This is a genomic window from Virgibacillus sp. JSM 102003, assembly GCF_041949995.1.
Lineage (GTDB): Bacteria > Bacillota > Bacilli > Bacillales > Amphibacillaceae > Lentibacillus.
Genome location: NZ_JBHFQH010000012.1, coordinates 1 through 57,671, shown reverse-complemented (window position 1 = coordinate 57,671; position 57,671 = coordinate 1). Strand labels below are relative to the sequence as shown.

Here is a 57,671-nt window from a genome sequence, read left to right as displayed (position 1 = left end):
CTTAAATTCCAAAGTTCCTTAAACTCAACTTCTTCCATTGGAAATTCAGCTTCCATATGTAAATCATCTAATAACCATTCATAATTTATACCTGTTTCAGACAACTGTTTAGCTACTTCATACCTAAATAATTCCTCACCTTTATATTTTAATACAGAGCCTTCCTTTTCTGCATAATCTTTTAATTGATTTGTTAGACTCGCCTCTTTTTGTTTGCTCTCATGAAGCTCTTTAAGATTTAAATTAACACTCTTATTTAATTTATCAGTATCCAGTTCTCCCAATTTTTCACTAATTGTATTAATGGATTTTTCAATTTCTTGTAAGGAATCTCTTCCACCACCCAATACTGGAACACATAAACCTTGAATTTCTTTTGGTATCTTACTTTTCAATACTCGTAAAGGGCTTTCTTTTTGACTTGTAATTAATACTCTTTTTCCTTCTGCTAAGAAATGAGAGACCAAGTTAGCTATTGTATGTGTCTTACCTGTTCCAGGTGGACCTTGTACAGTAACTCCATAATTCCTTTCAATTCTATTGACAATGTCCTTTTGTTGTTCATTGGACTCTAGTGGGAAAAATAATTGGTTTTTGGTAAACGTATTGTTGGCATCGGCATCAGTATCTGCTTCTGAAGAATCAGCAGGACTAAACTGTACTTCCTCCCCCAGAATTGACTTAACAGCTTCATTCAATTCTATGCGACCAGAATCTATACCCTCAATAATATTTTCAAGGTCGTCACGTAATACACGAGTATTTTTAACTCTAAAAATAAAAATAGTGTCATCATAAATAACTGGTGTATTACGATTTTCCATTTCTTCATCAGGCTCTTTATATTCACCGTTTGCATCAATTGTATGAACGAATTGAGTTAACAAATCCGTAATATCATCTTTTATATCGAATGTTTTTAAACTATTTAAAATCTCATCAACCCTATTTTTATTCGGCAAACGAACACCAGATAACATTTCACGTTCTACATTATTCATTTCATCTATTCTACTTGCTGTTATTACACCCTTTTCAGCATCTAAATCTAACTCTAATTTTTGTGTTAATAAGGGAGAGCGAATAAGGCCAACTTTTTTATCTGGGTGATTCCAGGTTAAGATACCCCTACCAAAAACTAATTCAAGTGATTCGCCTTCACGATCAAAGCGAGATACTAAGTCAAAGAACTCATTATATAATTTTTCAAGTTTCTTTTTCTCTTTTAAATTTTCCGACCATTCTTTCCATCTGATAATAAAGTTATGATATAGCTTAACTCTCTCTTCATCATCTTCAAATGCTTCAGAGCTCTCTTCACCATGTTCATTTATATACCTTTTTTGAGTTTCATGATTGAGGAATGCATTTTCATTGTTTATGTTAAAAGCCAACCACTCTTTAATTGTTTCATTAGGATAAGGAGGAATTTTCTCTTCTCTTCTAATTTGTGGCTTATGTATTTCTAAGAATGTATCTGAGTCATCCAATTCATCACCGATATTACAGCCTTCAACATCCTTTAAGTCATTAGGGGTCCAGTGTTTTTCAAAGCCACGATAGTCTCTTATAACTTTTCCAGTAAGTTTCGTTAACTCTAGTAGATATTCGTAAAACCTTTTCTCTTTAGGTATGCTTCTGATTTGCACTAAATCACCTCTTTAGAACCAACTATTTAATTATATTTTACAGTAATTTACTTATAATTTAAAAAGTATAATTTATAGCGTGGTTTTTTCATAATATCTTTCCGCTCATAATCTCTTTTTTATAATAATAGACCTTGCTCTAAGCGATGTTCAGTAATTTCTCTTTCTATAACCTCATACACATACAGCCGACTCTTAATTAGATCATAATCCTCTTCATCCAATTGTTGTTTAAATGAGTGTATATCATCTGTAACAACAATCAAACGACTATCGCCATCCACTTCCTCGCTTATGAAATCAATCAAACCAAATGCAGGTTGTGTTCTGACGTTCATTCTGCCATGTTGTAATTCATAATCCTCAATTAAATTTATATTGTCTTCAGGTACAACTCGACCATTGTTACCACCATTTGGCTTAACTTTAAATTGGGCTATTCGTTTAACAGGCTTCAATTGAATTGATCGTTCACGGTCAATTTCATTTAATCGTTCTTTGCTTCGGTCTTCCATTTCATCGATTTGGGCATAAGTTTGATTAATTAGAGCGCTGTTTTTACCCTCAACGTTTTCTTCTTGGTAATTTTTCAACCGTTCTTGCAACGTTTCCATTTGATCCTCAAATGACTTTCTTAAGAAAACGCGTTTCCGATTGGCATAGTCTTCGCGCTTTCGCTGAATCGTTCTGAGTAGTTTTCTTGCATGTTGAATTACATGTCGTTTAATATCTTGTTCTTCATTGTTATACGTGTTTGTGACATCTAGTGAATGATTAAACAGTAAATAAGGTGATATTTGAATAAACTCACCGTTGCCACGTTTCCCTGTTAACATTAACTTTTGGTCAAGCTCTCGGCCATTACCATCAACAATTGTCACTTGATTCAATTCCATTGTCATTGCTTCTGGAATGGACGTTTGAACTTCATACAACGGTAGAACAGCTTGTTGCATCTCCTTCGCTGTTAATCTCATCACCAAACTAAATAATGCGTCATCATTTTCAACCATTGACAATGTTTCTGTTTCCTTTGATGCTGTTAATGCAAACCGAATAGATTCATCAAAATTAAATATTAACTTCTGGTCACGTGCAAAGTCTCTTATTCTTTTTGGAAATCGATCAATACGGGCTGTAGTTTGATCTGCAGAAATACTCGTTCTTGTTCTCGTATTTTCTAAGCCATTCACAACGAACTTCCCATAAAAGCGATTCGGAATACTGTGAACGGAAACCTCATCGAAAGATCGCTTCGCACCTGGTAGATCAAAGTTATCATCTAATCGTTCATTTTGAGTGAGTTCCAATAATCGCTTATGTTCTTCCGATAATGACTTCTCCATATGTTCAATCACTTCATTCAAATCTTCACGTCCTGTGATGGCTTGTTCCATGATGGAAGATAAATCAGCTTGACGGTCTTCGAGAACTTCACCTACAAAATCATAGACCAAGTCTTGTCCAAGGTCTTCTCGCATTTGTTCCATTTTTGTTAATAATCGAGTTAACACGTCACCTTCTCTTGTATTCGTGGCAACTAAATTAAAAACAAACACTTCATTCTTCTGTCCAATACGGTGGATACGTCCCATTCGTTGCTCTAGTCGATTGGGATTCCAAGGAATATCGTAATTGACCATTTGATTACAAAATTGTAGGTTGATCGATTCTCCACCTGCATCAGTTGCAGCCATGATTTGAACGTCATTTCGAAACTTCTCTACTTCTTCTTGTCGTCTATCCATCGAGAAGTCACCAACAATTTTTGCTATATCAGGGACATAGGCTTTCAATTTCTTTTCTAGATAGTTTAGCGTATCCTTAGATTCAGTAAAAATTAATATTTTCTCACCTTGAGCTAATACACCACCAGCGCCAAATAATGTTTTTTCAAGCTCTAAAAATTTACGCTCACTTTGATTTTGTCTAATCACATTAGCTTTGCGAATCAGTTGATCCAACATCTCAATTTCTACTTGTAATTCATCAAAATCAATTTCTTCAAATTCGCCTTCAGCGTAGGCTTCGAATAATTCCTGTTCCTCAAGCGAACTATCTTCATAGTCTTCATAGTCCATCATCATTTGTTGTACTCTTTGCCCTGTTTCTAATACCTTTTGAAGACGTTCTTTCCGACGTACTAGAGATAAATAAATCGCTTCAACTGAAGAGCTTAATCGCCTTTGTAGAATCATCATGGCAAAAGCAACATTAGGTTTATTATGTTGCTTTGCACGATTGAAATAATGTCTGACATATTCCGTGACTGCCTCATACAAGTCAATTTCAGCAGGACTTAGATTAAAACCTAATGTTTTGGTTGTTCGTTTGGGAAAGATTGGTGTCCCATCAAAATTAACCATATTTTCCTTTAAACGACGTACTACATAAGGGTTACTTTTTTCAAAAATAGCATCACTACGATTTAGTTGAGAAAAAATATCGTGGTCCACCAAACTCATTAAATGTCTAAAGTTCTCTTTATCACCCTTATGGGGTGTCGCAGTTAACAGAAGACAATGTTCTGTATGTCTTAATAAGTTCTCACCCAACTGAAACATTTTTGTACGCTTCACTTTTCGTTTCTTTTGGCCAACCGTATAAGCCGCCATTTTATGAGCTTCATCCACAATGACGAAATCAAAATGGGCGTTCAAAATCATATTTTTAATATCTTCACGAGAAGCCCAATACATCGATGCAATCACTTGTTGATGCATATCAAAAGGATTAATCTCACCTGATGCTTTCAAGTAATCACGGGTAATAATGATAAAGTCTTCATCAAACTTCTCGTTTAACTCCGCTTGCCACTGTTTTAACACGAGAGGTGGTACTAGTATTAATGTTTTTCGAATCATGTTACGTGCTTTTAATTCACGGATGAGCATACCAGACATAATGGTTTTACCGGCGCCAGGGTCATCTGCCAACAGATAACGCACTTGAGGTGCTTGCAACATCTTGCTATATACGGCTTCGATTTGGTGTGGCAATGGAATTAAATTCTTGTTTCCGCGAACCCGTGAGTGAGAGTACTCTTTTTCAGTTTTTAGCACTTGATACTGCAAGTAGTGTTGAAATCGATCCTTCAATTGATCGGACGCTTCATCTTCAGAATAATGCTCGACTTCCTGTAGTTGGTATTTTTCCAAGTAATTCTCGAAGAATTGATTCGACTCTCTTCCAACAGCCTCAATTAAATACAAATCCTCATCTATGCTTTCAACATGTTTAATTTGAACGGGTTCGGGCCAAAACGAAGCACCTACAATTTCACCTTTTTTAAGCACAATAACACCTTCTTTTTCTTCTCAACTTAATACAATGCTTCATATAAACGTAAAACAAATTCCTCTTCTAAATATGGTTCATAACCTTTTTTCGTCACTGTTTCGATTTTCAGCTTACATGTTTCGCCAATTTTATAATGTTTTTCAACTAAGTTGAATTCAACTTTTCTGTTACGTTCTCGGTTTTCACCTTTTAAGTCAAACACAAGTTCCACTTCATTCGAAATTCGTTCGTCACCTTGGTAAAAAGCTGCACGGACTTTACGTGACGTGTATTCATCAGAAACACTTTGTTCTTGGTAGAATGAAATCGGAACACGATAATTCGTAATGACCTTATTAATCATCGCTACGGCCAGGTTAACTGGTTGCGCCTTTTCTATACGTCGATATTCAATTAATGGAACAACGGCCTCTTGGGGTAATGCTCCCCCATGAATGAACTGGAGGCCTCCTCCGGTTTTGAATCTGTTTAGACTTTTTGCAAGAACGACTTCGGCATTTTTAAGTGGGCTCTGGCGCTCCGTTAACTTGATTGCTCCCTCTGGAACTGACAACTGATGACCAACCGCAAAACGACGACTGCCATCGATTACTTTGCCATCCACAGATGGAATTTTTCCATGTTCTTCAATTTGTTTAAATTGAAATAAGAAGCCATGATCTGCGGTTATAAAGATACGCTTTGCTTGAAGACGGGATAAGCGATCAACTGCATAATGTAAATCTTTAATCGTATTTTGAACAGCTTCATACGTTTCATGTTCCGTTTTGTTTGAGTCGCCATGTGCATCAATACGATCATGATATAAATAAACCAACCGTTTTCCTCTTAATAACTGCTCTGCTTCACTTGACTTCATATTTAACAAATCTTTTAATTTTAATGCTTCGGTCTGTGATTCTGCCGTTTTCAATATCTTAAGACGGTTATCCATTCCTTTAGTTGATTTTCCGTCAGCATAAACAACACCTTTTTCATCAACTTCGAGTTCACGATGAGGTAATAATGATGCCATGCCTAATTGCGTATAAGTAGGATAACTCGCTGCCATCGGTTCAATAGTTGATGTACCGTTCTCACGCTCCGATAACTGCTCATGAAGCTCATAACCCGCTTCATATCGTAATGCATCTGAGATAATCACAAAAACTCTGGTATTTTCTTTTTCTAGAATCGGACTGATTTTCTTGGCAAAAAATGTGCGTTGTGGCATTAATTTCGATACATAACCATCTTCTATTTTGAAATTCATCTCATCTGCAATTCGACGCAAATACTCATTTTCATACCAATTTGTTAAGCGGATCGCAATTTCTTCAAGCCTGTCTTTCGTATCAAGATGAGTAAAATGGTACATAAAATGACGATAGGCCTGATCAATTTCGTATAGATGTTTAGCATAACTCCCGTAATAATCGGTCTCTTGTTGCATTCGATTAACGACAGCTTTTAACTTCTCCATTCGTACAGCTTCGTATAATGTTTCATGTAGGGCTTTCAGTTTTCCTTTTGATCCCCAGTGTGTCCTTAGGCGCTGATCAATCAACGATAAACGGTCATCAACATTAATCGTTTGATGATAGAGTTCATCAATACACTTCTCAATTATAAGTGCATCGACCACAGGGAATGTTTCAACCGCCGAATAGTTCTCAATGTCTTGATTAACTAACTGATTCCTTACATGATAATGCTTTTCCCATTCTTTAATTTGTTCCTCTAGCATACTACGTTCACTGTGTTGTAGCCATTCTTCAACGAATAACGCACAAATATTAGGAGAAGACGATGCCCATTGAATGTCCCATTTTTCCAGTGAAAAATTGACACTTTGTTTAAAATGTTGATAAATTAATACATTTAATAGCTCGACTAGTGATTCTTCAGCACGTTCTAATGTCACACCAAAATACCGACCGATAATTTCAAACGTATGTTCTAAAGAAAAGTTACGCTTAATTTGCTTCAAGAAGTCATTGTCTTCCATATGGAAACCATTGATAAGTAGCTGGCGGGAAATAACCTTCATATCAGGTACAGATGCCTTGACTAATACAGCCAACATACCCAGTTCAAACTGGTAATCATCAGCTTCTTCAGGTAATAATCTACCCAACTTTCTTTTACGCTCTTGGCTATCGAAAAATAAAGGATATTGTTCCATTATTGGACGTAACACATGGTCAGATACTTTTAAGTCTTCAGATAAAATAGCTGTCTCATCTGCCTTAAATTCCGTACTGTAAGCTAAAATATCCAACAACATATTATCTTTATCATTTGGTCTATGTGCATCAGAATAAATTAGGAATGAATCGGTTGTGCGTTGAATTTCTAGTTCCACTTTTAACTGAAAAAAGTTCCGGTCAGTTAAATGTCTAACCTCAATATCACCTAACTGTGCTACTAGTTCATCTATACTCACCTGCTGCTGTGGATCATACCAAAAAACAACCGCTCGTTCTTTGTTGGCCTTCTCTTGTTGTATTTTATCCTGTAACTTTTCAATCACATTCATGTCTTTCACCTCGTTATGTAAAGAGAAAGAGGGAGGTCCCCTCTTTTCCGCTAGTTAATCTTAGCTAAAACTTTATCAAATTTGGTATAGTTGACTTTAACACCATCATCCAAGTCAATATCAATTTGTTCATTGGCATATGTTGCTAAATGTTTATCAAATTCTTGAAGTTCATCTATTTTCTTTTGATAATCTGTTTTGAATTTTTCCAAACTACGCCTATCCGTTGCCGATAAACTCGGATTAGCTAAACGAGTATCAATCATACTGATTTCGTTTTGATATTTTGACTGAATCTCTTGTAAGTGTTCAAAACGTATTGTCGCAATCGTATCTGGTTTGTAACGGTGCATATAGATGAGTGTACGTAACCCTTTTTGTTTACCAGAATCAACCAACCAGTAAATTGGACGTTTTTGATACGTTTTACAATGGTCCTTGAAGAATTCATCTAAGAAATAACGACGTAATCGTTCTTCAGATGATTCATTTTTCTTCATTGTTAACGATTCAGCTAACCACTGCATATTTTCTTCTACTGTGTCTTGGCTAAAGGCTACAGATAAAAACTCTCTTAAACGCGCAATAATATCGTTATCAAAATAATGATCATCCGTTAGTTGAATAAGACCTTCAGGGTTCGGCTTGAATGACTTATACTTCAAATCATCATACTCTCCACCAGCATAAGCGAGACCTTGTTGATTTAAGGAATAACGGCCTAAAACACAACCAATAAAATAAGACAAAAAGGATATTGTATCTCTCATACGTTCTGCTTTTCTTATAGTAATTTCTTTTACCTCAACATTCGAAGACACCTCATCATTAAGATCAAATAATTCGATAAAATATCTATTTAACCTTTCCTCATTTTCTTTAATTTGATTAAAGCGTGTTTCAGTTTCTTCGTTCCAACAATTAAATGAATCAATAAGGTATCTAGAATTCCTATCAAAATTTATTAACGGATGTTTTTTAAAAAACCAAGATGTCTCAAACGAATCCCAATCTAACTTTGAAATACTTATATTTTCATCTACCAATTGAGTAATAGATGGATATTGATTACCTTCAATATAAGGTTGCTGTGCCACTTCTCGAGGATTAAAGTGCATCGTACTCATTGTGAATTTAGCAAAGTGAGCAAATACTTTACTATTCATATAGCCTAATATAAATTTTAAATTATGGTCAGAGAATAACATCAAACCTACAGTTCCAAAAATAAATCCTTGCGGTGAATATCTCGCACTAAATGACCCACTAGTAATATCCGACCATGTTATCCCCTCTCTAAAGTAATAATTAGGATTACGTACTACACCTCTTCCATTTTTTCTAATACTTTCTCCATTATTAGCCCAATTAACTACTTCTAGTTGATTACCAAACCACTTTCTGAAAGGGCCTCCTTTATTATATGGAAACCATTTATATTTACTGTTATTATCATTATGATTTAAACCAAATCCTACTTTATTTATCTCAACTTCATACCATAAACGAACATATTTCTTATTATCTCCGGTGGAAACGCCAACTTTTGTTTCAGCAACATCACCTAACATTTTATTTCCACGAAATAACTTCCTTGTTTTATAGCTTGACCAGAAGGCAATAGGGGAACCAGGGATATCAGGAAAAGTGCTAGTATCATTGATATATCTGTAATTCACCTCAGAATTTTTAACGGCATCCTTTAATTTAATAGGTTGTAATTTTGTTCCTTTGAAATCAGCCAACCTAACAAACTCTCCTTTAGGTTGTTTCGTTTGATTTTGTATAACAAATGTGCAAATTGGAACAGTGGCTTCTTCAAATGCTGAATATTCAAGTTGAACGAAACTTGAAATTGTTGAATTATTAAGTATAAACTCACGTAACTTTTCATGTGAAGATAAAAACATCCAGGTATACGGTGTCATTAATGATGCATAACCAGAATGCTTTGTTTGATTCTTTGCATTGTATATGAATGCCGAAAATAAGTCAGTTTTATAATTTTTAAAATTAGTATTTATAAATTTTTTAAGAACTGAATTATACTTATTATGATAAGGTGGATTAGTCACAACCACATCATATTTTTGATATAACACATAGGCTTGTTTTAAAACAGGTAACAATTTTTCTTTTAATTCACTAGAATACGATTCATCTATTAAATCATGTTTGTCATTTCCTAAGTTATTAATTCGATAAATCCATTCTTCATAAGGAACCTCAATAGGATTAATCAATGACCCAAATTGTTTTCCACTATCGAACTGATTCAATAATTCCTCGACTAATAATTTTTCGGTTTTATTTTCAATAAAATATTCAATTGCTTCTTCCGATAAAGATAGATCAGCTTCAACTATTTCATAGACATTCAGCTTTGGACTTTTACCTTTTCGACTCAATCTCGAGATGAAACGTGGCTGTTTTTCAGCAGCTCTCATTAACAACGCAAAGTTCGCAATTTGTTGAGCCCGTTTATCAATATCTAAACCGTACAAGTTATTTTCTAAAATCAGCTGAGGTATCTCTCTAGTTGGATATCCCGCTTCTTCATACATGTCATATAACATATCAAAGGCATAAAGTAAGATATGTCCTGACCCACAAGCCGGATCCATGATTTTAAGTTCTTCTAATGAATCAAATTCTGGGTATAGATGATGATTTTCTTCGTGTTTTAAGTAGTACTCCCAATGCTGGGCCAATTGATTATTCTGATACTTCTCATCGTATAATTTCCCTAATGAGTTTTGTACCATATACTGTACAATCCATTTTGGTGTGAATAATTGCGTGACGACAGGCAGGTCTTCTTTTTTCACTGCATTGTTTCGTAGTCCTCCAACCTGCTCTTTCTTCTCTGACATGTAATATTGATAAAGCCAGCCTAACACTTCTACATTGTCTTTTCGGGAGCCATCTTCATATATTTGATAAAAGTTTCCATCAGACAAATCGTTAACCATTTTACGAATGATAGATTCCTGGTCTAATAAATAGTCAGGTAATAATAATTCGGTATAATCTTCAATTTTCTCAAATAAGAATGGTAGGAGTTTATTTAATGCATTACACTGTGCAATAAATAAGGTGCGATAAGCTTGTTCATTATCACCTTTTTGTAGCCATTCATTTATTTTTTCACGATCCACGTCCAAGTTCATTGTTTCATATTGAAGTGAAATATCAGGTTCATTTTTATCTGTACTACTCGATAATGCATTGACCCGATCAGGTAAATAGTTATTGACTTCCATATAACGAATCGCAATAATCCGGTTAAACCACGTGTATGCAACTTCCTCAATAAGCTGGTTATAACCCACCTGGTTCAAACGTTGTTGTAACGTATGAACAGCATGTTTCATCTCTATTGGGAATGGCTTTCCATTTACGATTAATTGTCCATAGGTTTCTTCAGTATTTACTTCTTGATTATCTTGGGTAATTCCATAATGTTCAGCTTTAAGTGACACTTTATCAATCAAGTCGCGTCTAGACTCTACAGCAAATTTCTTTAGTTCGACTTTATTCATTGTTTCACCCCTCATCTAAAAGGCAGATCACAGCACTTCCCTTTAAGTTATTTAATCTTTGATAGCACTTTATCAAATTTAGCATAGTTCAATTTAACCCCATCATCTAAGTCAATATCAATTTGTTCATTGGCATATGTAGCTAAATGCTTATCAAATTCTTGAAGTTCATCTAGCTTCTTTTGATAATATGTTTTCGCTTTTTCTAAGCCATGTCTATCCGTTGCCGATAAGCTTGGATTAGCTAAACGAGTATCAATCATACTAATTTCATTTTGATACTTCGACTGAATCTCTTGTAAATGTTCAAAACGAATCGTTGCCATCGTATCTGGTTGATAACGGTGCATATAGACAAGAGTTCGTAAACCTTTTTGTTTACCTGAATCAACTAACCAATAAATAGGCCGCTTTTGATAAGTTTTACAATGATCTGTGAAGAATTCATCTAAGAAGTATCGACGCAACCGCTCCTCCGGCGACTCATTTTTCTTCATTGTTAATGATTCAGCTAACCACTGCATATTTTCCTCTACTGTCTCCGGACTAAACGCTTCCGATAAAAAATCTCGTAAACGAACCATAATATCAATATCAAAGTAGTGGTCATCCGTTAATTGAATAAGCCCAATCTGATTAGGTTTAAATATTTTATACTTTGATTCATCAAATTCACCGCCTGCATAGGCCAGACCTTCTTTATCTAGGGAATAGCGACCTAAGACACATCCAATAAAGTAAGATAAGAATGATTTAGCATCTCTAGTACAATCAGCTTTTACAATCGTAATTTCATTGTCATCTACTTCTGAATACAGTTCTTCTTGTAAACCAAAATAACTAATAAATATTTCATTAATTTCTCTTTCATTATCTTTTAATTTATTGAATCTATTCATAGTTTCTTGATTCCAATTACCATAAGAGTCCGAAATTTTATTATTAATTTTATAAGTAATAAAAGGGTGACTCTTAAAGTCCCAAGAAGTTTCTAATGAATCCCAATCCAGTCTAGAAATATTAATATTTTCTTGTGTTAGTTTACTCACTTCGTACTTTAGATCTTTATTAAGAACTGGCATTGGCAAACTTGCAACATTACCCACTTGAAAGTTTAAAGTAGGGTTAACAAATGAAATAAAATAAGGTGAAACCTTACTAGCTAAATAACTTAATAAAATATTTCCATCCACTTCTGGGAACAGTGAAGACCCTCCGACATCAAATAAGAAACCTTTTGGGGTATAACGAATTCCAAAATTCGATGAACTTACAAATGACCAAGTTAATCCCTCTTTAAAATAATAATCCATATTTTGAGGCCTTGATTTTAATTTACCATCGTTTCCTTTAAAGTTCCTGATTTCATCACCATCATTATACCAATTCACTACGTACTCTTGGTTACCGTACCATTTTCTATAGGTACCACCTTTATTGTACGGGAACCACTTTTTGCAACTTAATTTTGATTCATGTCTACCAACACATTTATAACCAATTTTAGAATTATTTACTTCATACCATAAACGCAAAAACCTATCATTGTCACCGGTTTGAAGGCCCACTCTGGGTGTTGCAACATTTCCTAATTTATCTAATTCTTTGAAAATTTCTTTTACTCGTTCACTTGCCCAATAAGCAATCGGAGATCCAGGGATATTGTGGAAACTTTTTTGATAATTATACAATTTATTTTTTATTTGAGAAAAATTATCTTTTTTAGATTGTGAGTTGCTATAGTCCACTAATCTAACATAAGCGCTATTATAATTAGACTCTGTGATTTTTCGAAATGTTTGAGAGGAAGTTTGAACAACTTCACCACCTATATCCTCAAATGCCTTACTTCCTAAATGAACTAAATTTAAAATAGTATAATTACTTAACAAATACTTTCTTAAGTCTTCAAAACTTCTTAAAAACATCCAAGAATGTTGAGTTATAGAACTATTAATACCATAATCTTTAGTAAAAACATTAATTCTCTCAATAAACGTAGCATATAAATCAAAATTCGATTTTTTATAATGCTTCTTAACATAATCCTTAAGTGATTTATTCATCCCTCTGTTCCCCATATATGGTGGGTTTGTTATTACTACATCAAATTGAGAGGCTAATACTTGAGTCTGAACAAGGATTTTTTTCAGTACATCTAATTGATCATAAGCATTAGTCGTTTCTAATGAAATTTGAACCTCACCTATAGAATTTATGCGATTAAGATATTTTTTGAAATCAATATTAGGCGGCGTTAACATTGAGCCGAAGTTTTTAGCATCGTTATAAAAAATTATAATCGACTCAATTTCTTGTTCTTCTTGTGGATTATTAGCTATAAGGCTACATAATCCTTTTATTTCTAAATCATTTGATTCTTCAATTGCTAATATTTTCAGCTCCACACTTTGTCGCAAAATTCGTCTAGACTTCTCCCTTGCTTTCATCATTAGAGCAAATGATGACAATTGAGTGGCTCTCTCATCTATATCCAATCCGTACAAGTTATTTTCTAAGATTAATTTAGGAATATCTCTGCTTATGTAACCAGCTTCTTCATACATTTGATATAGTAAATCAAAAGCATAAACCAATATATGCCCAGAACCTACACAAGGGTCAATAATTGTAATTTCTTCTAGGTTTATTGATTTATATCTAATTTCCTCAAGTTTTGTATTCATTTCTTTTTTTTGTTCAGCAGGTTCTATATAATAATTAAGTGACTTTTTAATTTCTGAATTAGGATTAGCTTCTACCCATAACTGACCCAAAGAATTTTCAACCATATACTGGACAATCCACTTAGGTGTAAAAAATTGTGTAGCAGCAGGTATTTCGTTTTTCTCAGCTTTTTTATTTTTTCTTAATTTAGCAAAAACCTCATCTTTTGGCTCTGCATTATAATACTGGTACAACCATCCAATTACTTCTACCTCTTTAAAGCTATCATCTAATTCTTGATTAACTACTAGTTTAGAAATAATAAATTCACTGTCCAATAAATAATCTGGGAGAAGTAACTCTGTATAATCATTTATTTTTTCGAATAGTGTAGGCAAAACAGTATTCAAATTATTACATTGAGCAACAAATAATTTCCTATAAGCCTTTTCATTGTCGTTTTTCTGAAGCCATTTATTTATTTGTTGGTGATCCACATCTAAAACCATTGTTTCATATTGAAGTAAAATATCAGGTTCATTTTTACCTGTGCTACTAGATAATACGTTGACCCGATCAGGTAAATAGTTATTGACTTCCATATAACGAATTGCAATAATTCGGTTAAACCACGTATAAGCCACTTCTTCAATGAGTTGATCATAACCCACCTTATTCAAACGTTGTTGTAACGTATGAACAGCATGTTTCATTTCTATTGGGAAGGTCTTACCATTAACGATTAATTGTCCATAGTTTTCTTCAATATCTACTTCTTGATTATCTTCGGTAATTCCATATTGTTCAGCTTTAAGTGACACTTTATCAATTAAATCTCGTCTAGCTTCTACCGCAAATTTTTTTAGTTCGGCCTTATTCATTGTTTCACCCCTATATGTAGAGGAGCAGATTGTTCTCTGCCCCGTGTTTATGATTTTACAAAATAATGAGTTTGCAATTCTCTAATTAAGCTCTTCTTCAATGATTCTATAGCAAGCTCTAAATCTTCTTCAGATTCAATTATATTGACTTGACTAAAGAAGGAGTTATACAACTCTTGCTCTGTGATTGTTTTAGGTTCCCTTTTAACTGTGTCTGTATCTTCCCTTAATTCTTTTAGCATTTCACGTGCTTTTGATTTTGTTGAACCAACAATGTCGATAAGTTGTTGTTGATTGATTCGAGCACTAGAGATTCGTTCGCTTTCTTTAATCTTATCGTAAATTTGTTTTGCTTGTTCTTTTCTAGATTGAATATAATCTACAATCGTTTCATGTTGAGAATACTGGTCCAGTAATGCTTGGATTGCTTCAATTGATTTATCGGACTGAACTAATACGGCTTGTTTTTGTTTTTCGGTTTCTTCTTGTATGAGACTCTGAAGATCATTAGTTAGCTCTGGCAAACGGCTAATATCTTTTGTTGGTTCTTCCTGCAATAAAATTTGTTTCATGCGTTGAGCTATGTCTTCTAACTTTTCGTTGTGAATGATTTCTAAGTCATGTTGATGTTCTTTGAGTGCTTGCACGGCTTTGTCAAAATTGTTTATAGGGTTACCATTATAAAAACCTTGTAGTTTTTCTAAAACGTCGTACCATTCCTCAATATCATCTTCATACTGAATAAATGTTCTACAAAATTGTTCTGGATTTCGAATTGAAAGTAATTTTTGGGTATCATTTGCAACCCTATTAATATCCTTTTCACCCGGATATAAATAACCACTTGTTAGATCTTGTTGACGTCGTCTTTTTCTAATTTCTTCAATAGGATTTACAAATTCTTCTTTGACTCTTTCTCGTAAAATTTCCTCATAAGCTTCATAAGTGTCATGTGTTTGTGTAATAGAGAAGAAATCACGGACTAATGCAATCAAATCTTGTTTGACTTGGCTATCCATCTCTACGATTGGTAAGACTACAATACGATCTCGTTCAGATACTTTTTCCAATCGATCATAAAATTTGTTGGAGTTAGGGTTAAATGGCTCGCCTGCATACGTGAATCGTACTTTTCCAGCATTCATTAATCCCATTAATATAGCGATGGTATCTTGTTCTTCCCACCCGTAAGGAACTGCTTTGTATTTTTGCACAACTTGTTTTAACGTTCTTTGGTCATGTGAACGTTCCAACTCTTCAATAAAATGTTTCACTTCATCCATTGCGTTGTGGTTCAGATCACTGAACAAGCTCTGTTGACCTAAATTCTCAGCTACTTGTTCCCACTCATTTCTACTGTTTTTAAACGAAATGGGTTCTTCAATATAATGAAATTTCGTAAATGTACTTCGAATTAACATATTCATTGCATGGTCAACTTTACTTTGAAAATTGCCGCTAAAATCACGAAGTTGACCTTGAATATAAAATCCGGCATTCTCACAAGCTTTTGCTAATAGCTCTTCTGCCTTTTGCGAATATTCATCTACCTCAGCAAGCTTTGTCTCAAATATACGTTTTTGCTGCTGGGTCGTTGTACTAGATTGTTTACGACGCACATAACTATCGACTTGTTGGATATAGGCAAGTGCACTCTCAGCTTCTGCTACATTCTCTTTATCTAAAAGAATAATTAAATGACCTGAATTGGCCTGAAGTGCCGCCTCTGAATCAGTCATCCCTTCTGTAAACACTTGCATGGTTAACTCATGATTCATTTGACCTTTTACGTAGCTATCGAATCGTTTATTGTAATCAAAGTGTTTCGTCTGCTCATTATGTTTGTATTCATACTTCGGATGACGATACATGACATTGAAAAACAAGTTCCCAAGTCGTTCTTTAACCGCTGCTGAATTATACTCTTCTACACGAATTTCACGATTGATTTCTTGTTCTTCATCTGACAAGAAGGAATATGAACCATCCGCATGTTGTTCAATGAACATGGCTGTTTGCAGGCGATTTAATGATTCCTTGATTTTATATTCTAACGGCTGACGTTCATCATAAATGGTTTCAACCATTAGGGTCGCAATGTTACTAGGTGCTGATTTAATTTCATCGATCCCTTTGATTAAGTAAAGAACTTGAAGTACTTTTACATCATACTCTTTTAATCCCTCATCATTACGTGCTCGATCCTGAGCTCTTGCAATCGTACCTGTAATCGATGATTCTAGATAATCTCGAATAGAAGGATAAAATTCCGCCATAGTCACCATATTATCGACATTCTCATCAGCGTTTAGTTGCGCTGCCTCTTGGAAGGCTTTAAGCAATGAACGTTCACCACGAGATGTGTGTTGTCCTCCTTCACCTAGATTACGAATTTTTGTAAATATCATTTGAAGTAATTCAATCTGATAAGGGACAAATGGATAAAAGGATACAAACTCTTCTATGCTTCGATAGCCTGATCGAAGTTGTGTGTTCTTAGTATCAAAAGCGAGTCTGTTATGAATGAGCTTTCCTTCTTGGTCATGAATCGTTTTTAACGTTTCCTCTCCGACATCTTTCTTCTCTAAGAGACGTTTCTTGATGACTTCATCTGTATTGGCACTAGATAAGTTGATTTTTGTTTCAAAACGACCTTGGATTTTTGAGAAGTCTTTTGTACTATCAAGATCTGATACAGTTGATTCCAATTTTTCTTGTGAAGTCACAATGACCCATGCTTGACCTTGACTTAAATCACCTAATTTTTCAGTAATCGTTTGTAAGTTAAGCATTAAACTGGTGTTATTACCGATATATTGGCCGATTTCATCCGCTAGAAAAACTAAACGATAATCTGGGCCTTGTTTTTTACAATAATCAGCCACAAGTTCTGCAACACGTAAAGCATCTATCGAAAACCATTCTCTACTCATCGCAAAGAAGGTTTCAGCTGTGTCTTGGTCATAACCTACAGATTCTAATGCTTTAATGACTTTCTTTTTTCGTAATAATATCTTTAAACGGAACTCTTCCCAAGCTGTACCGTTTTGATCATAGATGGCTTGCTTAAATTCCTCGTACTTTCCATCTTCATCTAATTGACGTTCCATTTCTGCTACCCAAAGTGTATCTGAATAGCCAAGATGGTTATTAAACACTCTTAGGAATACTTCAATGATTCGTTCTTTTTCTGAATCCTTAGATGAAGATGTGGATCGTGAATCAATATTAAAAAGTAAAGCATCCGAATTTTTCTCTGACACTTGCCGCATCATACTTAGTAACTCTTCGTTGTCTGTTTTATCCTGGAAATAATCAGCTGGGGTTCTCTCTGCAATCGCCTGATTATGTAATAAGTAGGACAAGATTTTTAAGAAGTGTGATTTACCAGATCCGAAGAAACCAGAAATCCATACACCTACTTTAGTTGATGGTTGGTCATAAACAGCTAAATAATTACGGTAAAAACGATCTAAATAATGTTCACTTTCTTCTGTTAAGACATACTCATCTAGTTCCGTTTTGACTACATTCTCTTCCATTTGCTCCGCTTGAACAACGTTATTAATTGGCCGGAATATGTCTTTTTTAAATAAGTCTTTAATTTGCATATTTGTACCTCCCCTTTAAGATAAGCGCGATAATTGATAATCATCCTCATAATCAAGAATGTTAAATAGTTTCAGTCTTAACCCTGTAAATTCTCCTGGATAGAATAATACAATTGGTTTTTTATAGCCTTTACTTGATATAGCTTTTAATAACTGACTCGATCGCAGAAATGGGTGTGCAGTCCCTACTCCCGTAATAAATATCAAATCCGCTTCTTCCGTTGTATCCCTAAACTGTTGAATCATCGTATTACTTTCATTCAAGATTGGTTCGATAACATCATTTAAGCCACGTAACCCTTCTTCTTCTGCCACTTCATATAATTCTTCAAGTTCGTCTTCTTCAAAAAATGATAATAGAAATTCAAATAAATTCACTTCTTTGATGTTAATCTTAGTTCGCTTCAACATATTTTTTATATAGACACGAACTTGCAACTCATCTTCTGGTGGATAGTCCAAAACAAAGTGAGGAATATCACTCCCAATTCCTTTTGGTTGGGTGAATCCGTCCTGGTTAATTCTTTTTTCCATTTGTTCTAAACGCTCGTATGTCGACTTCATGACTCATTCACCTTTTCTAAAACTGAAAAAGAATATAACAGCGGAACGTTCTTTTCAGCGTATGTTTTTAAATCCTGATTTAGATGGATCGGTTTTATGATATATTTTGTCTGATCAACCTTCTCAAGCATTCTTGCTTCTAAATAAAACATCAGCAAAGAATTTATCAGGCGTTTAATGGTTTCAGGCCTCCAACCGTTAATCTTTTCACTGACATTGGCTTTATCTTCAAAGAAGTAATGAAAATCGTTACGATACAACAATTCCTGCTGTTCGTACTTATAAGCAATAATTTCCACATAAAATTCGAGTGGTATTCGGTAAACTTGAAGAAACGAATACAACGTTAATGCCTTTCGATCATAATCATTAGCTCTTAAGAAACCCTGTTTCAATTCATCTTCAAGGGCTGCTGCACGGTTGTACACCATATTAAATCTATTTTTAATGCTGAGAGGACTTCTCAATTGAAATAAATTTTTATCAGTAACTTCCTCCAATATTTCTTTTTTTGACTTATCTTGGAGCATAAGTTCAATAACTACTTCAATATCATTTTCTGACCATTTTTCTTTAGTAAACCCCGCTGAATATTCCATATACTCTATCAGCCTACCTTTTTATCCGACATTAGTTTGTTTAATGACTTGATCGACAACTTCAAGTCGACGCTTTCCACATTGTTGACGAATAATGGTTGTATAATCCCCATTTTTAACAAGTTTGTTCGTATTAGTTATGTACAACTTTTGAATTAACTCCACCATTTTTGATTCATTAACCTCATCTTCCCAATATTTATCAATAACTAAGTTAATAGACGCCGCTAAATCACGCTGTGTTTTTTGAAACAGTTTAACTTCCATAATGAAGTCACCTACTCTTACTTTTTTTATACTTTATCTTTATTTTATATGTAGTTCTTTGGTAACACAATAGATATGAAAAAATAGCAATATATTTTCTCTGCACCGCCATTAAATATGAACAAAAAGGTATACCACCGTTGTGAATTTATTATATTTTAATAATTGCTATATATTAATATTTTCCCAACCCTCCCAATTGACAGGATAGGTCATATTTATTATATGCAAAAGGGTGCGCAAATTTCTGCACACCCCAAAACCCTTGTAAATAGTCAGTTAAAACTAAGTCGTTCTCTACCAATTATTCTTTCGAATCCGATCGTCCATCAGAATTGCATATAAATATGACGGAGCTTGGAAATTCTGAAGGGGCACCGTATTTTCCAATGGTACATACTTCATTGCATCTTTAAATGTATTTTTCGATATAGAACGATTGGTCCTACTCAACTTAATAAGATTGCCCTCCACTTTATATGTAAATTTTCCTCCTCTTATTTGAGTGAAAGGTTGTCCTTCGAATTCCACTACTCGTTGCCATATCAATTCTATCATTCAGTATACTCCTCCTTAATTGGTAGTTATGTCTTTTTAAAGATTCAGTTCTTCTAGACTCATATAGGCAGCAGCGCTACCAGTACCAAACTTACTAAGTAGTTTATCTTCATTATCTTGTAACTTTAATAGAACACTTTCTTCGGCCTCTATTCCATCAAATTTTTTCCTACCTTTTTCTGGACCTTCCTCAATAACAAACCATTTGCTAGGCTCGAATACACAAACCACTTTCTCGTAAAGGAGTATCTTATTTAGCAATTATCTAATAAATTTCTGGGTTTAATTCATTATTTTGAATCACCATCCTGATTCACTCCAATAGGTAGATTGCTATTTATGATATTGTTCTCCGTGGTGCATTTAAATCAGGTTTATTTCATCCTAAATCTCATATTTTACTACAATAAATTCTTAACCAAAGTTCCATCGACAAATTTATAAATAATATCTTTATTTTTATTCCAAAAGGATGGTTTTATAGTATTTACCAATTCCTTTCTACTTGATATCCCTGGTTTTATCACTAATTCTCCTGTTCTGCCTAGAATCAATAAACTCCAGCCATTTGTTACACCAGCATAATAATTAACGTCATCCTTAAAATCTTCTAGTATAACTAATTCTTCTTCCGTAAGCTCTCTCGGTGATATAAAAACAAAGAGAAAGAAATCCTCACTTATTTCTCTAATTAAGTCACCATGATGATTTAATTCAAAAAGCCAAAACTTACCAACGGGATTTTCAAACCGACCAACCCAATTGCTTTTCTTCCAATATGTATCTTCCCGTTTAGAAAATATCCCCATTACTGGATGTACCAAAACTGGATCCGTCTTTGCTAGTCCGGCTAATGAATTTGAAGATGTTTCAGTAGTTTTAGACCGACCTTCAATAATATCTCGAACTCCAAAATCTTGTATACGGTTAAATAATTTCTCAGGGACAATGGGCCATAGTGCGGAAATTAAATCATACTCCTGAAATTCACCTTCCCATTCATCGGCTTTAAGAGCAGCTGGTAACATATTATCATCTATCAATTCTCTTTCATGTTTAAGTAGATTTAATGACTGTGACTTAACAAAAACTATATTAGAAGATACCATTATTTTCTTTGCACCTAATAGTTTACCAATCATAATTAATTTTTCAGTTTTATTTAAATATCTTAAATCTAAACTTTTGAAGTTTATTTCATCTGTATCAACAAAATCAGGTACATTGTAATTTTCCTCAATATATGACTTTAAGTCCACTAATGGTAGATTTACAGATGTATCAACTGTATTTTTAAGAAGAAATTCAGTTAAACTTTCAAATTTTTTAAAGACATAGTCCCATATTAATAGCACTTGTTTTTCATTCAGTAAGTTATCATATTCTCTTAAATGTAATTTTACTGACTTTATAACTTTTTCTGCTAAAAGATTTGCAAGTTCTTCAAACTGTCCTTTCAATGAAGTACTTAAACCCGTAATATTATTCCTATCCACTGAAATATCAGGTCTTTCTGACCCTACGAAGTTTATAATACCATTTCTTGTTAAATCCCTTTTATGATCAAGGTCATAATTTAAACCAGTATCATTAACATAAACCCCATCGACTAAAGTCGCAGATGCACGATATAAACACTCTTCAAAATTTAATATACGCCAATCTAAGATATCTAGATTTGGTAAAGGTAAACTTAATAAAAAGCTATATTCAATATCTTTACTTGAAACCTTTATCAAATCAATTTTAATATTATCCTTAACTCGTAGATAATCTTCCATTGGGTTATATCCATCACTAAAATATCTATAATCAGAATACATTAGCTTTATCTTTTCTATTTCTCGATCATTAAAGGTGAATAATGTATTCCATGGTTCTAGTACTACAGTTTCATTAGTGTTAAATTTAATTTGCACATCAACTGATTGATCAGGTATTCCAATAAAGCTATAAATATATCTATAAATGTTGGTATTCCAAATTTTGATTAAATCAGGATATTCTCTTTTATAAGGATCTTTATCACTTCCTTTTATTAAGAGTTTTAAATCTTCTTCCATTTTTATATCATTAATATCAATTTCCGGATTTAAATAAACCTTAATTAAGGTGCCGTGAGTTCCAATTTCCTCAAGGTCCAATTCATCAGGATTCATAAAATAAAAATGTTCATGTGGTCCATCAATTGAGAAACTAATACTTTTTAAGTGATCCTCTGTCTCATTTAAAGGTACTGTAGTAACTTCTATCTTATCTCCAATCATGAAACAGGAAAGTATTCCAATTCCAAATTGTGATGTTGGTTGAAAATTACTTATCCATGTAGATTTTAATTTTTGAAACTCTCGTGATTTATAAAATGAATTTCCAATATTAAGAAAATATTTCTCCACTATCTCTTTAGTCATTCCGATTCCGTTATCTCGACAGTAGATATATTTTCTTTTTGTATTATTTTCAATAACCTCTTTTATTCCAAATTCTATATTTCCTCTTTTATCAACTTTGCGCTCTTTCATTATTGCAGTCATGCATCTAGAAGCATCGAGGGCATTTTGATAGAGTTCCCTTAAACATAAAAATCTATCTTTATAAAGACCTACTCCCATTAATAATTCTAATATTTTTGTTTGATTAAGACTAAATTTCAAGTTGTTTACTGGTGTAAATTTTGACTCATTATATCTTATTTGACTTCTGTCAACATTTTCTGAAATATTCAAATGATACTTATCTGCATCTGTACCCATACGACTAAAATATTTTATCTGATTAAAAAAATCAAAATAATTAGAGATTTCAACGTCTATCCAGTTTAAATAGTCTTGAATAAAATAATATAAACTTGGTTCATCACAGTAAGCCATGTATTTGATTTTCTTTCTTCCATTTTCGTCTGTTTCATTTAATGAGTAATTGATTCCTTGGAATTTCACACGCCAATGCTTTAAGCTTTCTTTTGAAACTATCATTTTTTCAACGAATAATGACCTTGGCGCTCTGTCATGACTAAAATGTAAGATATCTCCCAGTCTAAGCATTACTGCAACAAATTGAAGATTTGCTGTTTGAGGTCCATAGTAATTTGTTTGTAATGGTAAGCTTTTCACAAAATCCATTGATTCTCCATGAGCTCTACAAACTTTCCCCAAGTCCTTAGCTAAAGCTTCCCCCCAAGCCCCACCTAAAGTGTTTATAAATCTATTTGATAGGTTTTTAATATATGTCTCAACGCGTTCAGCATGAGTGATTCTTACAAAATCATAACGCAATAAATCGCTAAATTCTAAATATAATTGGACATTATTTTTCTCTTCTAAATTTTTAAACTCCTGGGAGTAACCATTTCTAAAATCTTGATATTTTATAAGTCTTGTAGCTAAATCTCGTTGAAATTCACTCTCATTTGAAAAAGAAAATATAAATTCCTTTGTGTTTTCGAAGTCATCAAATAAATATTGTTTATTATCACTAATGACTTTTAAAGCTTCAGAAAACTTATATGGCTTTTTTCCATCATTAGGCATAGGATTTTGAATTGAATTCTTGGTAAAACCATCTTTTCCCTCAGTCATAGTAAGGAGTTTTAGTTCCCAATCAGGAAGAGCCATTGCACAATCATGTAAAAAACCAGACATATATAAAAGAAATATTTCATAGCTACTTAAATTTTTTATGGAATCTTCCCCAATTAACGATTCTATATTTTCTATTATTTTTAAACTATGGGTTTCATCATGTATGTCAAACTCTGGTAGCTGATTTATAATTAACTTTAAATGAATTGCTGCTTCTCTGCTTACTTCTTCTGCTAAAACAAATAATTTACGAGAAATATCATCCTCGGCTTTACCACTTAATACTTCCAATAGACCCACTAACACTCATCTCCTTTTTACCTTTTCTTTATTTTACCAAATCTAAGTTTGAAATTAATATTCTATTCATACTTCTTTTAAACCTCATTTACTTATGATAAGGCTCCCCCCGATTAATCCTAAACCCCCGATAAATCTGCTCCAACAATATAAGCCGCATTACCTGGTGTGGAAACGTCATTTTAGAAAATGATAAGGCGAGGTTACTTCGCTTCTGGACTTCATGACTGATGCCTAATGATCCGCCGATAACAAATGCTAGTTTACTTTTTCCATAGGTGGCGAGCTCGTCCATTTTGGCTGCAAGTTGTTCGGAGCTTAGCATTTTGCCATTGATCTCGAGTGTAATGACATGGGTATCCTGCTTGATGTTCGCGAGAATGCGTTCGCCTTCCTTTTGTTTTACTTCGATCATTTCAGCGTCGCTCATGTTTTCAGGGGCTTTTTCATCGGCGACTTCGATGATTTGAACTTTTGCATAGGTACTTAACCGTTTTAAGTATTCGTCAATGCCCTGCTTAAGGTATTTTTCCTTTAATTTTCCTACCGCAATAATTTTTATGTTCATTGAAATTCATTCCTTTATGCACTTCTTTTGTTTACATTGTATCAAAGAATGACGATACCGCATTACAGTATCGCCATTTCATTCAATTAATCAGACTTCCTCTGTTCTTCTCTTTGCTTTTTCATGAAAAGGGACAATGGCTGTTCTGATCCAGTCATCAACTTATAGACATATGTGGAAGTAAGGTTATAACTGTTTTCAATACTTTCTGCTATATAGTTAGTTCGTTCGAAAAGGATGGATCGAAACTGATCAATTTGCCTTAACGTTTTCTCCATTAGGGCTTCCTGGTTTTCCAGCCGGTTGATAACTTGGTCCTGGTTATCGTCTTGTGTGGAAATCCGCTCTGACATCTGCTTGTTGAGATCATATAATTCACTCATGTTTGATGCGAGTGACTGGCTTGAAGTTTCATATTTTCCTAGCTTATCTACAATAGCCTGATTCGATTCGCTTAGGCGATTGACTTGTTCTGCAATCTCCTTATTTATTAGGCCGCCGTTTTCTATGATATCCTGCAATTTCGCATTATTGCTGTCTAACGTTTTCAGCCATTGGACAGCCTGATTCTCGAATTTTTTATGCTGCAGGTTACTTTCTTTTAATGCTTCCAGCTGCTTGCCAACTTCCTGCCACCTGCCTGCTTGCGTATTATTTTGGTGATGGTATAACGATTTTAAGTCACGGAAGGAATTGGATAATGATTTATTCAGTTCTTTCTGTTCTTTTATCATCTCGGAGAAATAATCTACGCGAAAGTATCCCTGGTTCGGCTCCAGAATATCGCTGTCATTCATATAGACGTCTGGATGATCATTATTATTAATATATAATCCCATCGCACGCTCACTTCCTTATTCATAGTATTGTATTATCCTATGCGGATTATGAAAAGACGGGACAATAATCCAGATGAAGCAAGTTAAAAATGTTTCACCATTTTTGCATGAATATTGCGTTAATTCACTATATATAGTATATTGTGAACAATATCTTTTATAGTGTTAGTACCATCACATCATGTACGATAATGGCAAAATCATTGAAAGATGATGACGCAAAGCTACAGGGGCTAAGTTGGGTTATCCAATATGTCAGCCAGCTTTCGAATACACTCCTTATTCCTGAAAGGGGGATGTGATTTGGATACAGAAGATGTTCTTAAGATTATTAACGATGATATTAAAATGCTTAAATCTTTGATGTATCAGGTTAAAGCGAATGGAAGTGATTTTACAGATCCATCATTAGTACAAGTTAGTCAACTACTAGATGTGAAGCTAAACCAACGAAATCAACTTTTGTCGATTTATACAAATGAACTCAATTAATCCTATTTTTATGTTTTTCTGGTACTAACACTGCCTTTCTATACTCCGACCATTTGTGGGGTATAGCTTTTTTTGCAAGAAAACACCCAGTTGTATGGTAAAATAGTAGGGTACTAATTTTACAATTTTATAGTTGGATGTGAAACGATGAGTATCGAAAACAAACCAAATAAATGGATAGTAACTATGCTAATCACTCCTATCCGCTTCTTCACCAGAAGACGTTCAAATATAGTAATTGAACAGAATGACACACTTCACATGAAACCACCTTACATTATTTTATCCAACCACGTAAACAACTGGGATCCACTGATTCTGAATAGTTATGTAAAGGAACCGATTTCTTTCATTGCTGCTGACCCTCTTTTTCGAAATCCTTTCTTAAAAAGAATATTAAACTATTTTGGTGCCATTCCAAAGATGAAATTCAAAAACGATACGAGCACGATAAGGGGTGTTCTGAAGGCTAAGAAGCATAATCGTGTTATCTGCATTTTCCCAGAAGGAAATCGAAATTGGGACGGTGACACGGAGCCGCTTATTTATTCAACCGCTAAATTAGTTAAGCTGTTGGACATCCCTGTTGTGATTGCAACGATTCGCGGCGGGCATCTGACTCATCCAAGGTGGGCAGCTAATCATCGCAAAGGCTTAATTTCTATCTCCTATAAAAAAGAATGGGATCAGGGAGCGTTCTCAAACGATTCACCTGACGTCATTAACCAGAAACTAACCGAGGCGCTTTACCATAATGAAATGGAATGGCAGTCTGGGGTTGCGGGTGAATATCAGGGGAAAAATCTAGCAAACTACTTGGAACGCCTGTTGTTTGTTTGTCCACATTGTAGAAAACCTGGACAGCTTCATTCGCATGATGACCTGTTTGAATGTCAGAGCTGTGATTACACCGTTCGTTACACATCCTTAGGGACATTTGAGCAAGTGACGTACCCTGCCTATTATTCTACTCCCCGTGATTGGAATAAATGGCAGCTTGAATTTTTGAGAGGAACCTTACTTGACCCAGATTGGCAGCAAAGTTGGAATGAGGCAATGCAGGATCATGTGAAGCTGTTTTTATCCTGGAATGCTCAACCATTCCGGCTTATTTCAAAAGGAGATTTAGAGTGGAATAATACAACAATCACGTTTAATGGTGATAACAAGGAAAACTACGCGTTTGCCTTTCAGGATATGGAAGGGATTAATATACAGTTTCATCATAAGCTGGACTTCTTTTATGAAGATCAATTTTACCGATTTGTATTTTATCAGCCCCATACCTCAGCGTACAAATGGCTAATGGCTATTAAAACGGCACAGGCATTGGAGTCTAAACAATCAGGTGAGGTGATATCATGAGTAACTCCTGGTCATTAGTGCTCGACTTTTCTCTTTTATCTTTTTTAATTGTTATTGCCGCTGTGTTAAAAGCAAGAATTCCAGCATTGCGAAAATTAATTGTGCCAACGTCCATGATTGCGGGTTTCCTTGGGTTAATCGTCGGACCTGAACTGCTAGGATGGATAAACTTTGATAAGGATTTACTTGGAAACCTGGTTTACCATCTAATGGCCATTGGCTTTATTGCTTTATCGTTAAAGGAACGGGAAGTGGAAAACAGCCCGGCAATTATCAACTCAGGCCTTATGATTGTTTCCACGTATTTAATTCAGGGATTGGTCGGTTTTGGTCTATTCATGATCCTTGTCGAAACATTTTATCCGGACTTTTTCCCAGGTGTCGGATTATTACTGCCACTCGGATTCGGTCAGGGTCCCGGACAAGCATATTCGATCGGTACACAGTGGGAAGAACTGGGACTAGTTGGTGGCGGGAATCTTGGTTTAACGATTGCCGGGATAGGTTTTATCTGGGCGACGGTTGTCGGGATTATCCTGATGAACCTATTAGCCCGCAGCAAAAGGTTCCAGCAAAGTGAATCTTGCCCAGTCAAAACACATAAACAAATGGTAGAAAGGTCCGAGCCAGATGAAATTTCATTAAGTGATGCAATCGATAAGCTAACCTATCAAATAGCATTAATCGGCTTCATTTATCTTGTTACCTATTTGACTATATACGGGTTAGATAAAGTATTGACGCCACTTGGAACATTTGGAGCAACTTTTGCCCAGTTAATCATTGGATTCCACTTTTTAATCGGAAGCTTGTACGCGATGTCTTTCCGAACTGTTTTAAATCGATTAAAAAATGCAGGGCTTCAGCTTGAACATTCACCGAACAACTTTTTACTGCAGCGAATTTCCGGTTTTTCGTTCGATTACATGATAACCGCATCAATCGCCGCTATTTCGATCTATGCATTACAGGAGTATGCTGTCCCGATTCTAATATTAACTACTTTAGGCGGCTTTGTAACCATCGCATTTTTACTTTGGATCGGACCGCGTGTATTTCCTCTGGATAAGCTGCCAAACGTATTAGGATTTTACGGAATGCAAACCGGTACAATATCAACTGGAATGGCACTATTAAAGGCCGTAGATCCAAAGTTCCAATCCAATACAGCAGATAATATGGTGATGGGAAGTGCGACAGCAATAATGTTTGGATTTCCTTTATTGCTGCTGTTAAATGTCCCAATCGTTGGGTATGTTCAAAACCAGCCAATCATGTATCTCTATACATTTATTGGATTGCTTGTTTATTTCCTGGCGCTAGTTGGGGCCTTGCTTTACAGAACACGAAAAACGGTATAGTTAGTTGGATGGGAGCGGTCAAATTGTTGCCTGAAACTTTTTGGACTAATCCAATAGGCAGCCAAAGAATGCTTTCAGCTTTTAAAGAAGGGGGCAGTCTTATTTTTTGTCCCGCTTCTTATCCAGGATGGACCTTAGTTCTTCAATATCTTCTTCAGACAGGTCTTCATCCTGAATGAATTGAACGAGCATCGATTTCAAGGTGCCGTCATAGAATCGTTTTACAAAGGAGTCTGTTTTGGCACGTTGGCATTCGTCTTGTGAATAAAGTGGGTAGAATGTGTAAACTCTCTGATTTTTATAGACGCCGACGACTTCTTTTTTAGTGAGCCTATCCAACAGTGTACGTACGGTTTTCGGTTTCCAGCTCGTTTGTGCCTGCAAGGATGAAATGATATCATTTGCTGTTTGCGGTGCTTTTTCCCAGAGCACTTTTAAGACTTCCCATTCCGACTCTGAAATAGTGGGTATTTTATTCGTCACGTTATTCCCTGCCTTTACCTTTTAATAGATGCCTTTATCGTACAAAATGGATTTCGTAATTTCAGCAGCTGTACTGCCACTGGCATGATGGTCGCTTTCGATATTAGTTGCGAAAAAATACGTATTGTTTTTTGTTTCTACATATCCAATGAACCAGCCATTCACATTTTTCCCGTTGACCGTTCCTGTGCCGGTTTTACCATAGAGCGTTGCACTGTCTTTGGTCTCTAGTTTGATGGCATCTTTTATGAATTGAATGTTCTCACCATCAAATCCAAATTGGTTTGTATAAAAGTCTTTGAGTGTCTGCACTTGCTCAATCGGTGAAATTTTTAAGGAAGATTCGAGCCAATAGTCTTCGATTCCGCCCGACAGATTCTGATTGCCATACTGTATTTTATCAAGGTAAGATACAATGTTTTTCATTTGTACCTTTTTGTCCAATTGCTGGAAGTACCAGGTTACGGAATTTTCCATTGCAGTAAATAAATTTTGGTTCTGGTTCCAGCTTTGATAAGGATACGAGTTCCCATTCCATTTCATGTAGTTGTCATTTCGTGTGATGACTTCGGACTCCGATGCAAATAGTGCACTGTAAATTTTGTACGTTGAATTTGGCGAAACCCGTAATGTGCTTTTATCTTTATTATAGATATTGTATTGTTCCTCCTGCAAATCGTACAGTACAAAGCTACCTTCATATTCACTGAAAAATGCGCTTAAATCCTCATACATTGTCTGCTTATTGTCGAAATTAATCCTGTCATCACCATAAGGCATTGCAGAAACAATTGGTATCTGACTCACAACAACCCCGATAAGAAGTATAAAAATCAGGATGCTTTTCAGTTTTAGCAGCTTTGTTTCAGATCTAAAGGCTGCAATATGTTCAATCCGTTTTTTTAATTGTTTTTTTGAACTAGCGATTTGGTTAACCATTAAGAAATGACTTGGAGAATAGGATTTATCAGCAAACATAATAATTGTGTTTCCGTATGCTGTATGCTGGTATTGATCCAATGTACTTAGGACAGCTCTGTCACACGCGATTTCTCGGTCCAACCGCATTTCCCTGAACGCCATCCAGATCAATGGATTAAACCAGTATAAAATTTGGAATAGGACGATCAGATAATTTGTGGCAATGTCTTTATATTTATAGTGATGTAATTCATGCAGTAAAATGTATTTTATTTCATCCATGGACAGACACGCTTCAGCATGACTCGGCAGGACTATATAGGTTTTAAATATCCCGAACGTCAATGGAGATTTGATCAGTGGCGATTTTCCCAACACCAGTGGTCGTGATACATTCAGCAGTTGTTTGCACTGTTCGAATAATGATAGAACCTCGCTATTCGTTAGCAGGGTTATGGACTTTTTTATTTGTCGCAGTTTTATCCATGCGTGAATGGAAAGAGCAATCAATACGAGCATGCCTGCAATCCATATAATGGTTAAAACGTGATTCAAAAATGTTAAATCAATCCGGTTAACGGATGTTGAAAAATCGTGCATCCAATTTCCGTTTTCCCATGATCTATCGTTTTCGGTTGTGGTAACGGATGGTAGCGGATTACTGTTTTGGTTCCCGTTCCACGTGAACTTATCTCCAAATTTTAATAATTGGGTTGGCATATAAGGTAATAGTAAAGCTATTAGTAACAGGAACCAGAGATTATATTTCCATTTGGATGACAATTGGTTCTTAAAAATTTTTCGGATCAGCATGATAACGATAGTCATGATAGAAGATATGAACATACTAACAGCCAGATGGAAGAAAGACATTTATTTATCTCCTTAATCGAAGGTATTTGCTAAAAGCACCTCTATTTTACCACTCGAGTCCATTTTATCGCCATGGAAAGAAATGCAAAAAAGAAGGGTCACACATGCCGTTCCTGACTGACATGTGTAATCCCGGATTTTCTTATTTAAAAGCGTTCAGTGTGATTTCGGCAGCCTTTGCAATCAGTGCATCATCATATTCGGCATTCTCTGTATCGCGCCGGGACATAATTGCAATGACGATTGGTTCTTTGTTCGGGGGCCATACAACGGCAATGTCATTTCTTGTTGCGTAGGTTCCGGCTCCGCTTTTATCAACAACTGTCCACTTTTCAGGTGCGCCTGCACGTATTAATGGATCTCCTGACTCATTGCCTGTCATCCAGTCGATAATTAATTCACGTTTATCGTCTGGCAGAAAGTCTCTAAGGACGACCTTCTTCAGATTGGTGGCCATAGCCTTCGGTGTGCTTGTATCACGCTTACTCCCCGGTGTGAATTCATTCAATTCGGTTTCGTATCGTTCAGGCTGGGTCACGTCATCACCAATGTCACGTAAGGCTTGCTCAAATTTATCAGGGCCCCCAATCGTCTCAAGTAGAAGATTCCCCGCAGTGTTGTCACTTTTTCGGATGGCTGCTTCACTTATTTCCAACAGCGTCAATCCGGTATCCACATGTTTTTCGGTAACCGGAGAATAAGTAACCAAATCGTCATTGGTGTACGTAACGACTTTTTCAAGATCTTCTATGTTGTTTTGCTTAAGCAAGATTGCTGCAGCCAAAGGCTTGAAGGTAGATGAATAGGCAAAACGTTCATTCGGTCGGTATTCGATGGTTTGATTCGTCCCTGTATCCATTGCATAGACACCGAGTTGGGCGTCAAACTCATTTTCGAGCTGTACAAACTTTTCCTCCTTATTGATCGTTTGCTTTGAATCATTCTCTTTGTCGGATGATGTATCGGTCTTATTATCTGCATTTCCGCATGCAGTAAGTAATGTTAGTAACAGCAGCGTTATGGACAGTGTAAACAGGTGCATGCCGATTTTGTAGGGGCTTCTTTTTCTCATATTGGTACCTTCTCTCTATTAGATAGAATTGATCATATTTGTTTTCTTCGTTTACGAAACGTTATTTGTAAGCATTTTATACCTCCCTATTAACTTAATTGACTACAACCGTAGTCAAATATTACAATTGTAGTCTATAAATGTCAAGCCAATATTTTAAAGTAGTTTTACACAATCTTGAAGTGTTTCTGTGAAGTGGAAAATGATGTGGGCAAGTATGTCATAATGGAATAAGAAAAGGTTTCGATTACAAAGACATCTGATGATAATACCTGGTAGCCAAACAGTTATTGTTAAAGAAGTCTTGAAAGTTAAACAATCGGGCGCAGTTACAGAAGTAGTTCCTTGGCTTAAGCGGCCAGATTGAGCTTCTAAAATACAGGAAACGTATATTGTGTTAAAATAAAGAAAATACAAAGTGGCGGTGATTTTATGGGATTTATTAAATCCTCAGAAGAACTTATGAATCGCGTAGAAAATATGGATCATGATAATTCAGTTTTTCAATTTTCTATCCCAGGAAAAGAAAAATTTACCCTCGTACTACAGGAAGAGGATGAGAATTCAATCAAATCCGATGTAGAAAAAAACCCTCAACTTAAACAGATGATCGAGGAAAGCAAAAGTGAATATAAAAAAGGAAAAGGTATGTCAACTTCAGAGTTATTAGATTCACTTTCTGCAAAGGATTTCGAATAGTGGGTACCCAAAGTATAATCTGGCTCCCAATTGTAAGAGAAAAGGCTTCTACAGTTTAGGAGTGAATATTTCACATCAGAAGAGACTCTGGAATTCATGTTTAAATTGATTTTAGATGCTGAGGAATTTTTAAAAAATGAGTTTGTTGGAGATACCTATAGAGAGGAACTTGGAACCTATAAGGGTTTATCCCGAATCGTTGTTAGAAAATTCCGGGTGTATTATTAGAAAACTTGGCATTCGTTAAAGGGATTCTTATGAAAGCGTATTTTGCTTTCTTAGAACCCCTTATACTCTGGAGTGCAAGCTTTAATATAGATAAGCCTTAGTTGCACTTATGCAGTAAGAAAGGATTTATACTTTCTTAACTGCTGAAGAAAATCTATTATTTCCTGGTGAAAAATAAATACTTCTTTAGCAATAAAAGCCCTGATGATATTGTAGGTGGGCTTATTTTTTATCGAAACTGAAAATAAATATAAGAAAAATCTCAGTTTAATTGGACTGAGATTTTTTATTTTTAATTACAAGCATCACTACAAATACGATGCAAATAGTTATACAAATTATTTTCAAGTGTAATTCTGAATTATGTGTTAGGAAACGGAACTAGTTTATTTATCCCCTCCTTTAATTTGCAAACACGTTATACACATCCGCCCGTTTATTACGTATTATATAAGCAGATTTCATAACATTAGGAGGTGATATGTTTGAGTATTGCAACAGGCACATACTTTATTTATCAAGTACAGCCAGGCGACACATTGTATGCCATTGCTGATCGGTTCGGTAGCACGCTACAGGCTATTGCAGATGCTAATTATCTTTATCCTCCCGTAACCACACCTGACCTGATTTTTCCTGGACAGTTGTTAGTCGTCCCATCTGATTCAACAAATGCCAACTCCACATTTTACGTAGTGGCGCCTGGTGACTCGCTTACTCGAATTGCTCTACGGTTTTCAACAGCTATCGATCTGATTGCTGGAATCAACACAGATATTCAGGATCCCGGCTTGATTTACCCTGGGCAGCCATTAATTGTTCCTGCATTTATTTACACTGTAGAACAAGGCGACACGATTTATCAATTAGAACAACGCTTTGGTATTGCACGAGCCAACATCATTCGTGCCAACCTGGATCGTCCTGGTTTCTCACCAACCACCATCTGGCCGGAATATGCGCTGATTATCCCGCTTGAAACGTCAGAAAATATTGTTGTGATGGACCCTCTACCCGGAACCGTCATTCAAAGCGGACAACGGGTTGCAGGATACGCCCGGGCTTTTGAAGCGACTGTCCTGCATCAAGTGCGCGATAGTAACGGTGTAATCGTTTCTGAAGAGCGATCTGTAATGGCGGATCAGGGAGCACCGGCCTATGGAAGGTTTGAAAGTACTTTACCTTTTGACAGGCAGCCAACCGCAAGCACCGGGGAGATCTGGGTATATATACGCAGCCCTAGAAATAATGAAATACAGGACTTGGTACAGGTGAAGGTGAATTTCAATTCTGTATAAGCAAGCAGACGCATGGGGTGATCATGCGTCTTTTCTAATTCGAATCGCTACTAATTGGAAACTTTTTGCTTGTTAATCCGTATTGAATAAAGGAATTCAAATGAAAAATATCGAAATAATTCGTTAGCGTTTTATAATAAGGAGAATCGTTATGTCCGACTTTAATGTGAATATATTCCAGCACCGGGGAAGTTCGTATAATATAGGCTTGAATTTGGGACAGCAAATAGCTGGCACACCTATCATACAAACCTTTGAAAATATAACCCGTGAACAGATAGACGTTACAAATATGGAAGCCATTTATACAACATTTGCTCCTCATTTACTGGATGAACTTGAAGGTTTGGCAAAAGGTGCACAAATTCCGTGGCAAAAAGCTACTGCACGATTCAGCGGCTATGATGTTCCAAGACCTTTAGCAATGGGCTGTTCTGCGATGGTGACAGATTCGTATTATGTGCGAAACTACGACTTCTCGCCTGCTCTCTATGATGGTTATTTTAGCTTAATCCAGCCCGAAGAAGGGTTTGCATCAGCAGGCTATAATTTGCAGGTTCTTGGCAGGCATGATGGTGTCAACCAGCACGGTTTGGTAGTAGGTTTGCATTTTGTAAGCAATAACGGATATACAAAGGGAATCTCAGCTTGGACTGCAATCAGGATGGTACTTGATACATGCTCTACCGTCACAGATGCAATCGAGATGCTGCGAGAAATTCCGCATGCTGCCTGTTACAATTTTTCCATGGGCGATAAAAAAGGGGACATTGCGGTTGTGGAAGCAAGTCCGGACAGTGTTATCGTGCGGAAAGACGAGGCTTATTTAACATGTGTGAACCACTTTCAGGATAGATCACAGCAGCATAATAATAGAGCAGTCATAACTAACTCAGAGAAACGCCATTCATACATACAAAGCATAAAGAATGAACAGCTGACACAGCAGGAAGCTTTTGATCATTTTCGAGATAAGAAATCTCCACTGTTTTATACGGACTATGAAGAGCTGTTCGGAACGCTGCACACGTTTGCTTATGGTTTCAAGGATTCAAGATTATTGACTGCGATTGCAAGAAGCAATCAAGTAATCGATATTAATTTTGATGATTGGGTTGCTGGCGAAGCTATTCTCGACCAAAAGTTACAGGGGATTATTGAATGAAGGGCTAGGAGTGAGTTTTTATGTACCCGGGGCAAGAACCTATATTCGGAAAGTTGGTCGCGTTGATAGTCGTACTATCTCTCATCATATTTATCTTTAATACAATCATGCGAAAAATACTTAACGTTAAACGAACCAAATTCTTTTCGAAGGATCATGTGAACGATTTACATAAAAAAGGGGACTGGATTATTGGAACACTGACTGTTATTGCAACTATTGTTGCAGCTATTATCTTTTATGACCATCCAAATTTACCTATTAATAATTCATTGGCAGTCTTTATGGTATCGACGGCATTTTTATTTTTGCAAGAGGTATTTCGAGCAGTCATCGAATTTAAGTATAAAAAGGGACAGAATGATTACCTATTTACTATCTTCCAATTAATATTTATGCTTTTTGTTGTTTACTTCGCATTTCAGTCTGGTGGATTTGGATTGTTTCTTGATTTGTTATGACAGTAAAGCCCTAGCTATTTGGATTTACTGTTTACAAGCAAGTCTACGCCTCCATTTGTTTTCTAGCTGGCCCAACGGAAAGAATATTATTGCGTTTAAATGTGCGCACTTGTTTTCGATAGTAACAGTAGGCAAGAATTTTATCATTATTATAATTGATTACACGGATATAGCGCTCCGTTACGTTATTTTCATGGTCAATATAAAAGATAACGATCTTTTCTTTCGTATCAACTGAACGCTGGATTAATCTATTCATTCTCAAACCACCTTTTAAGAACGTTTGTTCGTATTATAACACAATTTGTGAAAAGAATTCGATGATTTTACAAGTTTTTCTGATTATTTTTGCTAAATAGGTGCGAGATTGTGAAGGAAAGGAGAAATTATATTGGAGAAACTTGAACAATTAATTGATTGGGTTGAGGATATTAAAGAAAAAAACAAGAGTAGTGCTTCTTCCTTATATATACTGAAAGATAACAAAGTAATATTGGAACATTATAGTGGTTATCATTCTAATTCTACCGAAGCAGCTCCAATCAATTCATCCTCGCTATTTAACGTAGCATCCGCAAGAAAAAGCTATCTTGGATTAGCGGTGGCTTATGCGCTTTATGAAGAAAAAATCAAAAGCCTTGATGATTATGCAATTGACTATTTTGAAGAAATAGATGAACAACTACTTGGAAAAACCACATTACGGCATTTAGTAACTCATTCACACGGTTTACACGAAAAAGAAGATGGCACTATTTTTAGAGAGTTTGAACCAGGGAATGGCTGGGCTTATAGAGGAATAAATGTGTTAATGATGACTTGGCTAGTAAATAGACTTTTTAATAAACGTTTTCCAGAGCTTTTAAATGAGCGCGTTTTTTTACCTTTAGGCTTAAAGAAAACAGTCTGGCAAACTACGGAGAACGAAGCATTAGTAAAAGAAATTATTGATCCAGATGAAGATGGTTCCTATAAGTTGGGCAGTTCCAATAATGGTACTGAGTCAAACCTTCATACGACTGCACAAGAGTTTGCACAATGGGGAAATTTTCATTTAAACAAAGGCTTTGTGAATGGGAAACAAATCATTCCAAAAGAAGTGATAGAAACTGCAACTCAAATTCAAAGCCCTATTTTCAAAAATAATAACCTTCCACAAAATGGACTGTTTTGGTATGTACAAGGTACTCCGGCTGGTTACAGTGAGATTGGGGAAAGAGTCCCTAAAGGTTCTTATCAAATATTAGGAATAACAGGACCAACTCTTTTAGTGATTCCAGAATACAATGTTGTTGTAGCTAAAATGTATAACAAGCGATACAACTATGGTGATGACAATTACCTTTACTACCTAAGAGAATTTAGTAACTTAGTAGCTGATACCTTTCGCGAATAAATTGTGAACTTTTACGAAGCGGGCAGTTGAACAAGAATGAGGGGGATTATTTGTGGCTGAAAAGAAATATCATAGGGCTTTTGGTGTATATGGAATATATGTAAAGGATGACAAACTACTAGTAATAAATAAGAATGGCGGTCCGTACATAAACCGATATGACCTTCCTGGAGGTAGCTTAGAAGAGGGAGAATCTTTGTCCGAAGCAATGAAAAGAGAATTTCTTGAAGAAACGGGGCTTGAAATCGATATTGAAGATAACATTGGTGTCACAGATTTCAAACTCCCTTGGCTGTGGAAAGATTTTACCGATGTCCACCATATAGCTGTTTACTACTCTGTTAAAAAGATAGGTGGATTGTTAAGTACACCAGAACAATTTGATGGACAAGATTCACTGGGCGCAGTGTGGGTATCGGAAAAAGAAGTTTCATTGGACAATGCTTCGCCACTAGTTTTAAAAGCTTTTGAGTGGCTAAGAACAAGGGAATTAGGCGTTGACGCTACCATTTACGAAGATTGGAAAGTCTTAAACTAACGAGTATAAGAGTTGAACTAAACTCAATTACTTTTTAGAAAACTTGGCATTCGCCAAGCCATTTGGTGAATGCCATAGTTGCACTTATGCAGTAAGAAAGTAGTTATACTTTCTTAACTGCTAACAAAGGCAGGGATTTCATGTATATTTTTCCGATTTTTCTCTTCATCTCATTGGCAACTCTACTTATATTAATGATTTATATTGCCTGTAGGATTGCTATTACGGGTAAAATTCCGAGCAGTTATTATACTCCGATGGAAGCAGCATACGGGCAAGGCAAAGAATTTCATGAAGAGGTGCAGCAGGAAGAACAAGAAGATGAACAAGGCGACGATAAGAACAAAAACTATTCCTAGTTAAAGACGGGGAGTGAATTTTAAGTGCAAAAAGAAATGAACTAGAATAGGTAAATGGTGCAATCAAGAAAATACAAGCGTTAAACGATAATCTCGGCATAACATTTTATTTTGTTTACTATCGTGGTTGGTGTAGCGATGATATTGCGCTACATGAATGACTTACGGGCAGATTAGTGGAGAGGACTTTATAGCGATTAAGGAGGAGGCAAATAGTGATGAAAGCAATCTTAGGTGTATTATTAGCGTTACTTGGTGGATATGGATTGTTTTGGTGACACGAAGTTTTGTGGGGGAGTGGTGGACCGGATATCGGCAGAAATTCTATACAGTATTTAGCACCTTATTTTGTTACTAGTGTTATCCTATTTGTCGGAATATATATTGGTGTTAAATCGCTTTATAAGTTGGTACAAAGATAATGTGAACAGGTGCATTTAAAGTAACTTCAATTGAGGAAAATCGCTTCTCGTAATAAGTGCCACATACATTAATCATATTGAAATCAGCAAATCACCATTGTTTATTATTTTTTCAGAAGCAGGGTTAATTGACATTTTTCCATTACAAATTACCCCTATGAGCAGATCATCTTTATCTAAAAAGGTATTCTGACATTCTCTAAACTGTCTTCCAATCAAGTGATTAGGAACAGGCAACGTTTTATACTGTTGGGAGATTATTTGTTCAATAGACGATCTATTTAAACAATCCGTATACGTTTCGTGAAATAATATACCTCCCATAAACTCATTAGCTCGAATGATAGTTGTAGCTCCTGCTCTTTTAGCATTTTCAATATATTTTTTTGTATGAAGTTCTGTTATGATTTTTACATCCGGATTAACTACCCTTATAGAAATGGTAACTAGAATACTGTACTGATCTGCCTCTTCTTCACCTCCAGTAAAATCCGAAGTTACAACAACTGTATTAGCATGTTCGACATTTGCTTGTGCCAGCGTATCCCTATTAGAGGCATCTCCTTTTATAAATGTAGAATTAAGTTCAGGCGGATTATCTAGAGTAGCATCAATTAATACTACTTTTTCATCCTCTTTTTTTTCATTAATTTCCTTAATTAATTGCTTGGATCGTTCGTTCCAGCCAATAATTATTATATGATTTTCCATTTTCACACCTCATTTTGGATTTTTATATTACTTGCTGTACTCCATCAACCAGTCAATATTTGTTCTCTTGCGTATCGAACATTGACTTTTTTATGACTTGCTATAGAAAAGGCTAGTGTTAATGGTCCTACTTTACCGATGACCATAATGGTAATAATAATTACTTTACCAACCGAAGTTAAATCCCCCGTTAATCCCATAGACAAACCAACAGTACCAAATGCGGATACAGCTTCAAAAACGATCATAATAAACGAGGCATCTTCAGTTATGTCCAGAATGAAAATGCCTATAAAAACAAAAGTGACTCCAATGACAGTAATGGCTAATGAGCGGACGACTGTTGAATCAGTAATTGCCCTTTGAAAAATACTTATTTCACTCTCCTTTTTAATAAATGAACTAACGGAGAGCATAAGTGCAAGAAATGTGGTCAATTTTATCCCGCCACCTGTTGAGGCACTACCCGCACCAATAAACATTAATAAAATGATAAAGAACAGGGTCGAGTCATTTAAACTAGCTATCTCAAGTGTGTTAAATCCTGCAGTCCTAGGTGTTAATGCTTGAAAATAGGATGCTTGTATTTTATCACCTAATGGGAGGTTACCAATTGTGTCTGGGTTATCAAATTCTAGTGATAACACAATAATTATTGAAATGATATTTATTACAAACGTACCAATGACCATAAGTTTTGTATGTAAGCTGAACCGTCTAAATTTTTTCTTCTTCCAGATATCAAAGATTACTGTAAAGCCTATACCACCTAATATGAAAGAAAATGTAATAATTATATTAATAATTGGATCTCCAATAAACTGTGATAGGCTATCTGACCAAGTGGAAAAACCCGCATTATTAAAAGCGGAGATGGAATGAAATAAGCTAGCAAACAAACCACCCTTCCACCCGAGAATGGGTACCCAACGGATTGATAGCAAGGTAAATACTATCATTTCAACTATTAAGGAGAATACCAGGAGTTTTTTTGCCAGAATAATCACGCCACCGATTGAATTCTGGTTTAATGATTGAGTAATTAATACATGTTCCTTAAAACCAATCTTTCTGCCTGCCATTAGAAAAATAAAAACTGCAAAAGTCATAATTCCTAATCCTCCAAGTTGAATCAATAGAAGAATTACGATCTGGCCAAATAAAGTAAACGCTGTTCCTGTATCTACTACAATAAGACCGGTAACTGTCATTGCTGATGTTGCTGTGAATAAGGCATTAAGAACTGTAATATGTTCAGAAGTAGCAAAGGGTAACTTTAATAATAAAGTCCCTATTAATATAAACGTCAAAAAAATCAATAATAAGAATTGGGGAGGGTCTAATCTTTTTACTATGCTTTTACCATTCAAATAGCTATACCCCCTCATTCTCAAAACGTTCAAGGTTGTTATTACTTCCTATTGTAATTAAAATATCGGTGTAAATAATTTTCATGTCAGCAGGAGGGGAGATTAAAATATTGTCTGAGCTTCTTTTAATTGCAACCACGCTACAGTTGTACTTAGCTCGTATATCAAGTTCTGATAACGTCTTTCCAGCAATTTTTTTACTTGCTATAATTTCCACGATGCTATACTTATCAGATAACTCTATGTAATCAGTTACTTTATCTGATACTATATGGTTCGCAATACGAATCGCCATGTCACGTTCAGGGTGAATTATCTTATCAGCACCAATCTTTCTTAACACTTTCTCGTGATATTCATTCTGAGCTTTTACCCACACTTGTTCTATTCCCATTTCTTTCAGGATAAGCGTTGCTAAAATACTTGACTGTATACCCTCACCAAGGCTGATAATTACACAATTAAAATTACTGATTCCCACGGTTTTTAATGATTCTTCATCTATAGCATCTAGTTCTGCAGCATGGCTAACTAAAGATGAAAACTCTTGAACACGTTCTAGGCTTTTATCTAAAGCCAAGACATCAACACCTTGGCTTACCAATTCCTTACACAAGTTCCCACCGAAACGCCCTAACCCAATTACTGCAAATTCTTTTCGTACTGGTTTCTGCTTCAAGTTGGTACTTCCTTTCCTTGTTAGGGTGTTATTTACAGTATCTACATAATTTTAAATTAATATAAGTATACTTTGTATTGGATTCTTTCACGCATTTGAAGTGATTATTAGAATCTATTATGGAAATAATAATCATTTATATCTCACTAACTTTATATTGTGCTTTTTCATGTTACGTTTTATGATATAGTTATGAATTTTGAAAAAGGGTAGCTTAAATGCTGTTAAGGGGTTTTTTCATTGATGTCAGCCTTCAATTTATTTATAAATCGATTATCTACTATTCATCTCATTGTTCTTTTTTACTTAATTGCAGTTTTGTTTTCAACAATTTTGATAAGCATACCTTATTTTCATCAATCAGGTGTAGGCTTGTCCTTTATAGACACATTATTTACTGCTGTAAGTGCAATAAGTGTTACCGGATTAACTGTTGTTTCAACTGCAGAAACATTTAATGGCATTGGTAAGGTAGTTCTTGCTATAATTCTGCAGTTTGGCGGAATTGGTATTATGACTTTAGGAACTTTTATATGGATAATACTTGGCAAGAAAGTTGGGCTCCGGGGAAGACAGTTAATTAAAATTGATCAAAATAGAAACACGTTTTCTGGATTAGTAAAATTAATGATAAGTATTTTTAAAATAATACTTATCATAGAGTTATTTGGAACAATCGTTTTGAGCACATATTTTTTGAGTTATTTTGACACATGGCAGGAAGCTTTGTTACAGGGGTTTTTTGGTGCTGTGAGTGCAACAACTAATGCAGGGTTCGATATAACCGGTTCTTCACTAATCCCTTTTGCTCACGATTATTTTGTGCAATTTATAAATATGCTTCTATTAATTTTAGGGGCAATTGGGTTCCCTGTACTAATTGAGGTTCAGGATTTACTTAGTGGAAATTACCGGGATATTAATAATAAATATCATTTCTCCCTTTTTACAAAAATAACAAGTTTTACTTTCTTCAGTCTCTTACTTGCTGGCTGGCTATTAATTTATATTTTAGAACGGAATGCTTTTTTGGCAGACAAGCTTTGGCACGAGAAATTATTTTATAGCCTGTTTCAATCCGTTACCACAAGAAATGGTGGTTTGGCTACCATGGATGTTAGTGAATTTACAATTCCAACATTGTTAGTTATTTGTGTTTTAATGTTTATCGGGGCATCTCCAAGCAGTGTTGGTGGAGGAATTAGAACTACAACTTTCGCTATTATGTTATTGGCGATTCTTAATTACGCTAAAGGTAAATCCAGTATTAAAGTGTATGGAAGAGAAATTGATCCAGATGATATTTATCGATCCTTTATTGTAATTACAACGGCAATTATGCTTTGTGCAACCGCAATAATTTTCTTAGCTAGCATTGAGCCTTTTCCAATCATAAAAATAATTTTCGAGGTTTGCTCAGCCTTTGGGACGACTGGACTTTCCATGGGGATCACCTCAGAGTTAAGCACAATCGGGAAATGTGTCATTATTTTCATGATGTTTGTAGGCAGAATTGGAATATTTTCATTTTTATTTCTCATGAGAGGTAGAGAAACAAGGGATTTATATCACTATCCTAAGGAGAAGGTGATTATAGGCTAATGGATATTAAAAATCCGCTAATTGGAGGTCTGGTAGGTTTATTTATTGGTACTGTTTTATCAAGGATTTCACTATTGATCATTATTACTAATTTTCACGTTCTTTATATAGAGACACACCCAAATATATATAGCATTATTGTCAAAATAGTATTTATTATTTTAGGAGTTATTATGAGTAAAAAAATGGTATAGCATTGAAATTTATTTATAAAACATTGTTATGCTATCGGGACTTTAATCTAACAACAAATAGTAGTAAGGAAAATGGCATGGAGAAATATCCAAGCCATTTTTTATTGTGAGTTTAATGGTGAGATTCAACTTGCAAATCACTGTTTTCACCTCACAAGACTAAGCAACGAAAAAAGCTTTTAGACAGTCCTATGGAATAGCAAGAATAGGGACAAATTGAAATACATAACTATGGGAAGGAAGAGTAAAATCAGGAGGGGATATATTGACGAATCCAATTGTAACGAAATCCTTGGATGAGATTCAATTTTGGTCGAGGATCATGAAGGAGCATGCTTTATTTTTAAGCTTGGGATTTACCTATGAACAAAAGCGATTAATTGAAGAAGCCCAACAGTTCATCACACTTTTTGAACGAATAGAAGAAAAGCTGGCAAGATTTTCTGCAAACTCAGATCTGCGCCAAGTTCAAGCTTTTAACAAAGAAGTTTATCAAGCAGCTGTTGCCATTTGGAGTTACAAAAGAAAAGTTTTAGGGTTAACTTTACGTTGTGAAATTCAATCAAATAACTTCCCGTTATTGGTCGACCATATTAGCAGAGAAGCCGCTTATTTTGCCAACAGATTAAAAGACCTCAACGAAGGAAAACTTGTCCCCGAACCTGATACGATTATCCAAGAAAATCTATTCTTCTTAAAGATTATGGCAGACCATTCCAAATTTATCGGACATCTTTTAGATCCGTCAGAAAGACAGCTAGTGGAACAGGCAAGAGAATTCAGCCATGATTTTGACCAACTGGTTTTCCAGGCAGTTGATTTAGACTCTATGCGTCCGCAATCTGAAACTGTTCCAATACTGGATCAATTCCTGGATCAAAACAGAGTTTCAGTAGTTTCATTACGAGATTTTAAGAAAACAGCAAGAGAGTTAATAGAGGCTTGTCGCATTAAAAGTAATATCCATCCACTCCTCGCTGATCATACATTTAGAGAAGCTGAAAGATTTTTGGAGATTATAGATTTATTTGAGAACTATCTATCAACATCAAATCAGTAACAATAGTTAAATCTGAGTTTGTGGATACATGTTTAAGTTGTTAAATTACAAATCGAGGGTGCCGGAGATATTCAATCATATCTCCGGCTTTTTTTCACCCACGTTCGTTGACCATCACTGCTGTTTCCCCTGGTACTGCGCCCGGTGCAAAATACTTTAGCCCCTGCTACGACGGCTACCTTTCCTTTTAACGCTTTCAAAATAGAATCCTCCTTAAGTGATTTATTCTAATCACTTTTATAAATATTTCTCTAGAAAAATGTAAAAATACTGTAAAGTTTTTAATCATGTTCTTGAAATGGGCACAAGATATAATATATACTTTCGATATCGAACTTCGATATTATGAATTGACTTTAATCAGTTGGAGGTGATTGAGTGGAAGATAAAGTATTACGAAAACTGTTTCTCGGGTTTATACACATTCATATTTTGCACCATGCAAAGGAACACCCCATTTATGGTGTTTGGATGGTTGATGAACTGAAAGAACACGGTTATGACATTAGCTCAGGTACACTTTATCCGATACTACATTCCATGGAGGCTGATGGGCTGTTGAATAAGGAAGAGAGAAACGTTGAGGGGAAAATAAGAAAATACTACACGATTACCAATAAAGGGAGTGAAGTTCTCACAGAGGCAAGAAAAAAAGCTTATGAGTTATTTAAAGAAATAAAATAAAAGGAGGAGGGGAACAACCATGTCTAAATTAAAGAGTAAAATTCAGACTCTTATTGAAATATTAGTTGCCTCTACAAAATTAGGATTGACATCATTTGGGGGACCTGTTGCCCATCTAGCATACTTTAAAGATGAATATATTGATCGCCGCAAATGGCTTGATGATAAAACGTATGCGGATATCATTGCATTGTGTCAATTTTTACCTGGTCCAGCTAGTAGTCAGGTAGGGATATCAATCGGTATGATGCGTGGGGGATTGGCTGGAGGACTTGTCTCGTGGTTCGGTTTCACAGTACCATCGATTATTGTGTTGATTGTATTTGCGATGATGTATCAGACATTTTCATTAGAAGATGCAGGTTTCATACACAGCTTAAAGATTGTAGCTGCAGCCGTTGTCCTACATGCGTTGATCGGATTAGGGAAAAAGCTGACACCTGATAAGCCTCGGTTAGCAATAGCAATTGTGGCCGCTGCTATCATGTTATTATATCCATCCGCATGGATGCAGATTTTAATTATTTTAGGTGCTGGCTTACTAGGGTTAAAATTATTTAAAGATAAAGCCGAATCAAAAGTACAGCCATTCTCCATTAATATTTCCAAAAAACTTGGTTTGACTTCTTTAGGAATTTTTATAAGTTCACTTATTTTACTTCCGTTATTAAATAGAATATTGGATAATCCCTTACTGAATATTTTTGATATCTTTTATAGAGTTGGCTCGCTAGTATTTGGTGGTGGGCATGTGGTATTACCAATGATTGAGCGAGAAGTAGTTCCCCAAGGTTTGTTAACAGCTAATGAATTCTTAGCTGGATATGGAATGGCACAAGCTGTTCCAGGACCATTATTTACCTTCTCTAGTTATCTTGGAACGATGATGGAAGGCATAACTGGGGCGATTGTAGCAACGATAGGAATATTTCTTCCTTCCTTTTTACTCATTGTTGCAGCTTTACCATTTCTAAACGAATTACGTCAGAGAGCAACTTTTCAAGGCGTTTTAATGGGAGTAAATGCTAGTGTCGTAGGTATTTTGTTAGCTGCGTTTTATGATCCAGTGATTAATAGCTCTATTTTTAGTGCAACTGATTTTGCTTTAGGTGTCATCTTATTTGGTTTATTAAATATATGGAAAGTACCAGCTTGGTTAATTGTTATTTTAGGTGTAGCAGGTGGGTATGTTTTACAGTTTATTACGTTTTAGGAGCACTTTTTGTAGGGCCAAAACACATTTTAATTGAAGGTGCCGGAGATATCATATCTCCGGCTTTAATTTTACACAAATCGCCTGTGCATCTTATTCCCATCATACGAAAATACAACCTGCTTTTCCTCTACATAAGTTTCCATGTGTACATCACGGCCCCATAGCTGATAGATGTATGGAAGTACATTTTCAAGGTACTTTAAATCGAGCTCAATTCCCTCGTAGCCATGTACCAGATAAAGCTCACCATTGCGCAAGTAATCTCCATTTTCAACCTGTATATACGGAAAGCCGCCGTTAACCCTCATCGAGATAAGCTGATCTCGGACTTTCTCATAATCCTTTTCGGTAATTCGGTAATCTCTTCCCTGCTTTTCAAACAAATACATATCTTCCTCTTGCACCATTTCTTTTGTTAAGTAGTTTCGAATGAAGGAAATGTCAGATTCAATTTCACGCACTTCAAACATTTTTTCCCGACCTGACCCAGGCTTAACGCCCAATTCCATCATTTCTTCTGTTGGGTTATTGTAGCGTTCCTCAATATTTTCAAACATTTTTAACCCTAGATAGTATGGATTAATCTGTTGTCTGGAGGGCTGCACTACTCCAGCATTCAATTTGGCAAACTCCACTACTTCATCAGTTGTTAGATCCATTTCTCGTAAGATTCGTTGATGCCAGTAGGAAGCCCAGCCTTCGTTCATGATTTTTGTCTCAAGCTGTGGCCAGAAATACTGCATCTCCTCACGCATCATCGTTAATATATCACGCTGCCAAACTTCCAGTTCACGACTGTACTCCTCGATAAATAGCAATATATCTTTTTCCGGATTAGGGGGGAACTTTTTTCGTTTGTTCCTTGGAGTTGGTTGTTTATCTGCCTCACTTTGGTCCAAATTCCATAAATCATCATAGGCTGTTCTAACTTTTGGCGTTGTCTCTTCTTCCTCTTCACTCTGTGCTGGGAGCTTATGTCTTATTATAGATGGGTCAATATGCTCCTGAATCGATAAGACAGCATCCAGAAATTGCTCGACTTCATCTTTTCCGTATATCATTTCGTAATTCGCAATTCGCTCGGCGGTCGCGGTCATGCTCTCGACCATATCCCGTCTTGTGTTTGCGAATCGGGCATTATTTTTGAAGAAATCACAGTGTGCAAGTACATGGGCAATTATGAGCTTATTTTGAATAAGGCTGTTTGTATCAAGTAAAAATGCATAGCATGGATTTGAATTAATAACAAGTTCATAAATCTGACTTAGACCAAGGTCATAATGCAGCTTCATTTTGTGAAACTGCTTTCCGAAACTCCAATGGCTGTACCGCGTTGGCATGCCATATGCACCAAATGTGTAAATGATATCAGCAGGACAAATTTCATAACGCATCGGATAAAAATCAAGACCAAATTCAGTCGCGATTTCCGTGATCTCATCTATCGCGCGATTAAGTGCCTTTGTTTCTGTCAAAATAATCCCTCCAGGTGTGCTTTCTATAGTTTATGAAGCTGTAAGGGAATAATGAACTATCGTATAAAAGAAAGTGTTGCACTAATTTCATCTATATGGGTTTCGTCCGACCATAAAATAAAGTAATTGTACGTGTCCTCACCTATTTGAACCGGGTTTGGATATCGGACGATCAGGGCAGCTTGATTCCTCATTTCAGCTGGCTGATCACCAGATGGGAAAATAAAGCAAGCCTCTTGTGATTGAATTTCTGTTTTAACAATCCGTGGTGCAGATCCATATGGCATTAACTGGTGAAATGCTTCATTTTGGCAAACCTGATCGAGCGTACTATCTGAGGATATTGCCGAAATCTGAAAAAATCCATCTGGTCCCTCATATCTTTCTGCCGTTATGCTTTGCCAATTTGCCGGGTATTGAAACCGAACGTTATATTCAGTGTTCGTATACGTTTTTTTCAATGAGGATCTAGGTGTTGGTGACCACTGCAATGCCATAATCGACACACCCGCGATAAGCCGAATCGGAACAGGATGTGTTAAATCCATCATCCACATTTCAGTAGCGAATTCCTGCTCATTACAGCCTGACAAGTAGGCAATTCTTCTACTATCATTTGACCATGTCACAGGTGTGGCAAAACAATTCGAGATCGCTCTTGTGCGATCATTTTGCCCTTGATTTCCAGCAGTTCGAATTAACGAGAAATACCCTCTGTCTTCAAAAGCAGTAGCACTATAGAGAATTGTCTTTGAATCAGGTGACCACTCCGGAAAATAGTTTTTCGCAAGCGTCCCTCCCCGTACTTCAAAGACACTTCCTGTTGAAAGCTGTACGGTAAATATTAGCGAGATACTCACGCCGGGAGTTGTATATAGAGCATACAGGCCATCAGGAGAGAGACGTACATTATTTAGCCTGCCACCTGTGTTTTGTGTGATTTGCCGCTTATCGGATCCGTCCTGCCTAATACGGTAAAGCTGGCTTACCCCTGATTCATCAGGAGCCTGAAAAAGGAGCTCCGTACCATTTGGAAACCACTGCGCATCTGTCACGCCAGGCTGACTTATTCGCTGTACCTGGTGTGTGTCAACATTGTACAGAACAATTTCATCCTGCTTTGTATAGGCAAGTTTTAGACTATCTGGTGACCAGCTTACGTAATTACCCAAACCCTCTTCAAATTGGTCAATACGTGCAATGGTTCCTTCCTCTAAGTAAGCGACATAGAGAATTGCATCTTCACCAACAAAGGCAATCTTGCTGCTATCATTGGACCAAAAAGGTACAGAAAAAGATTCTCCTAAACCTGTTGTAAGCCGCGTATTAACACCGCTCGTAAGATCATATAACCATATATCGAATCCATCCCCAGTGTTTGCTGTGTAAGCAATTGACCCGCTCAATCCAGGCGGTGCATAAGGAATGATTAACCTCATCCCAGGAAAAATAGCATTAGTAGGTAACTGATTAACGATCCTAATCAGCTCAGTGTTAACCCGTCCTCCAGTAGTGACGTTAAATCTTCTGCCAATCTGAAAAAGCGTATCCCCGGGTTGGACAACATAGTAAGCTACACCCGGTGGAACCTTCAACAACTGTCCTTCCTGAATAATATATGGAGGTTCAAGTCCGTTCGCTTCTATAATGACAGATGGCGAAACTCTAAACTGCTGGGCCAACCTATATACCGTATCTCCAGGCCTTACGCGAATAACATCAACACCAGGTGGTACAGAAAGCTGTTGACCGACATTAATTGTATAAGGAGCTGGTATATTATTTGCTGCGATTATTGACTCAACTGGCAGTCCCCATCGGTTTGCAATCTGATACAATGTATCCCCAGGATTGACTGTATAAAAAAGTTGCATTACATTCACTCCAGAATTAAATTATTTAAACTCTCTTCCGTCTGCCTATAGACTATTCAATTAGATAACTTGTGGTTCGGATCTTTAACAGCGTAGAGCAAAAGCGCAAGCGCCTGTTCAGCGCCGTATGGACTGTGCTCAGCGCTGCGGGTGGGTCGACGTTGCCGCGCAAAGCGGCGGTGTTAGTCGATCTTCCTTTTTCCGTGTGAGATAAAGGATACACGAAGAGCGTAAGCTGCCCCACAGGACGTGGGGTAGTTCGACGTTTCCACAGGATGTGGTGGTTTTAGTCGAACATCCTTTATTTCTTATCGTAGACACGGGGAGGGAAGTCCACTAGGCGCTAGGCACTGGCCGGTGAGAACGCCACGTCCTGTGGCGTCACCGGCACTAGTACGTCCTGTACGTCGGAGCTGGACGTCGCTGATTCGGAAGTCCAGTTATCCACAGCATTTAATGTATAGTACGTTAGACAATGAAAATATTTTCCTGAATTATTACTTCAATCATGGAAAATATAAAGCCTAGGAGGGATTACCATGGACCAGCATTTTTTATCGATTGAGGAATTTAACGAGTTACTAAATAATTGGAATGGACAAACGATTAAGATCTCTAAAATTGAAATGGATGATGTAGATGAAACATTGATACAGCTTCAGAATATTTCCTACTCTACTAACACACGAAGAATTGATGACTATGAACCGAAGCATTCACTGCAATTCAATGGCACAGGTAATGTTGATATCGATTCAAAAGATCCCCAGCCATTACCGGCAGATCTATATGAAATACCACTGGAAGACTCCTCATTATATGAATTTGATGGATCCAGTTTCTTGTTAAGTACGTCTAGAGGGGTTTATAAGATTGAACTCGCTTGAGAGATATTATTCGACATAAAACGGGAAGTGACAGGCACCAACAGAAAGAAAAACCGGGAAGTGCGTACTCCCCGGATATTTCCTAAGCGTTTACTTCTTGTTTGTGGAAGAATTCTTTTAGTGCGTGATAGACATCTTGTTTTCCTTTGAGGATGAAATGGCGGAATTTCGGATTTTCCAGATTGCTGTAGGCTCTCATTAATGTTGATTGTCGGTTATACATGTTCACTTCAGCGTAACCAAACATGTTGGAAACATCCATGATCTCATTAACTAATTGAATACATCTTGGATTATCTGATGTTATATTTTCACCATCTGAGAAGTGAAATGGATAAATGTTATACCGGTTCGGATTATATTTATCGTCAATTAGATGCAATGCTTGGCTGTAAGCTGACGAACATATCGTTCCACCACTCTCACCTTTTGAGAAAAACGCCTCTTCTGATACAACTTTTGCTTCTGTATGGTGGGCAATAAATGCAATATCTACTGTTTCATATTTGGAGCGCAGGAATTTTGTCATCCAGAAAAAGAAGCTTCTGGCCAAGTACTTCTCCAGTTTCCCCATTGAAGCACTCGTGTCCATCATTGCAAGAACGACTGCTTTAGATTCGGGTTTTACGACGTCATTCCACGTTTTAAATCGTAAGTCATCGTTATAAATAGGTGTAAGTCCAGGATTTCCTTCTGTTGCATTTCGTTTGATTGCCGTTAAAATCGTCCGCTTTTTATCAATGTTACCCATAAGTCCTTTTTTGCGGACATCATTAAATTCGACTTTCTCGGTCTTTATTTCAGCCTGTTCCTTTTGTTTCAGATCAGGTAATTCCAGCTCTCTAAAAAGAACTTCTTCTAATTCCGCTAGTGAAACTTCTTTCTCATAATAATCTTTTCCAGCTTGGTCGCCCGCTTTTTTTCCATCTCCATCGCCGCTTTCACCACTCGGATCACGAGCGATGACATCGCCTATTTCACTATCTCCATCGCCTTGCCCCACATGTTTTGATTTATCGTGATTGTATCGGATTTTGTATTCATCTAATGAACGAATTGGAATCTTAATTATATCGCGACCATTTGACATAACAATATTTTCTTCACTTACTAAATCTGGTAAGTTATTCTTAATAGCATCCTTTACTTTATCACTATGACGCTGTTGATCTTGATAACCTTTACGATGGAGGGACCAATCTTCCTTGGAGACGGTAAAACTTTCTTTATCTTCCTTCATATCAATCCCCTCCTGCAGATATAGTTTATTCATAGTATGCAATGTCACAATTAAAGTGTTGGCTTATACGTTAAACTTTCTAATGATCCGGCCGTGCGTTGCGGAGCCACGGGGGTTTCTTTAACTGCTAACAAAAGGCTTGTAGCGGACACAGGAGACGCTATTTCTATGAAAAAGTGCCTTTTCGAAGTTATCCGGACACAGAAGCCCTTATTTTACATATATCATGGCTAATAGAGGTCATTTGTGACAAATAAGGTCCCTGGTGTCCGCGAACAGCACCTTTTTCGCGAATTTCCGTCAAATAAGGTCTCTCGTGTCCGCAAAACCCCTTAAACACCTATCTAACTCATTTTGTTAGATAGCGGCTGCGCATGTTGATTGTTCATCTGTAAAAAAATAACAAGACCTTAAGAACATACAGTCTTGTTATTTCCAATGATCAATTTTTTTAACGGTTGAGTAAGCTTCCTACATAACGTAATAACTCATTAGCTGAGATGGAGTTGTATCCATGCTCATCGATCAGCCTTGCAACAACTTCATTGATTTTCTTAAGTTGTGATTCATCCGGTGTCTGTGATGAAGTTGTTATTTTAACGACATCTTTTAAGTCGGCAAACAGTTTCTTCTGAATCGCTTCCCGCAGACGGTCATGCGAGTTATAGTCAAAGCGTTTCCCTTTCCTGGCATACGCAGAAATTCGAATGAGAATCTCTTCTCTGAACGCCTTTTTAGCATTTTCCGAAATACCAATTTGCTCTTCAATCGAACGCATCAGTTTTTCATCTGGCTGCATTTCTTCGCCAGTCAGCGGATCCTGCAGTTTATTTTTATTACAAAATGCCTCGACATTATCAAGATAGTTATTCATTAGCGTTTTAGCAGATTCTTCATAGGAGTACACAAATGCTTTTTGAACTTCTTTCTTAGCAATTTCATCATATTCTTTTCTGGCAACAGATATATAATTCATATAATTTTCCTTATCTTCATCTGATATCGATGGGTGCTGGTCTAACCCCTCTTTCAGCGACCGTAAAACATCAAGGGCGTTAATTGCAGGAACATCTTTTCGTATGATGGTTGAAGAAATTCTGTTGATTACATAACGCGGGTCAATTCCATTCATCCCTTCGTTCGGAAATTCCTTCATTAATTCATCAATATCAATTTGGTTAAACCCTTCTACACTGTCTCCATCGTACAGACGCATCTTCTTGACGAGGTCTACCCCTTGTTTATTGGAATCACTCAACCTTGTCAAAATGGAAAAAATAGCGGCAACCCTTAATGCATGTGGAGCAATATGAACATGTGCCATATCACTTTGATTAATCATTTTTTCATAAATACGTTCTTCCTGACTCACTCTCAAGTTATAAGGGACTGGCATTACGATAATTCTAGAATGAAGTGCTTCGTTCTTTTTATTGGATATAAATGAACGGTACTCAGCCTCATTGGTGTGAGCAACGATTAGTTCATCGGCGGAAATCAAGGCAAACCTTCCTGCCTTGAAATTGCCCTCCTGAGTCAGTGATAACAAATGCCAAAGAAACTTCTCATCACATTTGAGCATTTCCTGGAATTCCATCATTCCACGGTTCGCCTTATTCAATTCACCATCAAAGCGATATGCCCTGGGATCCGATTCGGAACCAAATTCAGCAATTGTTGAAAAGTCAATACTTCCTGTTAAGTCAGCAATATCCTGCGACTTTGGATCTGACGGACTAAACGTTCCGATTCCTACACGTTTATCCTCCGAGAGAATAATCCGCTCAACCTTCACGTCTTCTATACGCCCATCGTATTCCTTTTCAAGTCGCATCGAATTCAATGGTGACAAGCTTCCTTCAATGCGAATACCATATTCTTTTGCAAAATCTTCCCGCAAATGTTTTGGAATAAGGTGGAGTGGATCCTCATGCATGGGACAGCCTTTAATAGCATAAACCGCACCAGCATCTGTTCTGGAATACCTTTCGAGGCCACGCTTCAGCATTGTTACGATTGTTGACTTCCCACCACTAACAGGACCCATTAACAATAATATTCGTTTTCTGACATCCAGTCGTTTTGCTGCAGGGTGAAAATATTCCTCTACCAGTCTTTCAATTGATTCTTCAAGCCCAAATATTTCTTCGCCAAAAAAGTCATACATTCTTTTGCCATCTTTTTCTGACAGCCCTGAACTTTTAATCATATTATAAACGCGTGAATGAGCTGTTTGGGCAACTTCTGGCTTTTCTTTTACAATTTCCAGATACTCAGCAAATGTTCCTTCCCAATTTAGCCTTCTCTCTTCTTCACGGTGGCTTTTCACCTTGTTTAGTATATCCATCCTGTTCCCTCCATCTAGGGCGTGGTTAATATAATCTTATGCGGAAGGCTTATTCATAATGCTGACTAGTTTAGCTAAATCATTAGCTGAACCCTTACCTTACTTATATTAATTTGTACTTATAATAATCATCTTTTAACAAAAACTATTAGTAAACTTGGCTTTCGTCGAACTTTTATTAGCGAAAGCCTTAGTTGCACTTATGCAGGAAGACTTTGTAACTTACAAAAATAAATAAAGGATGGATGCTGATGAACGTAGCGGAATTATTCGTTAAATGTATGGAACAAGAAGGAGTTGAATTTATTTTCGGGGTTCCAGGTGAGGAAAACATCGATGTCATTAATGCGCTTTACGACTCTGATATTGATTTTATCGTAACAAGACACGAAACAAGCGCTGCTTTTATGGCTGGTACATACGGCAGATTAACCGGGAAACCGGGTGTTTGTCTGGCAACATTAGGACCAGGTGCAACAAATCTTATGACAGGGGTTGCCAATGCCAATATGGATCATGACCCACTCGTTGCGATTACCGGGCAAGCTGGGTTAGGACGGCATCATAAAATATCCCACCAGTACTATGATTTAATTAATATGTATGAACCTGTAACAAAATGGAATGCCCAAATTAAAACAGGTGAAATTACGCCAGAAGTCGTTCGCAAAGCCTTCCAGGTAGCAGGGCAGGAAAAATGGGGAGCAACACACATTGATCTTCCTGAAGATATCGCCGACATGGAGGTTGATGCATCTCCAATGAAACCAACTGAAAGGCCGCATACAGAAGCAAACCCAGATATAATCAGACAAGCTGTGAAACTGATTCAGGAGGCGGAGCACCCAATTATCCTTGCCGGGAATGGCATTACCAGGCAAGAGGCGGTCAGTGAAATGCGCTCTTTTGTTGAGCAAAGCAAGCTGCCAATTGTGAATTCGTTTATGGGTAAAGGTACGATTTCATGGGAAAATGAACAAAGCTTGCTTACAGCAGGGATTGGCGGACAGGATTATATTACATGCGGATTTGACAGCTCTGACTTAATTATTACGATAGGTTTTGATATGGCCGAATATTCTCCTAAGGATTGGAACCCGGATGGTAAAACGCCTGTTATGCATATCGACACCGAGGAAGCAGAGACAGATGAGAATTACCCAGTTACGTTAAGTGTTTTAGGAGATTTAAAAGCAAATCTTCAACAATTAGCTGAACAAATCGAGTCTGCTGACAGAAATATGGATTGGGTGGCAAGTGTAAGAAAGAAGGCATTGGACGAATTTGAATCATTCAAGGATGACTCCAGTTTTCCAGTAAAGCCACAAAAAATCATTGCCGATTTACGGTCTGTTTTAAAAGAAGACGATATTGCTATATCTGATGTCGGTGCACACAAAATGTGGATGGCCCGAATGTACCACTGTTACGAACCGAATACATGTCTGATATCGAACGGTCTTGCTTCTATGGGGGTCGCTGTTCCAAGCGCAATAGCTGCAAAGATGGTTCACCCGGAACGTAATGTTGTGGCGGTATGTGGAGATGGTTCTTTTCAAATGACCGGTGCTGAACTGGAAACAGCTAAGCGACTGAACCTGCCAATTATCGTCTTAATGTGGAGAGATGATGGATACGGGTTAATAGAATGGCACCAATTAAAGAAATTTGATCGTGCATCCTATATTAAATTTGGCAATCCTGACTATATCAAACTTGCTGAATCATATGGATTTGAAGCAATGAAAATAGAGAAAGCAGAAGACTTGAAGCCAGCACTAGAAGAAGCGATAGCAATGAATAAACCTGTGTTTATCGATTGCCCAGTTGATTACAGTGAGAACATGAAATTAACCGAGAAATTAGGCGATATTATATGTTAGCTCTCTGGAAGGAGGATATCAATGATAGGTTCAATTATTAATGGTCAGGAGCGCACTACCAGCGAGAATACCAAGGCTGTTATAAACCCATACAATAAAGAGAAAGTGGAAGAGATTGCACTAGCTTCCCGGGATGATCTTGAGGATGCAATCACTAATTCATTTGATACGTTCCATAACACAATGAAAAGCATGACAGCACATGAGCGTTCTGATATTTTACGAAAAACTGCTGATTTACTGGAAGAGAACACTGAAGAATTTGCGCAAACCATTGTTAAAGAAGCGGGAAAACCAATTACGTTCAGCCGGAGTGAAGTCGGGCGTGCCGTTCAGGTTATCCGCTTTGCATCTGAACAAGCAAAACACATATCTGGCGAGGTAGTTCCAATGGATGCAGCAATAGGCGGTGAAGGACGACTCGGATTAGTTAAACGAATACCATTAGGCGTTGTCGGAGCAATTACTCCCTTTAACTTTCCATTAAATCTATCGCTGCACAAAATCGCACCAGCAATTGCTGCAGGAAATACCGTCATTTTTAAACCAGCCGAAAAAACACCAGTATCCGCTCATATGCTTACAAAATTATTTACAGAAGCAGGCCTTCCGGATGGTGTATTGAATCTTGTAATGGGAACGGGAAAAGAGGTTGGTGAACCCCTTGTCCAGCACGATAAAGTCCACAAAATATCATTCACCGGGAGCTTACCCGTTGGCAGGTCGATTAGAGAATCTGCCGGCCTTAAAAAAGTTACCCTTGAGCTTGGTTCGAACTCACCTAATATACTTTTCGAGGATACAGATGTAGAACAAGCGGTTAAGCTTTTAGTCAAAGGTGCTTTTGCCTTTTCGGGTCAGGTATGTATTTCAGCACAACGGGTTTACGTCCAGAAAAATATCTATGATCAGTTTCTGGAGCAATATGTTAAACAAACAAATGAATTAAAGATAGGGAACCCAGCTGATGAAAACACGGATATCGGGCCGATGATAAGTGAAGAAGAAGCAGAGCGGGCCAAGCAATGGATTGACGATGCCGTTGAGAATGGGGCAACTATAGCAGCAGGCGGCGAACAAAACGGGACAATATTAACGCCCACGATCATGACAGATGTTGATAAAAACATGAAAATTATTGCAGAAGAAGTATTCGCCCCCATTGTATCGGTCATTCCATTTGAAACGGAAGATCAGGTTGTTGGCTTTTCCAATGATTCTATTTACGGGTTACAGGCAGGTGTCTTTACAAAGGACCTGGACCGTGCGCTGCGTGTTGCCGATAGTCTTGAGATGGGTGGCGTATGGATTAACGAAATATCAACATACCGCCAGGACAATCACCCATATGGCGGTGTTAAACAAAGCGGTATCGGAAAAGAAGGCGTAAAGTATGCCGTTGAAGATATGACGGAAATGAAGTTTATCGGGATGAAATTGAAACAATAAATGCAGAGAAAATGGAGCATTGGATTGCACAGGCGCAATTTGATGCTCTTTCTTTTGATGCAATAGGCTATTGTTAAGTGGGGTTGTGGTTTATCGACCGGGATTGCGGGATATCGACTCAAGAAGCAAGATATCAACCTGGAATTCGGGATATCGACTCAAAATATGGGATATCAACCACTAATTCGGGATATCAACTCAAAATGCAATTTATCAACCTGGAATGTGGTATATCGACCCACCGAGATACAAGAATTAAAAAAACAGTATCAGTAAGATTATTTCAGTAAAAAAAGGGACTGGGACAAAAGTATTTAAGTCAAAGTAAAATCCGAACTATGATTCAAATTCTTGAAATAGAATTCGAATTAGTTCGGATTTTTTACAGATTAGATATAAACTGCGAACTAACATACTGAGTGC

43 protein-coding genes and 1 riboswitch (1 of these 44 running past the window's edge) are annotated in these 57,671 nt (G+C 36.5%); of the genes, 17 read left to right on the top strand and 26 right to left on the bottom strand.

Going from position 1 to position 57,671, the window contains the following annotated elements; all coding sequences use genetic code 11:
- The 14 genes from ACE1TG_RS13760 to ACE1TG_RS13695 form a co-directional block, all read right to left on the bottom strand.
- On the bottom strand, positions 1-1,649 hold the 5' portion of the coding sequence (locus ACE1TG_RS13760) for an AAA domain-containing protein (RefSeq protein WP_375052972.1). The gene continues 3,091 nt to the left of window position 1, outside the view; 1,649 of the gene's 4,740 nt are visible here — the first part of the coding sequence; its start codon is at positions 1,647-1,649; the stop codon falls past the left edge of the window.
- Between the two features lie 119 nt (positions 1,650-1,768).
- On the bottom strand, positions 1,769-4,945 hold the full coding sequence (locus ACE1TG_RS13755; RefSeq protein WP_375052971.1) for a DEAD/DEAH box helicase: 3,177 nt from the start codon (positions 4,943-4,945) through the stop codon (positions 1,769-1,771).
- A 26-nt stretch (positions 4,946-4,971) separates the two neighbouring features.
- On the bottom strand, positions 4,972-7,467 hold the full coding sequence (gene pglZ, locus ACE1TG_RS13750) for a BREX-1 system phosphatase PglZ type A (protein ID WP_375053042.1): 2,496 nt from the start codon (positions 7,465-7,467) through the stop codon (positions 4,972-4,974).
- Between the two features lie 50 nt (positions 7,468-7,517).
- Positions 7,518-11,009, bottom strand: coding sequence for a BREX-1 system adenine-specific DNA-methyltransferase PglX (gene pglX, locus ACE1TG_RS13745; protein ID WP_375052970.1), 3,492 nt, complete (start codon positions 11,007-11,009; stop codon positions 7,518-7,520).
- A gap of 47 nt (positions 11,010-11,056) precedes the next feature.
- Positions 11,057-14,557, bottom strand: coding sequence for a BREX-1 system adenine-specific DNA-methyltransferase PglX (pglX, locus tag ACE1TG_RS13740; RefSeq protein WP_375052969.1), 3,501 nt, complete (start codon positions 14,555-14,557; stop codon positions 11,057-11,059).
- A gap of 47 nt (positions 14,558-14,604) precedes the next feature.
- Positions 14,605-18,168: a BREX system P-loop protein BrxC gene (gene brxC, locus ACE1TG_RS13735; protein WP_375052968.1), complete on the bottom strand. Its 3,564-nt coding sequence runs from the start codon at positions 18,166-18,168 to the stop codon at positions 14,605-14,607.
- Between the two features lie 15 nt (positions 18,169-18,183).
- Positions 18,184-18,732 carry a DUF1788 domain-containing protein gene (locus ACE1TG_RS13730; RefSeq protein WP_375052967.1) on the bottom strand — a complete coding sequence of 183 codons (549 nt, stop codon included), beginning with the start codon at positions 18,730-18,732 and terminating at the stop codon, positions 18,184-18,186.
- On the bottom strand, positions 18,729-19,331 hold the full coding sequence (locus ACE1TG_RS13725; protein ID WP_375052966.1) for a DUF1819 family protein: 603 nt from the start codon (positions 19,329-19,331) through the stop codon (positions 18,729-18,731). Before ACE1TG_RS13725 ends, ACE1TG_RS13730 begins: the two co-directional genes overlap by 4 nt.
- Positions 19,332-19,352: 21 nt before the next feature.
- Positions 19,353-19,598, bottom strand: a complete 246-nt coding sequence (locus tag ACE1TG_RS13720; protein WP_375052965.1) for a TIGR04540 family protein — start codon at positions 19,596-19,598, stop codon at positions 19,353-19,355.
- Between the two features lie 297 nt (positions 19,599-19,895).
- Entirely contained in the window at positions 19,896-20,156 is a 261-nt protein-coding gene (locus ACE1TG_RS13715) for a hypothetical protein (protein WP_375052964.1), read from the bottom strand.
- Between the two features lie 36 nt (positions 20,157-20,192).
- Positions 20,193-20,417 (bottom strand): hypothetical protein, encoded by a 225-nt coding sequence (locus ACE1TG_RS13710; protein WP_375052963.1) that lies wholly within the window; start codon positions 20,415-20,417, stop codon positions 20,193-20,195.
- 140 nt (positions 20,418-20,557) lie between these two features.
- Positions 20,558-24,037, bottom strand: a complete 3,480-nt coding sequence (locus tag ACE1TG_RS13705) for an HD domain-containing protein (protein WP_375052962.1) — start codon at positions 24,035-24,037, stop codon at positions 20,558-20,560.
- A gap of 88 nt (positions 24,038-24,125) precedes the next feature.
- Positions 24,126-24,605, bottom strand: coding sequence for a 23S rRNA (pseudouridine(1915)-N(3))-methyltransferase RlmH (gene rlmH / locus ACE1TG_RS13700; protein WP_375052961.1), 480 nt, complete (start codon positions 24,603-24,605; stop codon positions 24,126-24,128).
- 86 nt (positions 24,606-24,691) lie between these two features.
- Positions 24,692-25,444 carry a hypothetical protein gene (locus ACE1TG_RS13695; RefSeq protein WP_375052960.1) on the bottom strand — a complete coding sequence of 251 codons (753 nt, stop codon included), beginning with the start codon at positions 25,442-25,444 and terminating at the stop codon, positions 24,692-24,694.
- A gap of 183 nt (positions 25,445-25,627) precedes the next feature.
- Positions 25,628-25,715: riboswitch (cyclic di-GMP riboswitch) on the top strand.
- Positions 25,716-25,747: 32 nt separating this feature from the next.
- Here ACE1TG_RS13695 and ACE1TG_RS13690 point away from each other — a divergent pair.
- The 3 genes from ACE1TG_RS13690 (at position 25,748) to ACE1TG_RS13680 (ending at position 28,662) form a co-directional block, all read left to right on the top strand.
- Positions 25,748-25,936: a Spo0E family sporulation regulatory protein-aspartic acid phosphatase gene (locus tag ACE1TG_RS13690; protein WP_375052959.1), complete on the top strand. Its 189-nt coding sequence runs from the start codon at positions 25,748-25,750 to the stop codon at positions 25,934-25,936.
- Between the two features lie 147 nt (positions 25,937-26,083).
- Positions 26,084-27,301, top strand: coding sequence for a lysophospholipid acyltransferase family protein (locus tag ACE1TG_RS13685; protein WP_375052958.1), 1,218 nt, complete (start codon positions 26,084-26,086; stop codon positions 27,299-27,301).
- Positions 27,298-28,662, top strand: a complete 1,365-nt coding sequence (locus tag ACE1TG_RS13680; RefSeq protein WP_375052957.1) for a sodium/glutamate symporter family protein — start codon at positions 27,298-27,300, stop codon at positions 28,660-28,662. The genes ACE1TG_RS13685 and ACE1TG_RS13680 overlap by 4 nt, the downstream gene beginning before the upstream one ends.
- 99 nt (positions 28,663-28,761) lie before the next feature.
- On the opposite strand, the gene blaI is transcribed toward ACE1TG_RS13680, so the two are convergent.
- The 3 genes from blaI to bla all read right to left on the bottom strand — a co-directional run bounded on the left by blaI (position 28,762) and on the right by bla (position 32,011).
- Complete coding sequence (gene blaI / locus ACE1TG_RS13675; RefSeq protein WP_375052956.1) at positions 28,762-29,145, bottom strand: penicillinase repressor BlaI; 384 nt, start codon at positions 29,143-29,145, stop codon at positions 28,762-28,764.
- A gap of 21 nt (positions 29,146-29,166) precedes the next feature.
- Positions 29,167-30,939 (bottom strand): BlaR1 family beta-lactam sensor/signal transducer, encoded by a 1,773-nt coding sequence (locus tag ACE1TG_RS13670; protein WP_375052955.1) that lies wholly within the window; start codon positions 30,937-30,939, stop codon positions 29,167-29,169.
- 142 nt (positions 30,940-31,081) lie between these two features.
- Entirely contained in the window at positions 31,082-32,011 is a 930-nt protein-coding gene (bla, locus tag ACE1TG_RS13665; protein WP_375052954.1) for a class A beta-lactamase, read from the bottom strand.
- Between the two features lie 432 nt (positions 32,012-32,443).
- Here bla and ACE1TG_RS13660 point away from each other — a divergent pair, with 432 nt between their 5' ends.
- From ACE1TG_RS13660 to ACE1TG_RS13645, 4 genes are all read left to right on the top strand, one after another.
- Positions 32,444-32,710: a hypothetical protein gene (locus tag ACE1TG_RS13660; protein ID WP_375052953.1), complete on the top strand. Its 267-nt coding sequence runs from the start codon at positions 32,444-32,446 to the stop codon at positions 32,708-32,710.
- 713 nt (positions 32,711-33,423) lie between these two features.
- Positions 33,424-34,236, top strand: a complete 813-nt coding sequence (locus ACE1TG_RS13655; RefSeq protein WP_375052952.1) for a LysM peptidoglycan-binding domain-containing protein — start codon at positions 33,424-33,426, stop codon at positions 34,234-34,236.
- 151 nt (positions 34,237-34,387) lie between these two features.
- Positions 34,388-35,401 carry a C45 family autoproteolytic acyltransferase/hydrolase gene (locus tag ACE1TG_RS13650; RefSeq protein ID WP_375052951.1) on the top strand — a complete coding sequence of 338 codons (1,014 nt, stop codon included), beginning with the start codon at positions 34,388-34,390 and terminating at the stop codon, positions 35,399-35,401.
- 20 nt (positions 35,402-35,421) lie between these two features.
- Positions 35,422-35,862, top strand: coding sequence for a DUF4181 domain-containing protein (locus ACE1TG_RS13645; protein ID WP_375052950.1), 441 nt, complete (start codon positions 35,422-35,424; stop codon positions 35,860-35,862).
- Between the two features lie 43 nt (positions 35,863-35,905).
- On the opposite strand, the gene ACE1TG_RS13640 is transcribed toward ACE1TG_RS13645, so the two are convergent.
- Positions 35,906-36,121 carry a hypothetical protein gene (locus ACE1TG_RS13640; RefSeq protein ID WP_375052949.1) on the bottom strand — a complete coding sequence of 72 codons (216 nt, stop codon included), beginning with the start codon at positions 36,119-36,121 and terminating at the stop codon, positions 35,906-35,908.
- A gap of 132 nt (positions 36,122-36,253) precedes the next feature.
- Between ACE1TG_RS13640 and ACE1TG_RS13635 the strand changes: the two genes are divergently transcribed.
- From ACE1TG_RS13635 to ACE1TG_RS13625, 3 genes are all read left to right on the top strand, one after another.
- The gene (locus tag ACE1TG_RS13635) at positions 36,254-37,258 is read left to right on the top strand and encodes a serine hydrolase domain-containing protein (protein ID WP_375052948.1); all 1,005 of its coding nucleotides are present in this window, start codon (positions 36,254-36,256) and stop codon (positions 37,256-37,258) included.
- A gap of 52 nt (positions 37,259-37,310) precedes the next feature.
- Positions 37,311-37,796, top strand: a complete 486-nt coding sequence (locus ACE1TG_RS13630; protein WP_375052947.1) for an NUDIX hydrolase — start codon at positions 37,311-37,313, stop codon at positions 37,794-37,796.
- 140 nt (positions 37,797-37,936) lie between these two features.
- Positions 37,937-38,155, top strand: a complete 219-nt coding sequence (locus tag ACE1TG_RS13625; RefSeq protein WP_375052946.1) for a DUF3951 domain-containing protein — start codon at positions 37,937-37,939, stop codon at positions 38,153-38,155.
- Between the two features lie 494 nt (positions 38,156-38,649).
- On the opposite strand, the gene ACE1TG_RS13620 is transcribed toward ACE1TG_RS13625, so the two are convergent.
- The 3 genes from ACE1TG_RS13620 to ACE1TG_RS13610 are packed head-to-tail and all read right to left on the bottom strand — an operon-like array spanning position 38,650 to position 41,337.
- The gene (locus ACE1TG_RS13620; protein ID WP_375052945.1) at positions 38,650-39,288 is read right to left on the bottom strand and encodes a potassium channel family protein; all 639 of its coding nucleotides are present in this window, start codon (positions 39,286-39,288) and stop codon (positions 38,650-38,652) included.
- 44 nt (positions 39,289-39,332) lie between these two features.
- Positions 39,333-40,676 (bottom strand): TrkH family potassium uptake protein, encoded by a 1,344-nt coding sequence (locus ACE1TG_RS13615; protein ID WP_375052944.1) that lies wholly within the window; start codon positions 40,674-40,676, stop codon positions 39,333-39,335.
- A complete protein-coding gene (locus ACE1TG_RS13610) occupies positions 40,663-41,337 on the bottom strand; it encodes a potassium channel family protein (protein WP_375052943.1) in 675 nt (224 codons plus the stop codon). Before ACE1TG_RS13610 ends, ACE1TG_RS13615 begins: the two co-directional genes overlap by 14 nt.
- A gap of 243 nt (positions 41,338-41,580) precedes the next feature.
- Here ACE1TG_RS13610 and ACE1TG_RS13605 point away from each other — a divergent pair, with 243 nt between their 5' ends.
- Together ACE1TG_RS13605 and ACE1TG_RS13600 are read left to right on the top strand one after the other, a co-directional pair.
- Positions 41,581-42,939: a TrkH family potassium uptake protein gene (locus ACE1TG_RS13605; RefSeq protein WP_375052942.1), complete on the top strand. Its 1,359-nt coding sequence runs from the start codon at positions 41,581-41,583 to the stop codon at positions 42,937-42,939.
- Between the two features lie 459 nt (positions 42,940-43,398).
- Complete coding sequence (locus tag ACE1TG_RS13600; protein WP_375052941.1) at positions 43,399-44,193, top strand: DUF2935 domain-containing protein; 795 nt, start codon at positions 43,399-43,401, stop codon at positions 44,191-44,193.
- Between the two features lie 71 nt (positions 44,194-44,264).
- On the opposite strand, the gene ACE1TG_RS13595 is transcribed toward ACE1TG_RS13600, so the two are convergent.
- Entirely contained in the window at positions 44,265-44,393 is a 129-nt protein-coding gene (locus ACE1TG_RS13595; protein WP_375052940.1) for a hypothetical protein, read from the bottom strand.
- A 178-nt stretch (positions 44,394-44,571) separates the two neighbouring features.
- Here ACE1TG_RS13595 and ACE1TG_RS13590 point away from each other — a divergent pair, with 178 nt between their 5' ends.
- Positions 44,572-44,877 carry a PadR family transcriptional regulator gene (locus tag ACE1TG_RS13590; RefSeq protein WP_375052939.1) on the top strand — a complete coding sequence of 102 codons (306 nt, stop codon included), beginning with the start codon at positions 44,572-44,574 and terminating at the stop codon, positions 44,875-44,877.
- A gap of 19 nt (positions 44,878-44,896) precedes the next feature.
- Positions 44,897-46,090: a chromate efflux transporter gene (gene chrA / locus ACE1TG_RS13585; protein ID WP_375052938.1), complete on the top strand. Its 1,194-nt coding sequence runs from the start codon at positions 44,897-44,899 to the stop codon at positions 46,088-46,090.
- A 71-nt stretch (positions 46,091-46,161) separates the two neighbouring features.
- On the opposite strand, the gene ACE1TG_RS13580 is transcribed toward chrA, so the two are convergent.
- Positions 46,162-47,568, bottom strand: a complete 1,407-nt coding sequence (locus ACE1TG_RS13580) for a SpoVR family protein (RefSeq protein WP_375052937.1) — start codon at positions 47,566-47,568, stop codon at positions 46,162-46,164.
- A gap of 56 nt (positions 47,569-47,624) precedes the next feature.
- Positions 47,625-49,442: a LysM peptidoglycan-binding domain-containing protein gene (locus ACE1TG_RS13575; protein WP_375052936.1), complete on the bottom strand. Its 1,818-nt coding sequence runs from the start codon at positions 49,440-49,442 to the stop codon at positions 47,625-47,627.
- Between the two features lie 539 nt (positions 49,443-49,981).
- Here ACE1TG_RS13575 and ymzB point away from each other — a divergent pair.
- Positions 49,982-50,329: a protein YmzB gene (gene ymzB, locus ACE1TG_RS13570; RefSeq protein ID WP_375052935.1), complete on the top strand. Its 348-nt coding sequence runs from the start codon at positions 49,982-49,984 to the stop codon at positions 50,327-50,329.
- Between the two features lie 82 nt (positions 50,330-50,411).
- On the opposite strand, the gene yhbH is transcribed toward ymzB, so the two are convergent.
- Both yhbH and ACE1TG_RS13560 read right to left on the bottom strand, forming a co-directional pair.
- Positions 50,412-51,569, bottom strand: coding sequence for a sporulation protein YhbH (gene yhbH, locus ACE1TG_RS13565; RefSeq protein WP_375052934.1), 1,158 nt, complete (start codon positions 51,567-51,569; stop codon positions 50,412-50,414).
- A 451-nt stretch (positions 51,570-52,020) separates the two neighbouring features.
- Positions 52,021-53,916, bottom strand: coding sequence for a PrkA family serine protein kinase (locus ACE1TG_RS13560; protein WP_375052933.1), 1,896 nt, complete (start codon positions 53,914-53,916; stop codon positions 52,021-52,023).
- Between the two features lie 251 nt (positions 53,917-54,167).
- Between ACE1TG_RS13560 and ACE1TG_RS13555 the strand changes: the two genes are divergently transcribed.
- Both ACE1TG_RS13555 and ACE1TG_RS13550 read left to right on the top strand, forming a co-directional pair.
- Positions 54,168-55,799, top strand: coding sequence for an acetolactate synthase large subunit (locus tag ACE1TG_RS13555; protein ID WP_375052932.1), 1,632 nt, complete (start codon positions 54,168-54,170; stop codon positions 55,797-55,799).
- 21 nt (positions 55,800-55,820) lie between these two features.
- Positions 55,821-57,248, top strand: a complete 1,428-nt coding sequence (locus ACE1TG_RS13550; RefSeq protein WP_375052931.1) for an aldehyde dehydrogenase family protein — start codon at positions 55,821-55,823, stop codon at positions 57,246-57,248.
- The last annotated feature ends 423 nt before the right edge of the window (positions 57,249-57,671 follow it).

Bases quoted from the DNA above. Each gene is read 5' to 3' on its own strand.
- ACE1TG_RS13550 (WP_375052931.1), top strand. From the start codon at position 55,821: ATGATAGGTTCAATTATTAATGGTCAGGAGCGCACTACCAGCGAGAAT.
- bla (WP_375052954.1), bottom strand. From the start codon at position 32,011: ATGAGAAAAAGAAGCCCCTACAAAATCGGCATGCACCTGTTTACACTG.
- ACE1TG_RS13670 (WP_375052955.1), bottom strand. From the start codon at position 30,939: ATGTCTTTCTTCCATCTGGCTGTTAGTATGTTCATATCTTCTATCATG.
- ACE1TG_RS13715 (WP_375052964.1), bottom strand. From the start codon at position 20,156: ATGATAGAATTGATATGGCAACGAGTAGTGGAATTCGAAGGACAACCT.
- pglZ (WP_375053042.1), bottom strand. From the start codon at position 7,467: ATGAATGTGATTGAAAAGTTACAGGATAAAATACAACAAGAGAAGGCC.
- ACE1TG_RS13650 (WP_375052951.1), top strand. From the start codon at position 34,388: ATGTCCGACTTTAATGTGAATATATTCCAGCACCGGGGAAGTTCGTAT.
- ACE1TG_RS13720 (WP_375052965.1), bottom strand. From the start codon at position 19,598: ATGGAAGTTAAACTGTTTCAAAAAACACAGCGTGATTTAGCGGCGTCT.
- rlmH (WP_375052961.1), bottom strand. From the start codon at position 24,605: ATGAACATAAAAATTATTGCGGTAGGAAAATTAAAGGAAAAATACCTT.
- ACE1TG_RS13560 (WP_375052933.1), bottom strand. From the start codon at position 53,916: ATGGATATACTAAACAAGGTGAAAAGCCACCGTGAAGAAGAGAGAAGG.
- ACE1TG_RS13645 (WP_375052950.1), top strand. From the start codon at position 35,422: ATGTACCCGGGGCAAGAACCTATATTCGGAAAGTTGGTCGCGTTGATA.
- ACE1TG_RS13680 (WP_375052957.1), top strand. From the start codon at position 27,298: ATGAGTAACTCCTGGTCATTAGTGCTCGACTTTTCTCTTTTATCTTTT.
- ACE1TG_RS13605 (WP_375052942.1), top strand. From the start codon at position 41,581: ATGTCAGCCTTCAATTTATTTATAAATCGATTATCTACTATTCATCTC.
- ACE1TG_RS13725 (WP_375052966.1), bottom strand. From the start codon at position 19,331: ATGGAATATTCAGCGGGGTTTACTAAAGAAAAATGGTCAGAAAATGAT.
- brxC (WP_375052968.1), bottom strand. From the start codon at position 18,168: ATGCAAATTAAAGACTTATTTAAAAAAGACATATTCCGGCCAATTAAT.
- ACE1TG_RS13640 (WP_375052949.1), bottom strand. From the start codon at position 36,121: ATGAATAGATTAATCCAGCGTTCAGTTGATACGAAAGAAAAGATCGTT.
- ACE1TG_RS13620 (WP_375052945.1), bottom strand. From the start codon at position 39,288: ATGGAAAATCATATAATAATTATTGGCTGGAACGAACGATCCAAGCAA.
- pglX (WP_375052969.1), bottom strand. From the start codon at position 14,557: ATGAATAAGGCCGAACTAAAAAAATTTGCGGTAGAAGCTAGACGAGAT.
- ACE1TG_RS13730 (WP_375052967.1), bottom strand. From the start codon at position 18,732: ATGAAGTCGACATACGAGCGTTTAGAACAAATGGAAAAAAGAATTAAC.
- ACE1TG_RS13555 (WP_375052932.1), top strand. From the start codon at position 54,168: ATGAACGTAGCGGAATTATTCGTTAAATGTATGGAACAAGAAGGAGTT.
- ACE1TG_RS13660 (WP_375052953.1), top strand. From the start codon at position 32,444: ATGGGATTTATTAAATCCTCAGAAGAACTTATGAATCGCGTAGAAAAT.
- pglX (WP_375052970.1), bottom strand. From the start codon at position 11,009: ATGAATAAAGTCGAACTAAAGAAATTTGCTGTAGAGTCTAGACGCGAC.
- ACE1TG_RS13685 (WP_375052958.1), top strand. From the start codon at position 26,084: ATGAGTATCGAAAACAAACCAAATAAATGGATAGTAACTATGCTAATC.
- ACE1TG_RS13575 (WP_375052936.1), bottom strand. From the start codon at position 49,442: ATGCAACTTTTTTATACAGTCAATCCTGGGGATACATTGTATCAGATT.
- ACE1TG_RS13625 (WP_375052946.1), top strand. From the start codon at position 37,937: ATGTATATTTTTCCGATTTTTCTCTTCATCTCATTGGCAACTCTACTT.
- ACE1TG_RS13695 (WP_375052960.1), bottom strand. From the start codon at position 25,444: ATGGGATTATATATTAATAATAATGATCATCCAGACGTCTATATGAAT.
- yhbH (WP_375052934.1), bottom strand. From the start codon at position 51,569: ATGAAGGAAGATAAAGAAAGTTTTACCGTCTCCAAGGAAGATTGGTCC.
- ymzB (WP_375052935.1), top strand. From the start codon at position 49,982: ATGGACCAGCATTTTTTATCGATTGAGGAATTTAACGAGTTACTAAAT.
- ACE1TG_RS13615 (WP_375052944.1), bottom strand. From the start codon at position 40,676: ATGAGGGGGTATAGCTATTTGAATGGTAAAAGCATAGTAAAAAGATTA.
- chrA (WP_375052938.1), top strand. From the start codon at position 44,897: ATGTCTAAATTAAAGAGTAAAATTCAGACTCTTATTGAAATATTAGTT.